Here is a 57,671-nt window from a genome sequence, read left to right on the forward strand (position 1 = left end):
CCCAGCACACCCACACCCAGGCTTGCGGAGTTGTTGACCTTCTTCAGCGCATAGCGATCCTGCAGGGCGTTGGCAAATATCGTCGAATGATTTTTACCTTTGCCATCGTCCGCGCACACCACGTTGAAGCTGATCTGCATGTGAGTCTCGCCGGTCTGCTGGAAGCTCTTGTTGCCCACCACCAGCTTCGGATCGCTGCTGGTGATGATGTAACCCTGGCTCAGCAGCGCGCGGCGCGCGGCCTCGCACGCGGCGATGTCACTGACCGGGTAATCACGGGAGAACGTACCGGAGTCGTCGAAATTCTCGTGCTCGTAAATAGCGGTCTTGGGTGACGAGCAGCCCGTGGCGCCCGCCAACACCAGCGCCAAGCCGAGGCTACGCAAGTGAAATGATGTCGACATTGAAAATCCTGAGGAAAACGATCTGGGCGGTATTGTGCAACAGAACGAGGCCTTGGCGCGCGCATTCCTGTCGGTAAAACGTCACAAGCCTACACAGCGGTGCCTGCAGGAAAAAGCCCGGCGCACATATGGTCAATAAACACGCGTAACTTGGCTGATGCATGGCGACTTGATGGCCACAATATCCAGAAACTGCCACGGTGTTCGAGATGATCGTCCAGCACCCGTAGCAAACGCCCCTGCCCCACGGCCTCGTTGACCATGTAGTCCGGCAGACAGGCGATACCCAATCCCTCGTGTACCACATGGTTGAGGGACTCGATGGTGGTACTGACCAGCGGTGTACGCAAGGTCGGCTCGGCGGCGCCCGGCACCTGACGCAACGGCCAGTTTTCCAGCTTGCCGGTGGCGCAGAATTTGTGCCGCAGGCACGCGTGATCGTTGAGATCCTGCGGTTGCTGCGGGGTGCCGTATTGCGCGAAGTAGCCCGGCGTGCCGACAAGCACCAACTGGTAGTAGCCCAGATGACGCGCCATCAAGCGCGAATCTTCCGGCTTGCCCGTGCGAATCACCGCATCGAAACCTTCCTCGATCACGTCCACCATACGGTCGGAAAAATCCACATCCAACTCGATATCCGGGTAGGCGCGCATAAAGTCACTGAGTACCGGCATCAACAAACCGCGCACCTGCGGCAGACTGATGCGCAACTTGCCCCGGGGCGCGGCGCTGGCGTCCGTCAACTCCTGCTCGGCCGCTTCGACCTCGGCCAGAATGCGCCGCGAACGCTCAAGAAACAGCGAGCCTTCGCTGGTCAGGGTGATGCTGCGCGTGCTGCGGTGAAACAGCCTTACACCCAGGCGCTCTTCCATGCGCGCGATACTTTTGCCCACGGCCGAAGACGATACCCCCAGCACACGGCCAGCAGCGGTAAAGCTGCGCGTCTCCGCCACCTGCACAAAGACCGACAGGCTGCTCAAGCTGTCCATGATGACACCCCGACTGATTACGGACACCTACGTCCGATAAGTTCGGAACCTTAGCCTGTTTTTCCGCGCACCACAGCCCCTTACTCTGCCGCCTTGCCCCTTTCACATGGATAGAGCGTTATGAGCGACAACCCGTCACTGACCCATTGCCCGGCGAACGCCCAGCCTGACGCGCTGCCGCTCGGTGGCTTGCTGGCCCTGGCTTGCGCAGGGTTTATTACCATCCTCACCGAAGCCATGCCCGCAGGGCTCCTGCCGCAGATGGGCGCAGGCCTGGGCGTGTCACCCGCCCTGGTTGGCCAACTGGTCACCCTCTACGCGCTTGGATCGCTGCTTGCAGCCATCCCATTGACGCTACTGACGCGTGGTTGGCGCCGCCGACCGCTACTGCTGGTGGCCATTGGTGGCTTTGCCCTGGTCAACAGCGTGACTGCCGTATCCAGTCACTATGGGCTGACACTGGTAGCGCGCTTTTTCGCCGGGGTATTCGCCGGGTTGCTCTGGGCCCTGTTGGCGGGTTATGCCAGTCGCATGGTCGCCCCTCACCTGCAAGGCAGGGCGATTGCCATCGCAATGCTTGGCGCGCCGCTGGCCCTGTCCCTGGGCGTGCCGGCCGGCACACTGCTGGGCACTCTCGTTGGCTGGCGCTTGAGCTTTGCGATCATGACCGGACTGACGCTGGTGCTACTACTCTGGGCGCGCTGGCAACTGCCGGACTTTGCCGGCCAAGCGGCACAACAGCGCCTGGGCCTGCGCCAGGTGATGACGTTGCGTGGCATTCGCCCGGTGCTTTGGGTGACCTTTACCTACGTGCTGGCCCACAACATTCTCTACACCTACATCGCCCCACTGCTGGAGCCCGCCGGAATCGAGGCAGATATCGACCGGGTACTGCTGGTGTTTGGCCTCGCGGCGTTGTTGAGCATCTGGCTGGTGGGCCTGCTGATCGATCGATGGTTGCGCCCGCTGGTACTGCTCAGTTGCGTGCTGTTTGGCCTGTCGGCGCTGGCGCTGGCGTTCTGGATCGACTCGCCGGCGGTCATCTACACCGCCGTAGCGGTTTGGGGCCTGGCATTCGGTGGCCTGCCGGCCTTGCTACAAACCGCTCTGGCCAAGTCCGCTGGCGAGTCGGCGGACGCTGCGCAATCGATGCTGGTGACCGTGTGGAACCTGGGCATTGCCGGTGGCGGGTTAGCGGGGGGGTTGCTGCTGCAGAGTTGGGGCGTGTTCGCGTTTCCCTTGGCGGTAGTTGCTTTAATGCTGCTGGCCCTTAGCAAACGCCCATGAAAAAGCCCCCGGTCTTTTCAGGCCGGGGGCTTTTTATTCAAACCGAGATCAGTACTTCTTGATCTCAGCCTTGGTTTCCAACTGCTTGCGGTACGCCGCGAAGTCCTGCTGACCTACACGGGAAGCGAGGAAACGGCGGTATTGCGCCTTCTCGTCGTCCGATGGCGCCGCCGCTTCGTTGACGTTGTTCAAGCGCACGATCACCAGGCTGCCATCCGTGAGAGTCACGGTGGTGAAGGTCGGTTTGTCCTTGGCCGCAGGCTTGGGCATGCGGAACAGGGCTTGCAGTACGACCGGGTCGATCGCTTCCTGGCTACGGGTAGCCGCTGCGGTGACTTTCCAGGCCTGACCATCAATGGGCTGGTTCAGCGGGGTTTTGCCATCACGCAGGCTGGCGATCAACTCATCAGCGTGAGTCTTGGCAGCCGCGCTGGCGCGTTCCTTGGTCATCTGTGTGCGGATCGCCGCTGCCACGCTTTCCAGCGGCAGTTGCGCAGGCTTCAGGTGTTCTTTGGCCCGCAGCACGATGATGGTTTCCGGGTCGAGCTCGATGGCGGTGCTGTTGGCACCCTCATCCAACACTTCCGGACTGAACGCGGCAGTGACCACGGCACGGTTGGCTGTAACACCCTCCCCGCCTTCGCGACCAAACGGCGCAGAGGTGTGAACGGTCAGCTTGAGGTCGGACGCTGGCTGAGCCAGGTCGGAGGCTTCAAATGCCGCATCTTCCAATTGCTTGGTCGCTTCGACAAAACGCTGTTCAACCTGTTGATTCTTGAGCTCGTGAGTCAGCTTGCCTTTCAGGCTGGCGAACGATGGCACTTCTGGCGCTTCAACGCCCAAGAGCTTGATCAGGTGCCAACCGAAGGTGCTGCGCACGGGTGCCGAGACCTGATCCTTATTCAAGGCGTACAGGGCTGCTTCGAAGTCCGGATCGTAAACGCCAGGACCGGCAAAGCCGAGGTCACCGCCATTGCTGGCCGAACCCGGATCCTGGGAGAACTCCTTGGCCAGGGCTTCAAACTGCTCACCCTTGGCCAGGCGCGCCTGGATTTCTTCGATCTTGGCCTTGGCTTGCGCCTCGGTGACCTTGTCGTTGACTTCGATCAGGATGTGCGCGGCACGACGCTGCTCAGCGAGGTTGGCGGTTTCTTTCTCATACGCCGCCTGCAGTTCATCGTCCTTGACGGTGACCTGGTCGAAGAAAGACGACTTCTTCAACTCCAGATAGTCGATGACCACCTGGTCCGGGGTCATGAACTCTTTGGCGTGCTGGTCGTAGTAAGCCTTGACCTCGTCGTCGGTGAGTTTCACCGCCGCAGGGTTGGCCTTGATATTGACGGTGGCGAAATCGCGGGTCTGTTTTTCCAGACGAGCGAATGCCAGCACCTGTGCGTCAGTCACGAATGCGCTGGCGCCGATGCCGTTACGAATCTGCTGGATCAGCATTTCCTGGGTCATCATCTGACGGAACTGCAGACGGCTGTAGCCCAGTTGACGGATCACCTGATCAAAACGCTCGGCGTTGAACTTACCGTCCACCTGGAATTGCGGCGTCTGCAGGATCACCTGATCCAGCGCAGCTTCAGAGAAGCTAAACTTGGAATCGGCGGCGCCCTGCAGCTCCAGCTTGCGATCAACCAGCCCCTTGAGGGCGGCGTCGCGCAGCAGCTTTTCGTCGAGCAAGGAAGCATCGAAATCCTTGCCGAACCGTTGCATCAACTCGCGACGTTGCATGTCGACGGCCTGGCTCAGTTCGGTCTGGCTGATTGCTTCACCATTGACCTTGGCCACGTCCTGCTTGGTGTTGGTCGAAGCCTGAAAAATAGCCTCGATACCGGTGAACGCCATCAATGCGACGATGATCCCGATAATGGTCTTGGCAATCCAGCCTTGTGAATTGTCCCTGATATTTTGCAGCATGCGTCCCCCAGAAACGGTTGAACTTCAAAAATTGGCAACCGTGGAGCGTGGGTAGAGTCCGGATAGAAGAAAGGCGCATCCGAGGATGCGCCTTCTCTCGTAACTGGCGGAGCGGACGGGGGTTAGAACCCACACCCCCGGCGTGGTGACCCGATGGATACGTGGGTCAGCTGCCGCTCCGCTGCCAGGCCAGACCTGCGTCGGACCCGGGTAGGTAAAGGCTTGATCGAGGCTTAGTTAACGGCTTCTTTCAGGGCTTTACCGGCTTTGAAACCTGGTTTCTTGGCAGCAGCGATTTGCAGTGCTTTGCCAGTCTGTGGGTTACGGCCAGTGCGAGCTGGACGGTCAGTCACAGAGAAAGTACCGAAGCCTACCAGTACCACCGAGTCGCCGGCCTTAAGAGCGCCAGTGACGGATTCGATCACTGCGTCCAGCGCACGGCCAGCAGCAGCTTTCGGGATATCAGCGGATGCGGCGATAGCATCAATCAGTTCCGACTTGTTCACTCTAAGTCCCCTTATATATCTATTGAGTATGATTCTAAGTTTTTTGGTGAAAGCAAAAACCAGTGCTGAATGGACTACAGACACTTAAGAGCCGCTTTATAACAAGGGCTCTAAAAAGCTGTCAAGGAAGCCCCCAGGCTTTAACGCATTAATGCGTGCTAATTCTTTCCTTGGAATCAGACTCGCGCTTTTCGTCCTTAGCGACTATCTCCGGAGCCACATCCGGCAAGGGCTCCGGCGCGTATTGCAGCGCAATTTGCAGGACCTCGTCAATCCATTTAACTGGTTTAATCTGAAGATCTTGCTTGATATTGTCAGGAATTTCCTTCAAGTCGCGGACATTCTCTTCAGGAATGATCACGGTCTTGATTCCACCCCGGTGTGCGGCGAGCAATTTCTCTTTCAGACCACCGATGGCCAATACCTGCCCACGCAGGGTGATTTCCCCGGTCATGGCCACATCGGCGCGCACCGGAATGCCGGTCAGGGCCGAAACCAGGGCCGTACACATACCTACGCCAGCGCTAGGGCCGTCTTTCGGGGTCGCCCCTTCCGGCATGTGGATATGGGTGTCGTGCTTCTCGTGGAAGTCCAGGGGAATCCCCAGGCTCCGGGCGCGGCTGCGCACCACGGTCTGCGCGGCAGTGATGGATTCGACCATCACGTCACCCAGGGAACCGGTCTTGATCAATTGGCCTTTGCCTGGGATCACCGCAGCTTCGATGGTCAGCAATTCACCGCCCACCTGGGTCCACGCCAGGCCAGTCACCTGCCCTACCTGATCCTGCTGCTCAGCCAAGCCGTAACTGAATTTACGCACGCCGAGGTAGTGCTCCAGCACATCGGCCGTGACCTTCACCGAGAAGCGTTTTTCCAGTGCATGTTCCTTGACCGCCTTGCGGCAAATCTTCGCGATCTGGCGCTCAAGCCCCCGTACACCGGCCTCGCGGGTGTAGTAACGCACCATGTCGCGGATCGACTCGACCGCGAATTCAATCTCGCCTTTCTTCAGGCCATTGGCCGAAATCTGCTTGGGCGCGAGGTATTTGACGGCGATGTTGATCTTCTCGTCTTCGGTGTAACCCGGCAGACGAATCACCTCCATCCGGTCCAGCAACGCTGGCGGAATGTTCATGGAGTTGGAGGTACACAGGAACATCACGTCGGACAGGTCGTAGTCGACTTCCAGGTAATGGTCGTTGAAATTGTGGTTCTGCTCGGGATCAAGCACTTCGAGCAAGGCCGATGCCGGATCGCCACGCATGTCACTGCCCATTTTGTCGATTTCATCGAGCAGGAACAGCGGGTTGCGCACACCCACCTTTGTCATCTTTTGAATCAATCTTCCTGGCATCGAACCGATGTATGTCCGGCGATGACCCCGAATTTCCGCTTCATCACGCACGCCGCCGAGAGCCATGCGCACGAATTTACGGTTGGTGGCATTGGCAATCGACTCGGCCAGGGAGGTTTTACCCACACCAGGCGGACCGACCAGGCATAACACCGGGCCACGAATTTTCTTCACGCGCTTTTGCACCGCGAGGTATTCGAGAATGCGTTCTTTGACTTCTTCGAGGCCATAGTGGTCGGCGTCGAGGATATCTTCGGCGCGAGCCAGGTCCAGGCGGACCTTGGTCTGAGCCTTCCACGGCACCTGCACCAGCCAATCGATGTAGGAACGAACCACAGTGGCTTCGGCCGACATCGGCGACATTTGCTTGAGCTTGTTCAGCTCTGCATTGGCTTTGGTCAGGGCGTCTTTCGGCAGGCCGGCGGCATCGATGCGCTTTTTCAGCTCTTCGATTTCGTTGTGGCCTTCCTCGCTGTCGCCGAGTTCTTTCTGAATGGCCTTCATCTGCTCATTCAGGTAGTACTCGCGCTGGCTGCGCTCCATTTGTTTCTTCACGCGACCACGGATGCGTTTTTCAACCTGCAGCAGGTCGATTTCGGCATCGAGCAGCGCCAGGACGTGTTCGACACGGGCCGGCAGGTCGATGATTTCGAGGATGTCTTGCTTCTGCTCGATTTTCAGCGCCATGTGCGCGGCCATGGTGTCGACCAGGCGACTAGGCTCATCAATGCTGTTGAGGGAAGACAGGACTTCAGCCGGGACTTTCTTGCCCAACTGCACATACTGCTCGAACTGCGAGAGCAGGCTGCGTACAAATACTTCGGACTCGCGCTCCGGGGCCTCGACTTCGTCGATCAGCACCACTTCGGCCCGCAGGTGGCCGTCCACCTCCATGAAACGCTCGACCGCACCACGCTGCTCACCTTCCACCAGCACCTTGACGGTGCCATCGGGCAGCTTGAGCAGTTGCAGGACAGTCGCAACGGTACCGACGCGATACAGGGCATCTTCGCCTGGATCATCATCAGCAGGGTTTCTCTGGGCCAACAGCAGGATCTGCTTGTCGCCCGTCATCGCAGCCTCGAGGGCTTCGATAGACTTCTCGCGCCCCACGAACAGCGGGATAACCATGTGCGGATAGACGACGACATCACGCAACGGCAGGAGAGGCAATTCGATGGTTGTCTTCATGATTTCGCCTCTATGACAGTTGAAAAGTAAGCATGAAACCAAGATGGGGGCTGCTAGCAAAAAAAACAAGCTCAATGCCAGCAGTTAAACGCAGGAAAAACACACCCTTAAAACAAAAGGGGCCCCTAAAGGCCCCTTGTTGTTATGCAGCTGCAGGACGCTTACGCGTCTGGCGCAGCCTTGGCAGCCGGCTCACTGTTTTCGTAGATATACAGTGGCTTGGACTTACCTTCGATAACGCTTTCGTCGATCACCACTTTACTCACCTCGGACTGCGAGGGAATTTCGTACATGGTGTCGAGCAATACGCCTTCGAGAATCGAACGCAGGCCACGCGCACCGGTCTTGCGCTCCAGTGCCCGCTTGGCCACTGATTTGAGTGCATCGGTACGGAACTCGAGGTCTACGCCTTCCATTTCGAACAGCTTGGCATATTGCTTGGTCAGGGCGTTTTTCGGCTCGGTGAGGATCTGAATCAGAGCAGCCTCATCCAACTCGTCCAATGTCGCCAGGACCGGCAGACGACCAACGAATTCAGGGATCAGACCAAACTTGACCAAATCGTCAGGTTCAACTTCACGCAGGGACTCGCCCACCTTCTTGCCTTCTTCCTTGCTGCGCACTTCTGCACTGAAACCGATGCCGCCGCGGGTGGAGCGGTTTTGAATAACCTTTTCCAGACCGGAGAATGCACCGCCGCAGATGAACAGGATATTGCGCGTATCAACCTGAAGGAATTCCTGCTGCGGGTGCTTGCGGCCACCTTGTGGCGGTACGGAAGCAACCGTGCCTTCGATCAGTTTCAGCAAGGCTTGCTGCACGCCTTCACCGGAAACATCCCGAGTGATCGACGGGTTGTCGGACTTGCGCGAAATCTTGTCGATTTCGTCGATGTAGACAATACCCATCTGGGCTTTCTCTACGTCGTAGTCGCACTTCTGCAGCAACTTCTGAATGATGTTCTCGACGTCTTCACCCACGTAGCCAGCCTCGGTGAGGGTGGTAGCGTCGGCGATGGTGAACGGAACGTTCAGCAGGCGAGCAAGGGTTTCTGCAAGCAGGGTTTTACCCGAGCCTGTAGGACCGATCAGCAAGATGTTGCTCTTGCCGAGCTCGACTTCGTCGTTTTTCTTGTCACGCTGGTTCAAGCGCTTGTAGTGGTTGTACACCGCTACGGCCAGAACCTTTTTTGCACGCTCTTGACCAATCACGTACTGATCAAGGATGCCGCTGATTTCTTTAGGCGAAGGCAATTTATGCGCACTGCTCTCGGCCTGGGCTTCCTGCACCTCCTCACGGATGATGTCATTGCACAGGTCGACGCACTCGTCGCAGATAAAGACCGAGGGGCCGGCAATCAATTTGCGCACTTCATGCTGGCTTTTGCCACAGAAGGAGCAATAGAGCAGCTTGCCGTTGTCCTCGCCGTTGCGGGTGTCAGTCATTCGTTCGATCCAAATCCGATAGGCTTGCAACACAAGATGAAGGCTTATGCGGGCTTTTTCAAGCCCGCAGGTGATCGGACTTGCCGACCAGCCCTATTTTGAGCTGCTTATATTAAGCGGGGCGCTTTTCAATCACTGCGTCGATCAACCCGTAATCACGCGCGGCTTCAGCGCTCATGAAATTGTCACGGTTGGTATCACGCTCGATTTCTTCCAAGGTGTGCCCGCTGTGCTTGGCCATCAGCGTGTTAAGACGCTCACGAATAAAGAGGATTTCCTTGGCATGGATTTCGATGTCCGATGCCTGCCCCTGGAAACCGCCCAGTGGCTGGTGAATCATCACGCGCGAGTTCGGCAGGCAGTAACGCTTGCCTTCGGCACCCGCGGTCAGCAGGAAAGCGCCCATGCTGCAGGCTTGGCCGATGCAGGTGGTCGACACGTTTGGCTTGATGAACTGCATGGTGTCGTAAATCGACATACCTGCAGTCACCGAACCGCCTGGCGAGTTAATGTAAAGATGGATGTCCTTGTCCGGGTTTTCCGCTTCAAGGAACAGCAGTTGCGCACAAATCAGGTTGGCCATGTAGTCCTCTACCGGGCCCACCAGAAAGATCACTCGCTCCTTGAGCAGGCGCGAGTAGATGTCGTAGGCGCGTTCGCCACGAGCGGACTGCTCGACAACCATCGGGACCAGGCCGCCTGCGGCCTGGATATCAGAGTTCTGCTGAATATAGGAATTACGGAACATGCTCTGCAGTTACTCCCAAATAGTCATGTCTTGAAAACGCATAAGCCAGCGCGAGGCTGGCTTATGGTTGTATTTCGAACGAGTTGGACAATCAGTCGGCTTGTGCTGCTTCCGCCGGCTTGACTGCTTCTTCGTAAGAGACCGCTTTATCGGTCACCTTAGCCTTCTGCAGAACAGTATCCACAACTTGTTCTTCCAGCACAACCGAACGTACTTCGTTCAGCTGCTGGTCGTTCTTGTAGTACCAAGCCACAACCTGCTCAGGCTCCTGGTAGGCCGAAGCCATTTCCTGGATCATTTCACGAACGCGGTCTTCGTCAGGCTTGAGGTCGAACTGCTTGACCACTTCAGCCACGATCAGGCCCAGCACGACGCGGCGCTTGGCTTGCTCTTCGAACAGCTCGGCCGGCAGTTGGTCAGGCTTGATGTTGCCACCAAACTGCTGAACAGCTTGTACGCGCAGGCGATCCACTTCGTTGGACAGCAGAGCCTTAGGCACTTCGATCGGGTTGGCGATCAGCAGACCGTCCATGACCTGGTTCTTGACCTTGGACTTGACGGCCTGACGCAGCTCACGCTCCATGTTCTTGCGAACTTCGGTGCGGAAGCCGTCGATGCCGGTTTCCTTGATGCCAAATTGAGCGAAGAACTCTTCGTTCAGCTCTGGCAGCTTAGGCTCGGAAACGCTGTTGACCGTCACGGTGAACTCGGCGGCTTTGCCGGCCAGGTCCAGGTTCTGGTAGTCAGCCGGGAAAGTCAGGTTCAGAACGCGCTCTTCGCCAGCTTTTGCACCAACCAGGCCGTCTTCAAAACCCGGGATCATGCGGTTGGAGCCCAGCACCAACTGAGTGCCCTTGGCGGAGCCGCCAGCGAATGCTTCGCCGTCAACCTTGCCCACGAAATCGATGTTCAGTTGGTCTTCGTTCTGGGCAGCACGCTCGGCCACTTCGAAACGGGTGTTCTGCTTGCGCAGGACTTCCAGCATGTTGTCCAGGTCGGCATCAGCCACTTCAGCGCTCAGGCGCTCGATCGCAATACCTTCGAAACCGGCAACTTCGAACTCTGGGAACACTTCGAATACAGCAACGTACTCCAGGTCCTTGCCCGCTTCCAGGGACTTAGGCTCGATCGACGGCGAGCCGGCCGGGTTCAGCTTTTGCTCAACAACCGCTTCGTAGAAAGAAGCCTGGATCACATCGCCTACCGCTTCCTGACGCGCATCAGCACCAAAACGGCGCTTGATTTCGCTCATTGGCACTTTGCCTGGACGGAAGCCAGCGATCTTGGCCTTTTGGGCAGTCTGCTGCAGACGCTTGTTGACCGCAGTCTCGATGCGCTCTGCCGGCACGGTGATGCTCAGGCGGCGCTCGAGAGCAGTAGTATTTTCAACAGAAACTTGCATGGATATTCCTCGTTGCACAGACGTTAGCCGGCCGTTTCCGACCCCAGAATCAAGGGCATGCATTCTAGTGGGTCAAACTCAAGAAGTCACCCTACTGGAAACGGGTAAAAAAACAGCAGGCAATTTATCGGTACGAAGACACTGTTGCGCCTCGCCCCGGTGACAAATACAACCAATCACGCCAGGGCTCTGCGCCGACCCTTCTATATATAGAAGAAGTCGCCAATCATCTCCCTGACGGCCAGCCCCGCGAACAGAACCGGCGGGCAGCGCGGCATCATCGAGACACATAAATACGACGAAACGCCCTGCCTTGCGACCCAGAACCTGCGGCCGCGGAATACTCGAACCGCTAAAACAAAAAAGGCGCCAGACTGTTAGATCTGGCGCCTTTCGAATATGGGGTGGACGAAGGGGATCGAACCCTCGACAACGGGAGTCACAATCCCGTGCTCTACCAACTGAGCTACGCCCACCATATTGCGTTAACAAAGAAACCAAACCACTTCTTTGTCGAACCTCACCCCGCCTTTCGGCCGGGCAAAGTTTTAATTGGTGCGGATGAAGAGACTCGAACTCTTACGCCTTGCGGCGCTGGAACCTAAATCCAGTGTGTCTACCAATTCCACCACATCCGCGCTTGAAGCTCTTAAAGCAAAGGCGCCAGATGGTTAATCTGGCGCCTTTTCAAAATATGGGGTGGACGAAGGGGATCGAACCCTCGACAACGGGAGTCACAATCCCGTGCTCTACCAACTGAGCTACGCCCACCATCTAACGCTACTTGTGCCAAAGCTGCCTAATGGCGCACCCGGCAGGACTCGAACCTGCGACCATCCGCTTAGAAGGCGGATGCTCTATCCAGCTGAGCTACGGGCGCCTGATTAATCTGTACTCTTTGAGGATTACAAACTAAGTGCTTCCAGCCTTGCAGAGCAACAATCCTGCTTGACCTTCTTAACCAGTGCTAGGCTGTGCCCGACAAGTGCGACGAATAGTATAGACGCACCGGAAAGCCGTCAAATCTTTTTTGAAAAAAATTCATTTTATTTAAGGGGTTAGGCCAATTTGCAGACCAAGCGCCTTTGCCCTCGCGCGCTGGCATGCGAGAATGCGCGCACTTTTCTTCCCCCTCTCGATGGTTAATCACGCGTAATGACTGCACAACTTATCGACGGCAAATCAATCGCCGCCAGCCTGCGCCAGCAGATCGCCAAACGCGTCACCGAGCGTAGCCAGCAAGGCCTGCGCACGCCTGGCCTCGCGGTGATCCTGGTCGGCAGCGATCCTGCGTCTCAGGTTTATGTCTCGCACAAGCGTAAGGACTGTGAAGAGGTCGGCTTTATTTCCAAGGCCTACGACTTACCTTCCGAGACCACCCAGCAGGCCCTTACCGACCTGATCGACGGCCTCAACGATGACCCGAACATCGACGGCATCCTGGTGCAACTGCCATTGCCCGCGCATCTGGACGCCTCCCAGTTGCTCGAACGCATCCGCCCGGACAAAGACGTCGACGGCTTCCACCCGTATAACGTCGGCCGCCTGGCGCAGCGCATCCCGCTGCTGCGCCCATGCACGCCGAAAGGCATCATGACCCTGCTGGAAAGCACCGGCGTCAATCTTTACGGCCTCGACGCCGTGATCGTCGGCGCCTCCAACATCGTTGGGCGCCCGATGGCCATGGAACTGCTGCTCGCCGGCTGCACCGTGACCGTGACCCACCGCTTCACCAAAGACCTCGCCGGTCACGTCGGCCGTGCCGACCTGGTGGTAGTGGCCGCCGGCAAGCCGGGCCTGGTCAAGGGTGAGTGGATCAAGGAAGGCGCGATCGTCATCGACGTCGGCATCAACCGTCAGGCAGACGGCAAGCTGGTCGGCGACGTGGTGTACGAAACCGCCCTGCCCCGCGCCGGATGGATCACCCCGGTACCGGGTGGCGTTGGCCCGATGACCCGTGCCTGCCTGCTAGAAAATACACTGTACGCGGCGGAAACCCTGCACGGCTGATCGATGGTTCTGGTCCTGAAATAGGTTTACACCTGTTTCAGTCTGAAAACGCCCGTCGCAGCACCAGATTTCTCGTTTCTTCGACATCCTTTTCACCGGCCATCGACGGGACAGGGCGCAACTTACCGCCACTCCTTTGAAAAATCCCATTAGGCCCGCCCACAAGCGGGCCTTTTTTTTCCCTTAGGGTGAGTACAAGGCCCACCAATCATCGCCTTACAGCCTTTATTTAAAGGCTCTCTATCGTTTTCTGATCCATACTCCTAAAATGTAACGTCATTTTTCATAACGCCCGTTGCAGAACGGTATTTCCTTACTTTTTTAGCGAGTTCATCCGCGTGAAAATTCGTCTCTCTCTCGTCAGCCTTTTATTTGCTTTCACCGGCACCTTTGCGCACGCCGCCGAAACCACCCTGGCCCCGCGTGACACCTCAAAACTGCAAATCGCTTCCGGCAGCGCCATGCTGGTCGATCTGCAAACCAACAAAGTCATCTATTCCAGCAACCCGGACGTGGTGGTGCCCATTGCGTCCGTGAGCAAGCTCATGACCGGCCTGATCGTGCTGGAAGCCAAGCAAAACATGGACGAGTACATCGACATCAACATCACCGACACGCCAGAAATGAAAGGCGTGTTCTCCCGAGTGAAGATCGGCAGCCAAATGCCGCGCAAAGAGATGTTGCTGATCGCCCTGATGTCCTCGGAAAACCGCGCCGCCGCCAGCCTGGCCCACCACTACCCGGGCGGCTACCCAGCCTTCATTGCGGCGATGAACGCCAAGGCCAAGGCGCTGGGCATGACCAGCACCCATTACGTCGAGCCTACCGGCCTGTCCATCCATAACGTGTCGACCGCCAGGGACCTGAGCAAGCTGCTGGCCTACGCGCGTAAATTCCCGATGCTGAGCCAATTGAGCACCACCAAGGAAAAGACCGTCGCGTTCCGCAAGCCCAACTACACCTTGGGTTTCTCCAACACCGACCACCTGATCAATCGCGCCAACTGGGATATCAAGCTGACCAAGACCGGCTTTACCAACCAGGCCGGCCACTGCCTGGTGCTGGTGACCAGCATGGGTAACCGCCCGGTGTCGCTGGTGATCCTCGATGCCTTCGGCAAGTTCACCCACTTCGCCGACGCCAGCCGTATTCGCAACTGGGTCGAGACCGGCAAGGGCGGTTCGGTGCCGGACGTTGCGTTGCGCTACAAGGCCGACAAGAACCTGAAGAACCGCCCGAACACCGCAGAAGTTCGTCGCTGAACCCAAACGCCCCCATCTGACCAATGCCCCGACCTGTTCGGGGCATTGTTTTTTCTGCATGCGCCACACAAAAACAGACGGTTGGTCTGCGGCAAAATAGCGCACGAACGGGCTTTTACTTTGTGCCTGAACTGCCGCTAAATGTTCACCCCTTTTAATCGACTTCGTTCATGGCTCGTCTCAAACGCATCAGTCCCTGGATTGCCTGCCTGGCCGTCGTGCTGAACATGCTGGCCATGCCGCTCAGCCGCGCCATGCAGACGCCGGATATGGGACTGTTGCTGTGGGGCGGATTCTGCTCGGGCGGCGCCTCGCAAGCGCTGCCGTCCAACTTGAGCAAGCTGATCGACCCGCTCCAGACGGCGCCGTCAAACACCGCCATGAAACACAGCGATTGCTGCTGCGGTCATGCAGGGCTGGCGGCGCTGCCATCCAACTACTACCGACATTTCCTACCGCGCTATGCGCCGGACACCACCCTCGACAACCCCGAGTTGCCGACGCTGCACCCCAGAATCCGCTGGCCGAGCCTGAGCCCGCGCGCCTCCCCTACCGCTTGATCGACACCGGCGCCGCCCCATAGGCGGCGCGATCTGCTTGTCAGCCGCCCGCCTGGGCGTCCTCGAAGTGTCTTGATCATCAGGAATGGTGCGTTATGCCTGCTCGAATGACTTTGCCTCGCGCAAAGCGTGTCTCTGTGTCCCGCCCGCTATGGCCCTTGCTCTCCATCGGCCTGTTCGCCCTCAACCCGCTGTCCTCGGCCCTGGCCGAAACCGGCAAGACCGAAGACTCAACCCTCACCCTAGGCACCGTCACGGTCCAGGGCGCCAGCGCCAGCAGCGGCCCGCTGAGCACCAGCAGCGTGCTCAGTTCGGTGGATGTGCTCGGCGCCGACATCCTCGAAAAAATGCCGGTCAACTACAGCTGGGAGCTGTTCAGCCGTGCGCCGGGGGTGATCCTCACCGAGTTCAACCAAGGTACCACCTCCGGCAAGATTTCCTTTCGCGGCTTTAACGGCGAAGGCGAAGTCAACGCAGTGAAGCTGTTGATCGACGGCATTCCAAGCAATAGCAACGACGGCAACATGCCGTTCATGGACATGATTTTCCCGATGGAACTGGACAGCATCGAAGTGGTGCGCGGCACCAGCGATGCGCGTTACGGCCTGAACAACATCGCCGGCAACGTCAATATGCTGACCCGCACCGGCGGCGACTACACCAAGGCGCGAGTGCGCTACGGCAGTTACAACACCCAGGAAACGCAACTGGCCAAGGGCATCGAAGGCAGCAACTGGACGCAGAACTACTTCTTCGCCTATCAGAAGTCCGACGGTTACCGCGATCACGCCGAGGCGGACAAATTTTCCATGTCCGGCAAATGGTTCTACACCCCGGACGACAACAGCTACCGCATCGGCCTGATCGCCCGTCACTACGAAACCGAGGCGCAGGAGCCCGGCTACTTGAGTGAAGAGGATGCCCACCAGCACCCGACCATGACCAACAGCTACAACGCCTCCGACAAAGGCACGCGGCGGATGAACCAGGTCAGCGTGCACTTCGACACCGACCTGGCCGAGACGCTGGCCTGGTCGGCAAAAACCTACGTCAATACCTTCGACGACCGGCGCTGGACGCAGTACTGGCGCACCAGCGCCCAGCAGGAGCGCGATGCCTACGAAACCCAGTACGGCGCCCTCACCTCCCTGACCTGGCGCCCGGAAGTCAGTTGGCTGTACGACTTCGCCCTGGAAGGCGGCGCGGACATGCAGCAGCAACAGAACAAGAGCGAGCGCTACCGCACCAAGGACCGCCTGCGCCTGGCGCAAACCCGCGACCAGCGATTCGACTTCGACACCTACGGCGCCTACGTCCAGGCCGAGATCAAGCCGTTCGAGTCGCTGAAAATCGTCCCGGCGTATCGCGTCGATAAGATCCAGGGCAACTTCACCAACGAAATGACCGGCATGGACTACGACATCAACGACTATGGGCTGATCAAACAACCCAAGCTCAGCGTGGTGTATTCACCGTGGGACGTGGCCAGCGTCTACGCCAACTGGGGGCGTACCTTCCAGGTCGGCACCGGCGCGGCGGCCTATAAGATTCCACCGCGGGATACCAACCTGGCGCCGTCGATCAACGAAGGCTGGGAAACCGGGATCAAGTTCACCCCGGCCGATTGGATCGATGGCCGCGTCGCCTATTGGCAGCAAGAGGCCAGCGGTGAAGTCAGTCGCCGGCTCAACGACCCGAGCGGCGAGTCGGATAACGTCGGCGAAACCCGGCGCTGGGGATATGACGCGCAGTTGAACCTGCACCCGAACGAGCGCACCGACATCTGGATGGCCTACTCCTGGCAGTATTCGAAAATCCTCCAGCCGAGCTCGAGCTTGCCCAACAGCAAAGGCCAGGAAATCGACCACATCCCGCATCACCTGTACAACGCCGGCGTCAGCTACAAGGCCACGCCCGCGCTGCAGTTGACGGCGTGGATGAACGGCCAGACCAACTACTACCTGGAACGCGAGAACACCAAGGGCACTTACGGCGGCTACGTCTTGATGAACCTCGGCGCCACGTACCAGGTGACTGAATCGGTCAGTGTCGACCTGCAGTTGAAAAACCTCACCAACCGCTACTACGAATACGTCTGGTATGACCCGGACGGCGCCCAGGCCTCGCTGCACTCACCCGGCGACGGGCGCGCGCTGTATACCGGCGTCACCGTGGATTTCTGATTGGCACAGTCGCCGGGGCTCGATGAACGTTCATGTCGGCAAGCGTAAAAACTGAACGTTCACTTCAAACCCGTCTTCCCTGCCTGTCGCCGGCGACGCCAGGGTCATACGCGCCTTGACCCCGTGGACGATGGTCTTGGCAATCGCCAGCCCCAGCCCTGTACCGCTGGCTTCGCTGCTGCCGCGCACGAAACGCTCGGTCAGGCGCTGCAACACCGACGCCGGCACAGCCGGTCCGCCGTTGACCACCCGCAGCAGTGCCTGGTCCGTGAGGCTGACGTCGACCGGTTGATCCGCCGCGCCGTACTTCAACGCATTCTCGATCAAGTTACGCAGCAGGATGCCGAACGCGTCCGGGTCAATCGCGCAATACACGCTGCCCTCGGTTGGCAACTGCAACCGGATGCGCTGCCCGCTGCTGCGATTCCACTCATCGACCCCGTGGGCCAGTAAGGGAATCAGGTCCTGGGGCGCCTCGGACAACAGCCCGCCGCCCTCGGCCTTGGCCAACTGCATGAGTTTTTCCGAGAGCCGCGCCAGTTCGCGCAGGGAGTCTTCGATCTTCGCCGCACGCACGCGCAACGGGCCTTCCGGTGCTTCCTGGCGCAAGCGCTGGATCTGCGCCAACGTCGCCGCCAACGGCGTGCGCAACTCGTGGGCACTGTTGGCAGTGAAGCTGCGCTCAGCCTCCAAGGCCTTGCGCAAGCGCTCCAGCAGGTGGTTGACCGCATCGGCCAACGGCTCGATTTCAGCCGGCAGCCGCGCCACGCCGATCGGCGACAAATCCCCCACGCCACGGGCTTCCACGGCCCGGCGATACGCCAACACGCTACGCAGGCTGAGGCGCACAAACAGCCAAGTGCCCAACAGGCTGATGGGGATCAGTGCCAATAACGGCACCAACAAGGCCAGCAAGGCTTCCCGCGCCGCTTCACGGCGATGCCCCAGCGGCTCGGCGATCTCAATGAACACGGTGTCGCGCAGCGCACTCGCGCCATACAGCCGGTACTTTTGCGTGGTGGAAAACCCTTCACTCGGCCGTTCGTTGAAGATCTTCGGATCGGCGTCATGGGACTGCATCAGAATCTGGCCCTGGGCGTCGCGTACCAGGTACGTCAGGTGTTCCTTGTGCATCTTCAGGGTGGCGACGTGCTGGGCCGCGCGCGGCTCCTCGCGGTTGCTGATTTCCAACACGGCCAAGGGCAGGATGCGTTGGGCCGTCTCTTCCAGGGCGCTGTCGAACGCCTCGTTCAATTCATGTTGCACCACCAGCCAGGCCCCGACAGTCGCCCCCAGCCAGAGCAAGGTCATGCCCAGGGTCAACCCCAGGCCAAGGCGTTTTTGCAGGCTGATCGACGACTTCATACGGCCATCAACCGATAACCCATGCCACGCACGGTTTCCACCAGGTCGCGGCCGAGTTTTTTGCGCAGGCGGCTGATGTAGACCTCGATGGTGTTACTCTCGATTTCCGCGCCAAAAGCGTACAAGCGCTCTTCGAGCTGCGACTTCGACAGCAATGCCGTAGGGCGCTGCACAAACGCCTCGAACAACGCCCATTCACGCGCCGTGAGGTCGACGGTGATGCCGGCGCGTTGCACGGTGCGCGCGTTCATATCGATCTGTAAGTCGCCGAGTTTGATCAGCGGGTTGGGGTTGCCGCTGTAACGCCGGGCCACGGCGGCCACCCGGGCCGAGAGTTCGAACAGGTCGAAAGGTTTGACCAGGTAGTCGTCGGCCCCGGCGTTGAGGCCGGCGATGCGATCGGATATCTGGTCCTGGGCGGTGAGGATAATCACCGGGGTCACGTTGCCGGCCGAGCGCTGCTGGCGCAAAAAGTCCAGCCCGCGCCCGTCGGGCAGCATCAGGTCGAGCAGGATCAGGTCATACGGCGTAGTGCGCACGCTGTTGTTCGCATGGTCCAGTCGCTGCACCCAATCGACCGCGTGGCCGTCATCGGCAATCTGTTCGCGCACCGCCTCGCCCAGCCCGGGTGCATCCTCGACCAATAAAACCCGCATCTGGCACCTCCTGTGATGGTTGTCGTGCAGCACCTTACCCACCTTTCCTGACGCGAATCTGAAGATTCAGCTAGTTGTCAGGAATGACCTTTAGGGTAAGCCGCAAATGCCAATCCGGCCGGAGACAGATCATGAAATCAGCTTTTATTGTCAGCACCACATTGCTCAGCGTCCTGCTCAGCGGGTACGCCTTGGCCGATGAAGACTGCAGCGAGCCGGTCAGCGACTGGCAACCACGCGAAACCCTGCGCCAGCAAGTGGAGCAGCAATACGGCTGGAGCGTGCAGCGCATCAAGGTCGACGACGGCTGCTACGAGCTCAAGGGCACCGACCGCAAAGGTAATGCGATCGAAGCCAGCTACGCACCGGCCTCGCTTCGTCTGCGCAAACTGGAAATCCATTTCGGCGCCAACGGCGACGCCCGGGATTACCTCAACCGCCCGGGATCTGAATGATCATCGCGTCTTTCCACGGCTTTCAGGTTGCTGTCAGCCAGCAGGTCCAGGCTCTCGCCACAACGTTCAACCAGGACATCCTCATGAAAAAAATCATTGCTGCAACTTGCCTCGCCGGCGCCATCGCCTTGCCTGGGCTGGCCCAGGCCCGCGAAGTGACCCTGACCACCCAACTCAAGGACTACAGCGGCAACGGCGCTTACCTGGCGATTTATGTCACCGACGCCAACGGCCAGTACCAGAAAACCCTTTGGGTCGCCGGCAAGAAGGCCAAGTACTACCGGCACCTGAGCGACTGGGCGCGTGGCAGCGGCATGAAGCCGAGCGAGTTTGACGGCCTCAGCGGTGCCAGTGTCGGCAGCGGCCGCAGCCTCACCGTCAACGTAGAACTGGCCGACACCTTGATCGACGCTGGGTATCAGATCCGCATCGACAGCGCCGTGGAAGACAAGCGCGACAACCGTGCCGACATCAGTGTCCCGCTGACATCGGGCGGGTCGGGCAAGCCGGTCAGCGGCAACGGCTATGTCGAGTCCTTTACCTACGACCTGTAACACCTGCAACTTCTGGAGGCTGAACATGCTTCGCCAGTTCCATTCACTGCCCGGTCTGATCGCCGCCCTGCTGGTCATGATATTGGCCATCAGCGGCGCAGTACTGTCCGTCAATCCGGCATTGGAACGCCTGCACAACACGTCAACCGCGGCCGGGCAGCTCACTGTCGGCCAGTTGGCGGGGAACATCGCCAACCACTTTCCGGGGGTGGAGCAGATCCAGCGCAGCGCCTCCGGAACCGTGATCATCTACTACAACCAGGACGGCCAGGCCGGTGCGCAAACCATCGACCCACTCACCGGCCAGGGCCTCGGACCCTATGAGCCGTCTGCCGTTTCGCGCTGGGTAAAAGACCTGCACCGCTCGCTGTTCATGGGCACAGCGGGGCATGGGATCGCGGGCGTCGGCGCATTCGTCATGTTGCTGCTTTGCGTGTCCGGCGCGCTATTGCTGGCGCGCCGCCTGGGTGGCCTGCGCAACCTGTTGCGGCCGCTGCGCGGCTCGTTCAGCCAGCGCTGGCACGCCGAAGTCGGGCGCCTGGCCGTGCTCGGGCTGCTGCTGTCGGCCTTGACTGGGCTGTACATGTGCGCCACGACCTTCGGTTTGATCGCCGACGGCAGTCAGGCTGAGCCGGCCTTCCCCGCGCATATCAGCGTCGGCGCGGCGCAGCCGGTGGCCAACCTGCAAGCCTTGCAGGCCACCGATTTGAATGACCTGCGCGAATTGGTTTACCCAAGCCCCGGCAACCCCGAGGACGTATTTTCCCTGCGCACCGCCCAGGGTGACGGTTACGTGGACCCGGTCAGCGGCACGCTGTTGTCGTATCAGGCCCACGACTCAATGCACAACCTTTATCAATTGATCTATCAGTTGCACACCGGTGAGGGCCTCTGGTGGCTGGGCTTGATCCTCGGGGTTTGCGCCCTCAGCGTGCCGTTGATGAGCGTGACCGGCATCCTGCTGTGGTGGCGCCGCCGCAAAGCCGCGCCGAAGATTCGCCATAACAGCCCCGCCCACTCAGCCGACAGCGTGATTCTGGTGGGCAGTGAAAACAACAGCACCTGGGGCTTTGCCAATACCTTGCACGCGGCGCTGCACCAGGCCGGGCACCGGGTTCACAGCGCCGCGATGAATGAATGGAAAGGCACGTACCGCGATGCTCAGCGCCTGTTCATCCTCACCGCCACCCACGGCGACGGCGATGCACCCGCGTCGGCCACACAGTTCCTGGAACGCCTCAAGCAAGTGGGCCTCAAACCCGGCCTGCCCTTTGCGGTACTCGGGTTTGGCGACCGGCAGTTTCCCCGGTTCTGTCAGTACGCCCATCAGGTGCAGGACGCGATGGTGCAGGCCGGCGGCACGCCATTGCTGGGGCTGGAGACCGTGAACCGGCAGTCCTCGCAGGAATTTGCGCGCTGGGGCAACGCGTTGGCGGCGCCCCTGGGCCACGCCCTGCCGCTGAACCATACGGCCCAGCGCCCGCCCACCCGTCAACTGGCGTTGACCGAGCGCATCGCCTATGGCGAAGCGGTGAACGCGCCGACCCACGTCCTGCGCTTCAAGGCTGCGGGCAAGCTGCCGAGTTTCCAGGCCGGTGACCTGGTCGGCATCTTCGCGCCGGACAATCCGGTGCCGCGCTTTTACTCGCTGGCCAGTTCCTCTGAAGATGGCACGCTGGAAATCTGCGTGCGCAAACACGAAGGTGGCCTATGCTCGGGGTTCCTGCATGACCTGAAGATCGGCGCGTCGGTCGAAGCGTTCATCCAGCCCAATCCACAATTTCGTCCGGCGTCGGGCGCGCACCCGGTGATTCTGATCGGTGCCGGCACCGGTATCGGGCCGTTGGCCGGTTTTATTCGCCACAACACCGCCAAACACCCGATGCACCTGTATTGGGGCGGACGTAACCCGGCCTCGGACTTTCTCTATGAACCAGAGCTCAACCGCTACCTCGCCGACCACCGCCTGACCGCATTACGCCCGGCGTTTTCCCAGGTTCAGGACCGCAGCTACGTGCAAGACCGGCTGACCAGCGACGCCCTGACGTTGCGCGCCCTGATCGAAAACGGCGCCCAAGTATTGGTGTGCGGCAGCCGCGAGATGGCCAAAGGCGTGATGCAAGCGCTGGATAACGTGTTAGCCCCGCTCCACCTGAGTGTGCTGACCCTTAAAGCACAAGGACGCTACCGTGAAGACGTCTACTGAGACACGACGCTACAGCCTGAACGGCGAGACCATGGGCACGCGCTACACCGCCGTGTTCTATGCCGAAACCGGCATCGACACCGCCGCGATCAACCGCAGCCTGGCCCAGGCCGTGGGCCGGGTGGACCAACAGATGTCCACCTGGAAAGCCGATTCCGACCTTAATCGCCTCAACGCAGGCCCCGAGCAGACATGGCTGGCGGTGCCCAAAGAGCTGGCCACCGTGTTGGCCGCCGCGCTGCGCGTCAGCCAGCAATCCGGCGGGGCTTTTGACATCGGCGTGGGTGATCTGGTGGACGCCTGGGGCTTCGGTCCGGGCGCACAGTCAGTCACCGAACAGACCATCGACACCCTGCCGCCGCGCGGCGGTCTCTCGGCCAATGCGGCGTTGACGGTGGACGCCCAGCGCCACCAAGTGCGCAAACGCGCGCCGCTGCACCTCAACCTCAATGGTATCGCCAAAGGCTTTGGCGTCGACGAACTGGCGCGCTGCCTGGACAGCTTTGGGCTCACGCGCTATCTGGTCGGCATCGATGGCGAGATGCGTGCCCGCGGCGTCAAGCCGGATGCTCAACCGTGGGTCGTGGCCATTGAAAAACCGAGCCGTGGCCAGCGTGAAGTGCTGGGGGTCATGGAGCTCAGCGACGCGGCCATCGCCACCTCCGGCGACTATCGACACTGGATTGACGTGAAGGGCCGCCACTATGCCCACACCATGAACCCGGCCACCGGCGCTCCGCTGTGCAATACGATCGCGTCCGTCACCGTGGTGGCGGCCTCATGCATGCTCGCCGACGCCTGGGCCACGGCGTTGATGGTGCTGGGCGAAATCGAAGGCCCACGCCTGGCGCAGGCACGCGGGATGGACGCGTTGTTCGTGCTGCGCCAGGGTGAACAACTCAAAGAAATATCGATTGTCGGCGGCATTCTGCAAGCGCAGATTGAAAGCCGTCCGCCCCTAACCCGCCCACAGACGTGAGTCCCGCACACCCATGAAATTCATGCACCGGCACACCGAATCCCACCGCAGTGACCGTATCGGCTGGCTGCGCGCCGCGGTCCTGGGGGCCAATGACGGCATCGTCTCCACCGCCAGCCTGTTGATCGGCGTAGCCGCCGCCAACGCCAGCCACGCCTCACTGATCGTCACCGGCATGGCCGGCCTGGTGGCGGGTGCGATGTCCATGGCGGCCGGTGAATACGTTTCCGTGCATTCCCAGGCCGATACCGAACAGGCCGACCTGGCACGGGAACGGGCCGAACTGGCCAGCAACCCCAAAGCCGAACACAGCGAACTTGCGCACATCTACATGCACCGTGGCGTATCACCCGAATTGGCCCATCAGGTCGCCGACCAATTGATGGCACACGACGCCTTGGGCGCACACGCGCGGGACGAGCTGGGCATCAGCGCAGCCCTCACCGCCAAACCGCTGCAAGCGGCGCTGGCCTCGGCGGCGAGTTTCGTGGTCGGTGCCGCGCTGCCGCTGGCGGTGACGGTCATCGCGCCGGCGCACAGCGTTGTGCCGTGGATATCCGGCATGTCCCTGCTGTTTCTTGCCAGTCTTGGCGCCGTGGCGGCCAGGGCCGGCGGGGCGAAAGTCATCGTCGGCGCTTGGCGCGTGACCCTGTGGGGCGTGCTGGCCATGGGCATTACAGCCGCCGTGGGGGCATTGTTCGGCGCCGTGGTGTAGTGCAAAAACACACCGCCCCCCAGCGTGGCGGGCGCGGTGTGTTTTACTTTCTTTCGGCCAACACCTTGAGCGCCTGCGCCGCGGCCTGCTCTTGCCCGGCCTGCGCGGTAGCATTGGCCGCGTCGCGCCAGCGCTGTGCATCCACATTGGCCGGCAACTGGCTCGGGCGCTGGGTGACGATTGCCCAGTGCCCGGCGCCTTTCCAGGCGGACTCGAAATCACTGAAGTCCATCAACAATCGCCGGTCCATGCCCGAACTCAACAGCACCGTGCTTTTGCGCTGGTTAAACCCTACGACCACCACGTAGCGCGGCTCAGACCAAAACCGCCCGCTGATCCGCGCCATCACCGGGTACCCCGCGGACACCTGCGCCAACACCGACGTGAGCTTGGCGTCGAGCGGATACACCATCAGCCCGTATTCACGGACCAGCACCTGCATGTTGCGCTCAAGGTTCGCCTCGCCGCCCGGCAAGTGCAGCGGCTTTTCCAGTAAACCCGGTGTCATGACAATGCCTTGTTGCGACAGCATGCTGGCTAACGCCGTAGGGCCGCTTTGATAGGCGTCGCTGCGAAACGTCGGCACACCGTTGAGTTCGACGCGCTCCGGCAAGCCCGGCAGCTTCGACGGGTGCCCGGAACAGGCCGCGAGCCCAAGGGCGCAGGCCAGCAGCAAGGAGGTTGTAACGTTCGACCGTAACCGCAATTTTTTACTCTCTTGATCAACTGCCGGTAAAGGCCCTGATCATAGGACGCTCTTCAGCCCGGGTATAGCCTTGAACCGCAGTAAAACGCCCGGGATAGAGCAAAGAAGTTGGATCGACACGACCATTGGTCAATAGCAGGTAACCGTCGGTTGGCTAGACTGTCCATTGAGAAGACTGTGTGTGCCCCCTACGGGGCGAAAGGAGGCCCGAATGAGCCTTGCAACGACGATTTTTCTGTTGTTCTGCGGTTGGCTGGCGGTCGCCGGCGCCATGTTGTGGGGGGTGTTGCGCATTACCCGCCGGCACCATCACCCCCACGTCAAACCGGCTGCATCCGCCAAGCCGCACCCGGCGGCAGTGCATCACGCCTAGCCGGGCATGCAATTGAAGTCCTGCGTTGCCGCGACTTCCTTGCCGTGATCATCCAAGAGCGATGCGCGCACGGTGGTGCCCAGGCTGGATTCGATCAAGGTGTAGTGCTCGCCCGCCTTGAAGTCCTTGTACTCCACGCGGCCCTGGCAGTCCCGCTGGTTGTCGTCGCCTGGCTCCTCCTCGAACAACGTCACATCCAAACGATGGTCCCCCGGCGACACTTCAAAAAAGCGCCCGTCATCCACACGCTTGCCATCGACACGCTCGGCCAGCAGGTCATTCGGCGCTTCTTCTTTCAATCCGATCCAGGCTTCGCTGGGGTCGGCTTTGGGCATCGGGCCGGCGCAGGCCGACAGTAACAACACAGCGCTCAAGGCGGGAATCAGCAATAAAGGCTTCAGTGACATGGCAGAACTCCAAAGGACATCAGTCAAAAGACGCATCGCGTCCGATCGGTCACCAGCTTGGAGAGCCACCCCTTGTAGAACAAATGAATACACATGAAACGATCTTCAGCCCATACCTAAATCTTCCTTCACCTGGCTGAAAGGTGCGTGTTAGGTGGGTCGGGCAAGACTGCCGGGGTTTGCAATCCTGCTCCCTCGGAGGTTCACGCATGCTCGGGCTGGTAAAGACCGCACTGCACAAGCCGTACACGTTTATCGTGTTGGCCATATTCATCTGCATCATCGGGCCGATGGCGGCCCTGCGAACCCCCACCGATGTGTTCCCCGATATCGGCATCCCTGTCGTCGCCGTGGTCTGGCAGTACAACGGCCTGTCGCCGGACGCCATGGCCGGGCGGGTGATCTACACCTATGAACGCTCCCTGAGCACCACCGTCAACGACATCGAACACATCGAATCGCAATCCCTGCCGGGCATGGGCATCGTCAAGATTTTCTTCCAGCCCGGCGTCGACATCCGCACGGCCAACGCGCAAGTGACGGCGGTGTCACAAACCGTGCTCAAGCAAATGCCCCCCGGCATCACCCCGCCGCTGATCCTCAACTACAGCGCGTCGACCGTGCCGATCCTGCAAATGGCGTTCTCCAGCCCGACCCTGTCCGAAGCCAAGATCCGCGACCTGGTGCAGAACAATATCCGCCTGCCCCTCAGCGCCCTGCCCGGCCTGGCCATGCCCACGCCGATGGGCGGCAAGCAGCGCCAGATCACCCTCGACCTCGACCCGCAGGCGCTGGCCGCCAAAGGCTTGTCGGCCCAGGACGTGGGCAATGCGCTGGCGTTGCAGAACCAGATCATCCCGGTCGGCACCGCCAAGCTCGGCCCCAACGAATACACGATCCTGCTCAACAACAGCCCCAAGGCCATCGATGAACTCAACGACCTGCCGATCAAGACCGTCGACGGCGCCTTGATCACCATCGGCCAGGTGGCCCACGTGCGTGACGGTTCGCCGCCGCAGACCAACATCGTGCGCGTCGACGGGCACCGCGCAGTGCTGATGCCGGCGCTGAAAAACGGCAGCATCTCCACCCTGTCGATCATCGACGGCATCCGCCAGATGCTGCCGCGCATCAACGAAACCCTGCCGCCGTCGCTGAAGACCTCGTTGCTGGGCGATGCGTCGGTGTTCGTCAAACAATCGGTGGGCAGCGTGGCCCAGGAAGGCATCATCGCCGCGCTGCTGACCAGCGCGATGATCCTGCTGTTCCTCGGCAGTTGGCGCTCGACGCTGATCATCGCCGTCTCGATTCCGCTGGCGGTGCTGGCGGCTATCGCGCTGCTGGCGGTCAGCGGGCAGACACTCAACGTGATGACCCTCGGCGGGCTGGCGTTGGCGGTGGGGATTCTGGTGGACGACGCCACGGTGACCATCGAAAACATCAACTGGCACCTGGAACAGGGCAAGGCGGTGAAGACCGCGATCCTCGACGGCGCCGCGCAGATCGTCGGCCCGGCGTTCGTCTCGCTGCTGTGCATCTGCATCGTGTTCGTGCCGATGTTCTTGCTGCAAGGCATCGCTGGGTACCTGTTCCGGCCGATGGCCCTGGCGGTGATCTTTGCCATGGCCAGCTCGTTCATCCTCTCGCGCACCCTGGTGCCGACATTGGCGATGTACCTGCTCAAGCCGCACACGCCGGAACCGGGCACCGGCCACCACCCGGAAGATGCATTCATCAACCATCACGAAGGCGAGCAGCACACCAAGCCACGCAACGCCGTGCTGCAGTCGGTGCTGAATTTCCAGCAGGGTTTCGAGCGGCACTTCTCGAATATCCGCGACACCTACCATGGCCTGCTGACGTTGGCCCTGGGCAATCGCAAGCGCTTCATCGTCGGCTTTTTGGCCTGCGTGCTCGCCTCGTTCCTGCTGCTGCCCAGCCTGGGCCAGGACTTCTTCCCGGCCACCGACGCCGGCGCGCTGGCGCTGCATGTGCGGTTGCCGCTGGGTACGCGGATCGAGGAAAGCGCTGCGGCGTTCGACCGGATCGAGGCGCGGATACGCGAAGTGATCCCGGCCGACGAACTCGACACCATCGTCGACAACATCGGCATTCCGCTGAGCGGCATCGACATGGCCTACAGCAGCAGCGGCACCATCGGCCCGCAGGACGGCGATATCCAGGTCAGCCTGAAACAGCACCACGCGCCCACCGCCGACTACGTGAAAAAACTGCGTGAGGCGCTGCCGCAAAGTTTCCCTGGCAGCCACTTTGCGTTCCTGCCGGCGGACATCAGCAGCCAGATCCTCAACTTCGGCGCGCCGGCGCCACTGGACGTGAAAATCTCCGGGCGCAGCGATGCAGAAAACCGTGCTTACGCCGTGGAACTCGAACGCCGCCTGCAACACGTACCGGGCATTGCCGACCTGCGCATCCAGCAGTCCACCGGCTACCCGTCGCTGCAAGTGAATGTCGACCGCCTGCGCGCCAACGGCCTGGGCATCACCGAGCGCGATGTGACCAACAGCATGGTCGCGTCCCTCGCGGGCAGCTCGCAAACGGCGCCGACCTTCTGGCTCAACCCGGCCAACGGCGTGTCCTATTCCATCGTCGCCGCCACCCCGCAATACCGCCTCGACAGCTTGCCGGCGCTGGAAGCGCTGCCCGTGACCGGTGCCGATGGCCAGTCGCAAATCCTCGGCGGCGTGGCCAGCATCTCCCGCGTGCAAAGCCCGGCGGTGGTGACCCACTACAACATCGAACCGACCCTGGACCTGTATGCCAACGTGCAAGGCCGCGACCTCGGCGGCGTCGCGCGTGACGTGCAAAAGGTGCTGGACGATACCGCGTCCATGCGCCCCAAAGGCGCGACGATCAGCCTGCACGGGCAGATCGATGCACTGCATGAAGCCTTCAGCGGTTTGAGCGTCGGCCTGCTCGGTGCGGTGGTGCTGATCTACCTGCTGATCGTGGTCAACTTCCAGTCGTGGGTCGACCCGTTCGTGATCATCACCGCGTTGCCGGCGGCGCTGGCGGGGATCGTGTGGATGCTGTTCCTCAGCGGCACGTCGTTGTCGGTGCCCGCGTTGACCGGCGCCATCCTGTGCATGGGCGTGGCCACGGCCAACTCGATCCTGGTGGTGAGCTTCTGCCGCGAACGCCTGGCCGAACATGGCGATGCGCTCAAGGCCGCGCTGGAAGCCGGTTACACACGCTTCCGTCCGGTGTGCATGACCGCCCTGGCGATGATCATCGGCATGCTGCCGCTGGCCTTGTCCGAGGAGCAGAACGCGCCGCTGGGCCGCGCCGTAATCGGTGGTTTGATCCTCGCCACCGTCGCCACCCTGTTATTTGTTCCCGTGGTCTTCAGCCTGGTCCACGGTCGTCAGCCTACTCGCGCAACTGTTGGAGAAACGCCCCATGTCGTCTGATCACAAACCCTCGCGCAAGCGTCTGATGCTCATGGGTGTCGGCGGCCTGACCCTGGCCGCCCTGCTGGTCGCCAACGGCCTGTACGCCCGCACAATGCACGAACGATCCGTCACGGCCTGGACCGAAACCGCCGCCGTGCCGCAGGTGATGGTGTTTGAGCCGCAACAGAATGTGGCCGGCGACACCCTGCGCCTGCCCGCCCACCTTGAAGCCTGGAGCAAAGCGCCGATCCATGCGCGGGTCAGCGGCTACTTGAAGGACTGGAAAGTCGACATCGGCAGCCAGGTCAAAGCCGGGCAAATCCTCGCCGAAATCGACAGCCCCGATCTCGATCAACAACTGGCGCAAACCCATGCGCGCCTGGTGCAGCAACAGGCCAATGCGCGACTGGCCGCCACCACCGCGACGCGTTGGCAAAACCTGCTGGCCAGCCATTCAGTGTCGCGCCAGGAGGCCGATGAAAAAACCTCCAACGCCGCAGCGGCCAAAGCCAACGCCGAAGCGGCCGCCGCTGACTACGCACGGTTATCCGCGTTGGAAAGCTACAAGACCCTGCGCGCACCGTTCGCCGGCACCATCACCGCGCGCAACACCGACATCGGCCAGTTGATCAAGGCCGACACCGACAGCGACCCGGAGCTGTTCAGCATCGCCGACACCCACCAATTGCGCCTCTACGTACCGGTGCCGCAGAACTATGCGGCCGTCATCCACCCCGGGCTTGAAGCCGAGCTGACCGTTCCCGAGCACCCCGGCGAGCACTTCAAGGCGCACCTGATCGGCGACTCCACCGCCATCGACCGCCGCTCCGGCACCCTGCTCGCGCAGTTTGTCGCCGACAACCCCAACGGCGAGTTGCTGCCCGGCGATTACGCCGAAGCCACCCTGCCGATCCCGGCGGACACCCATGGCGTGAGCATCCCGGCCAGCGCGCTGATCTTCCGCGCCCAAGGCACCCAGGTCGCGGTGCTGGATGCGCAAAACCACGTGCACCTGCAGGCCATCCATATCGGCCTGGATCTGGGCGAACGCCTGGTGATCGACCAGGGCCTGAAACCCGCCGACCGCGTGGTCGACAACCCGCCCGACGCCCTGCGCGAAGGCGACCCCGTGCAACTGGCCGACGCCTCCGGAGGTGCCCATGCGCCCAAGGCTTAAACCGCTCGTTGCCGTGATGCTGCTGGCTTTACAAGGTTGCTCGCTGACGCCGACCTACAACGTGCCGGCGATCAAACTGCCGGCCAACTACCGCGAACAGACCAGCGACGGCCCCTGGCACAGTGCGCAGCCGTCCGACCAACTGGCGCCGCAGTGGTGGGCGCTCTACCACGAGCCGCGCCTGGATCAGTTGCAACAGCAACTGCTCAAGGCCAACCCGGACCTGGCGGCAGCGCTGGCGCACTTCGATGCGTCCCAGGCATATGCCAGCCAATTGCATGCCGGGCTGTTCCCGCAAATCACAGCCAGCGCACAGCCGTTGCGTCAGCGCCAATCGGACTCGCGACCGCTGCGCGGCACCACGCAGCCGTCGGTGTACAACAGCAACACTGCGGGGTTTTCGTTGAGCTACGATTTGGACCTGTGGGGCAAAATCCGCAACCAGGTGGCGGCGGGTGATGCGCAGGCGCAAGCGTCGGGCGACGATTTGGCGGTAGCGCGTTTGAGCTTGCAGCATCAGTTGGCGACCTTGTATGTGCAGCTCAATGGGCTGGATGCGCAAAGTCGGATTCTCAACAACTCGCTGGAGGATTTCAGCCAGGCCCTGCAACTGACCCGCAGCCGCTACGAGGGCCAGATAGCGTCGGAACTGGACCTGACCCGCGCGCAAAACCAGCTCGCCCAAGCCAAGGCGCAACTGGATGAAGTGCGTGGGCAACGCAACCTCACCGAACATGCCATCGGTGAACTGGTCGGCGTGGCGGCCAGCGACTTCACACTGCCGGCAAGCCAACAACTGATCGCCCTGCCGGGGATTCCGTCGCAACTGCCAAGCCACCTGCTGCAACGTCGCCCGGATATTGCGGCAGCGGAGCGCCGGGTGTTTGCGGCCAACGCGAATATCGGCGTGGCCAAGGCCGCGTGGTACCCGGATTTCAGTCTGACCGGGCTGATTGGCGGGCAGACCCAAGGCGTAGGGAATTTACTGTCGGCGGGCAATCGGTATTGGGCGCTGGGGCCGCTGATGAACTTGCCGATCTTCGATGGCGGTCGCTTGAGCGCCAACGAACGCCAGGCCAAAGCCGAGTTCGAACAAGCCTCGGCACAGTACCGCAGCCAGGTATTGAAGGCCGTGCGCGAGGTGGAAGACAACCTGGCGCAGCTAAGGGATTTGCAGCAGGAGGCGCAGGATGAACAAGCGGCGGCGGATGCGGCGCAGCACACGCAAGCGTTGGCGATGAACAGCTACCAGGCCGGCGCGGTGAGTTATCTGGATGTGGTGACCGCGCAGACAGCGGCGTTGCAGGCGCAAATGACCTTGCAGACGGTGCAGACACGGCAGTTGCAGGCGAGTGTGGGGCTGGTCACCGCGCTGGGCGGCGGCTGGCAACCTGGCGCCTGACGCTTTTTTTGTGCAAACCAGCTCAAAGGTGGGAGCTGGTTTGCCTTTGATGAGGCTGGATCAGCCAAACATCACCGACTGATCCAGCACACATTCAGTCTTCTGGCCGACTGTTGAGAAACACGGTCACTGCCGTGTAATCACTGTCATTGGCGTGTCGGTACGCGGTATTGCTGTGATAGTCAGAGACAGCCCCCGATACTGAAACAGTAATGCTACGACCTTGAACATTTACTTTCGCCGATGCGTCTCGCGTAACAAGAAACGGGCCGGCACTTTCCAACGCAGACAAAATTTCACTGTCTGCTGCCAGGTTTCGATAAACGTAGTAACGGTAACTGAATGGAACCGTTGCTCCACCACGATCATCCTTGACACCGTAGATGGAAGCGTCATTGCTGATCGGTACTCGGAGTACAACCTCTGTCAACTGCGGACGGCCCGGCGCAAGAAGCCAATTACCACAGATATACACCAAGCAAACCGCCAGCAAGATCGTAGTAACCGTCGAATAAAGCGACTTTCTAGTAGTTCCTGAACCTGGCATATCTGATTCCTTCCTTGATCCAATATTGGTCGACTGGATCATCACCAAACGGCGCATTCCCCCACCAATGTCCAAACTCGGGCTTGTCAGAACCGGCACTATTCTGAGCAAAACCCGCAGCGCGTAACAACACCTCTTCGCTGAAGCCCGCAGCAATCCCTACAGCGCCATAGTGGAAGTTTCCAAAGGCTTCATATTCTTTTGATAACTGCTTGTAGTCCCAAGGACCACGATTGCGGACCTGAGTATAAAACCAAGAGTACATAAACGCTGAACCGGCTTTCAGTGCATTCTTTTTGTGAACAGCTGTGGCCATATTCATGTCAAGCGAGACACCGGGTGGCGGTATTGGGTTTGCCATTGAATGCTTCCTCTGCATCAGATTTTTACCCGACGAAACCTAACACTGGAGGTGCTGACTATTGTGCATTGCACGAAGTAAAAGAAACTTCGTACATCGGAGCAGGACATGCCTTGCATGCCACTACCAGAGCAAGTTTTTTCCTACAACCCTTTAGTGAGGTTCGGCCGCAATAGCGCCGGCGTCAGTTCCGGCCTCATCGGGGCAAGCCCCCTCCCACACTGATCCGGTGCCAGACACACAATGTATGAACACCGCAGAGCCCATGTGGGAGGGGGCTTGCCCCCGATAGCGTGCGTACAGACACATCCTGCCAAAAGCCTGCCCTTCAACCCGCTGCTCCCCCATCTAGCCTCTCAAAACACACCCAGAAAGAGGCCAAGGAATGCCTGACCTACCCGCTTCACACCGCCTGCATATCGGCCGATTCAGCGAACCCAACCGTATCTACCTCATCACCACCAACACCGACGAACGCGTCCCGATATTCAAGAATTTCCATCTCGGTCGCTTGGTGGTCTGGCAGTTTCGGTTAGCTCAGTACCAAGGGCTGGCGCACTCCCTGGCATGGGTGATCATGCCGGACCATTTCCATTGGCTGCTCGAACTGAAAAAAGGCTCGCTGGCTGACCTGATGCGCCAGGTGAAGTCCAAAAGCACGCGGAGCGTCAACGGTGCGAGTGGACGCAAGGGGCGGCTTTGGCAGGAAAGCTTCCATGACCGCGCACTGCGCAAGGAAGACGACCTGGTGAAAATGGCCCGGTATGTGGTGGCCAATCCATTGCGAGCGGGATTGGTTAGCCGGATTGGCGACTACCCGTTGTGGGATGCCATTTGGGTATAGACGCAGTTCAACTGTGGGAGGGGGCTTGCTCCCGATGGCGGTGGGTCAGTTACAGATGAGCTGGCTGACCCACTGCTATCGGGGGCAAGCCCCCTCCCACAGTTTTTAGCGCATTTCAGGCAGCCAACTTACCGCTGGCGATGGCGGCCGAGGCTGCCACCATTGCCCGCAACAACACCGCACACCCCGCCGCCAGGTCATCCGGTGCGGCGTTTTCGATTTCGTTGTGGCTGATGCCACCTTCGCACGGCACGAAGATCATCCCCGCCGGGCCGAGTTCGGCGACGAAGATCGCGTCGTGCCCTGCCCCGCTGACGATGTCCATGTTCGACAACCCCAACCCATTCGCGGCATCGCGCACAGCGTCCACACAGCCTTTGTCGAAATACAGCGGCGGGAAGTCGGCGGTGGGTTCCATTTCAAAACTCAATCCATGCTTGGCGCAGGTCTCGTCGATCACCTGGCGCACCTGGGCAATCATCGAATCCAATCGCGCCGGTTCCAGGTGACGGAAGTCCAGGGTCATGCGCACTTCACCCGGGATGACATTGCGTGAGCCCGGATAAGCCTGCAAGCAACCGACAGTGCCACACGCATGCGGCTGATGCCCCAACGCCGCCGCATTCACCGCCGCGACCACTGCGGCCGCGCCGACCAGGGCGTCCTTGCGCAGGTGCATCGGCGTCGGCCCCGCGTGGGCTTCAACGCCGCGCAGTGTCAAGTCGAACCACTTTTGCCCGAGGGCACCGAGCACCACGCCGATGGTTTTTTTCTCGTCCTCCAGAATCGGCCCCTGCTCGATATGCGCTTCGAAGTAAGCGCCGACTTTATGCCCACTCTCCGCCCGCGTCCCCGCGTAGCCAATCGCATTCAGCGCGTCGCCTACGCTGACGCCCTCCGCATCGACCTTGGCGAGGGTATCGGCGAGGCTGAATTTCTCGGCAAACACCCCCGAGCCCATCATGCACGGCGGGAAGCGCGAACCCTCTTCGTTGGTCCACACCACCACTTCCAGCGGCGCCTCGGTTTGCACCTTGAGGTCGTTGAGGGTGCGCAGCACTTCCACACCGGCCAACACGCCGAAGCAGCCATCGAACTTGCCGCCGGTGGGCTGGGTGTCGATATGGCTGCCGGTCATCACCGGCGGCAGGTCGGGATTGCGCCCCGGCCGGCGGGCGAAAATGTTGCCGATACCGTCGACGGTCACGCTGCACCCGGCCTCTTCGCACCATTGCACGAAGAGGTCGCGGGCCTGGCGGTCGAGGTCGGTGAGAGCCAGGCGGCAGACGCCGCCCTTGGCGGTGGCGCCGAGTTTGGCCAGGTCCATCAGCGACTGCCACAAACGGTCGCGGTTGATGTGCTGATGGGTCGATTGCAGAACGTCCAGAGCAGCGTTCATGGGGATCTCCTCAGGCTACATTTTTATGAATGGAATGCATTCCACTTCCGTTACAGCGGGGATTTGACCGGCACCGGACTCAGACCACGCTTGGCATTCAGGCCGTAATACAACACGCCGCCCAACGCCGAACCGGTAAACCAGCCATAGCTGTAGAACCAGCTGAACGCATCGCTGCCCAACGACAACAACGTCAGCACCACCGGCACGCCAAGCGCAAGAAAGCCTTTCCAGTTCCACGCCGGATACACGTCGTCACGGTACAAACCGGCCAGGTCCAATTGCTGTTTGCGCGTGATGAAATAGTCCACCACCATGATCCCGGCGATCGGTCCCAGCAGGCTTGAATAGCCGAGCAACCAGTTGGAATACACAGTCTCCAGGCTCACGTCGGAAACGATCAGCCCGAGCTTTTTCAGCAGCTCGTGCCCCATCAACACCAACCCCACCAACCCGGTCAGAATCACCGCCGTGGTGCGGTTGATCAGCTTGGGCGCGATGTTCTGGAAGTCGTTGGTGGGCGACACGATGTTCGCCGCAGTATTGGTGGACAAGGTGGCGACGATAATCAACGCCATGGCCACGGCGACCCACACCGGGCTTTGGATATGCCCGATCAGCGTCACCGGGTCGGACACGCTGACGCCCACCAGTTTCACCGACGCCGCAGTCATGATCACGCCGAGGGCGGCGAACAGGAACATGGTCAACGGCAGGCCGAAAATCTGCCCGAGGATCTGGTCCTTCTGGCTCTTGGCGTAGCGGCTGAAGTCGGGAATATTCAGCGACAAGGTGGCCCAGAAGCCCACCATCGCGGTCAGGCCAGCCATGAAGTAACCGGTCAGGCTCGCCCCTTCGGGGCGTTTGGGCGGGATCGCCATCAGTTCGCTGAGGGACACGTTCGGCATCGCCCACACCAGCAGGCCAATGCCCACCGCCACCAGCAGCGGTGCCGACAGGGTTTCCAGGCGCTTGATCGACTCGGCGCCACGCAGCACCACCCACAGGTTCAGGGTCCAGAAGATCATGAAGCCGATCACTTCACCGGTGCCGCCCAAGGCCTTCCAGCCCTCGAAAATCGAGCCCAGGAACAGGTGAATCGCCAACCCGCCGAACATCGTCTGGATACCGAACCAGCCGCACGCCACCAGCGCCCGGATCAGACACGGCACGTTGGAGCCAAGAATGCCGAACGAAGAACGCAGCAACACCGGGAACGGGATGCCGTATTTGGTGCCGGGGAAGGCGTTGAGGGTCAGCGGGATCAACACCACGATATTGGCCAGGAGGATCGCCATCAGCGCCTCGCCCACCGACAAACCGAAGTACGCGGTGAGCACCCCGCCCAACGTGTAGGTGGGCACGCAGATCGACATACCGACCCACAGCGCGGTGATGTGCCACTTGTTCCAGGTACGTTCATGCACCTTGGTCGGTGCCATGTCGTGGTTGTAGCGAGGGCTGTCGAGGACGTCGGGGCCGGCGTCGAGTTCGTACAGGCCGTTGCGTTCAATAACTTGCGATCTGTTCTGTTGCATGGCCGCTCCACGGTTTTTTTCGAATTATTGTTGCTCACCTGCAAGGTCGGTGCAGGTGGCCGGAGTACCTCGTAAACAACATGACATCACGGGTCCGGCCAGCCGCCACTGCACTCAATAACCGTGCCGACAACCCAACCCGACCCCGCACCGCGTATATAACTCGCTGATGTTTATCAGCTTTATTTCAAACGCCGATTAATCCTGCGGTACTTGCCGCGTGACGCAGGCTGGATAACGCGAAAGTTGGCCGAACATTCAGGACTCAATCTGGTGCAACACAATTATTTTTATTTGCCGCCGCCGTCAAGTGGCAAGTCTCAAGCGCCTGATTTGCAATAAGAAATGTTGCTCACATTGAAAACCTGTCAAGTGCGTCAAAATGGTGAGCGCTCGCTACATTTTGGTGATTATTAATTTTTATCGTTTAAATTCAACTAGTTAAAACACAAATAGACGTAGGAAAAATCTTCTTGCTCATTCTAAAAACACCGGCTAGTTTCTATTCCTGTCACCCATGACAGGTTTTACAAAACCTGCACTGGAAAGAACTACAACACTTAGAACTGGCACAAGCCGGTCAAGCCTTGTGAGGAACTCGACATGTCGCTGTTGATCCGTGGCGCCACCATCATTACCCACGATGAAAGTTACCGCGCCGATGTTTTATGCGCAGACGGTCTGATTCGCGCGATTGGCACGGACCTGGACATTCCCGCTGGCACCGAAGTACTCGATGGCAGCCGCCAATATTTGATGCCCGGCGGCATCGACCCGCACACCCATATGCAACTGCCCTTCATGGGCACCGTGGCCAGTGAGGATTTTTTCAGCGGCACGGCAGCGGGTCTGGCGGGGGGCACCACCTCGATCATCGACTTTGTGATTCCCAACCCGCAGCAATCCTTGCTCGAAGCCTTTCACCAATGGCGCGGCTGGGCGCAAAAGTCGGCAGCCGACTATGGCTTTCACGTGGCGATCACCTGGTGGAGCGAGCAGGTGCGCGAGGAAATGGCCGAGCTGGTCAGCCACCACGGCATCAACAGCTTCAAGCATTTCATGGCCTACAAGAACGCGATCATGGCGGCCGACGATACCTTGGTGGCCAGCTTCGAGCGCTGCCTGGAGCTGGGCGCGGTGCCCACCGTGCACGCAGAAAACGGCGAGCTGGTGTATCACCTGCAACGCAAGCTGATGGCCCAGGGCATCACCGGGCCGGAAGCGCACCCGCTGTCGCGTCCGTCCCAGGTCGAAGGTGAAGCGGCGAGCCGTGCGATCCGTATCGCCGAGACCATCGGCACGCCGCTGTACCTGGTACACGTCTCGACCAAAGAGGCGCTGGATGAAATCACCTACGCTCGCGGCAAGGGCCAGGCGGTGTACGGCGAAGTGCTCGCCGGGCACCTGCTGCTGGACGACAGCGTCTACCGTCACCCCGACTGGCAGACCGCCGCCGGCTACGTGATGAGCCCACCGTTCCGCCCGCGCGGGCATCAAGAGGCGCTGTGGCATGGCCTGCAATCCGGCAACCTGCACACCACCGCAACCGACCACTGTTGCTTCTGCGCCGAGCAGAAAGCCGCCGGGCGTGACGATTTCAGCAAGATCCCCAACGGCACCGCCGGTATCGAAGACCGCATGGCATTGTTGTGGGACGAAGGGGTCAACACCGGGCGCCTGTCGATGCAGGCGTTCGTCGCGCTGACCTCCACCAACACCGCGAAGATCTTCAACCTCTACCCGCGCAAAGGCGCAATCCGCGTCGGTGCCGATGCCGACCTGGTGCTGTGGGACCCCGAGGGTACGCGCACGATTTCCGCCAAGACCCACCACCAGAACGTCGACTTCAACATCTTCGAAGGCAAGACCGTGCGCGGCGTGCCGAGCCACACCATCAGCCAGGGCAAGCTGGTCTGGGCCGATGGCGACCTGCGCGCCGAGCGGGGTGCCGGGCGCTATGTGGAACGGCCGGCGTATCCGTCGGTGTTCGAGCAGTTGAGCAAGCGGGCTGAGCGTTCCAGGCCGGTGGCTGTGAAGCGCTGAGAGCGCTATCGGGGGCAAGCCCCCTCCCACAGTGATCGCATTGTGTCTGAAAGCATGCGGTCAATTGTGGGAGGGGGCTTGCCCCCGATAAAGCCAGTCCAGACAACAAAAATGCCCGCCAGAGGCAATCCGAAAAAACACCGTGAGGCCCACACCGTGATCCAGACCCTGACCCACCTCCCCCATCCCCATGAAGACGGCGCCACCCTCGCCAGCCATTTCACCGACCTGGCGCCGCCCCTCAACGCCCGCCAGGCGCAATTGGAAGCCTCGCGCTGCCTGTATTGCTACGACGCGCCGTGCGTGAACGCGTGCCCCAGCGAAATCGACATCCCGTCGTTCATCCGCAACCTCCACACCGACAACGTGCAAGGCGCCGCGCAGAAGATTCTCTCGGCCAACATCCTCGGCGGCAGCTGCGCCCGGGTCTGCCCCACCGAGATCCTGTGCCAGCAAGCCTGCGTGCGTAACCACGGCGAAGAATGCGCCCCGGTGCTGATCGGCCTGTTGCAACGCTACGCCATCGACAACGCGCACTTCAGCGAACACCCGTTCCAGCGCGCCGCCGCCACCGGCAAGCGCATCGCGGTGGTCGGCGCCGGGCCGGCCGGCCTGGCCTGTGCCCATCGCGCCGCCTTGCACGGCCACGATGTGGTGATCTTCGAAGCCCGGGAAAAAGCCGGTGGCCTGAATGAATACGGGATCGCCAAGTACAAGCTGGTGGATGATTTCGCGCAGCAGGAGCTGGATTTCCTCCTGCAGATCGGCGGTATCGAAATCCGCCACGGCCAGCGCCTGGGCGACAACCTGACCTTGAGCGAACTGCACCAGCACTTCGATGCGGTATTCCTCGGCCTCGGCCTGGCCGCCAGCAAGCAACTCGGCCTGCCCCACGAGGACGCCCCCGGCCTGCTCGCCGCCACCGATTACATCCGCGAACTGCGCCAGGCCGACGACCTGAGCCAACTGCCGCTGGCCGACCGCTGCATCGTGCTCGGTGCCGGCAACACCGCCATCGACATGGCCGTGCAAATGGCCCGCCTCGGCGCCCGCGACGTCAACCTGGTGTACCGCCGGGGCCTGGCGGACATGGGCGCCACCGGCCATGAGCAGGACATCGCCAAGGCCAATCAGGTACGCCTGCTGACCTGGGCCCAGCCCGAAGAAGTGCTGCTGGACGAGCAAGGCCACGTGCGCGGCATGCGTTTCGCCCGCACGCACCTGGACAACGGGCGCCTGCAACCCACCGGCGAAACCTTCGAACTGGCCGCCGATGCGATCTTCAAAGCCATCGGCCAAAGTTTCGACAACGCCGCACTGCACGACCCGCTGGCCCAGCAACTGCAGCGAGTCGGCGAACGCATCTTCGTCGACGAACAACTGCGCACCAGCATCCCCGGCGTGTATGCAGGCGGCGACTGCGTCAGCCTCGGCCAGGACCTCACCGTGCAGGCGGTGCAACACGGCAAGCTGGCGGCAGAAGCCATGCACGCCCAACTCATGCTCAACGTGGAGGCTGCGTAATGGCCGATCTCTCGATTGTCTTCGCCGGTATCAAAGCCCCCAACCCGTTCTGGCTGGCCTCCGCGCCGCCCACCGACAAGGCCTACAACGTGGTCCGCGCGTTTGAAGCGGGCTGGGGCGGCGTGGTCTGGAAAACCCTCGGCGAAGACCCGGCGGCGGTCAACGTGTCGTCGCGTTACTCGGCGCACTATGGCGCTAACCGCGAAGTGCTGGGCATCAACAATATCGAGCTGATCACCGACCGCTCCCTGGAGATCAACCTGCGCGAAATCACCCAGGTCAAAAAGGACTGGCCGGACCGCGCGCTGATCGTGTCGCTGATGGTGCCGTGCGTCGAAGCCTCCTGGAAAAACATCCTGCCCCTGGTGGAAGCCACTGGGTGCGACGGCATCGAGCTGAACTTCGGCTGCCCCCATGGCATGCCGGAACGCGGCATGGGCGCGGCGGTGGGCCAGGTGCCGGAGTATGTGGAACAGGTGACGCGCTGGTGCAAGACGTACTGCTCGCTACCGGTGATCGTCAAGCTCACGCCGAACATCACCGACATTCGAGTGGCGGCGCGTGCGGCGTATCGCGGCGGTGCGGATGCGGTGTCGCTGATCAACACCATCAACTCCATCACCAGCGTGGATCTGGAGCGCATGGTCGCCCTGCCGACGGTCGGCACCCAGAGCACCCACGGCGGTTACTGCGGTTCAGCGGTCAAGCCGATCGCGCTGAACATGGTCGCTGAAATCGCCCGCGACCCGCAGACCCACGGCCTGCCGATCTGCGGCATTGGCGGCATCGGCAACTGGCGCGATGCGGCGGAATTCGTCGCCCTCGGCTGCGGCGCCGTGCAGGTGTGTACGGCGGCGATGCTGCATGGCTTTCGCATCGTCGAAGAAATGAAGGACGGCCTGTCGCGCTGGATGGACAGTCAGGGCTACACCAGCCTGCAGGATTTTTCCGGGCGCGCAGTGGGCAATACTACGGACTGGAAGTACCTGGATATCAACTACCAGGTGATCGCCAAGATCGATCAGGCCGCCTGCATCGGCTGCGGGCGTTGCCATATTGCCTGTGAGGATACGTCGCACCAGGCCATCGCCAGTTTGAAACAGGCGGACGGCACGCATAAGTACGAGGTGATCGATGATGAGTGCGTGGGCTGCAACCTGTGCCAAATCACCTGCCCGGTGGCCGATTGCATCGAGATGGTACCGGTGGACACCGGCAAGCCGTTCTTGAACTGGACCCAGGATCCGCGTAATCCGTACCGGGAAGCGGTGTAGTCCTGTAGAGCGCTATCGGGGGCAAGCCCCCTCCCACAGTTGACCGCATTCTTTCAGACAAAATGCAGTTCATTGTGGGAGGGGGCTTGCCCCCGATGAGGCCCTCAGCCTCACCACAAAACTCAAGACTCAAACAGTTGACCGCATTCTTTCAGACAAAACGCAGTCAATGTGGGAAGGGGCTTGCCCCCGATGAGGCCCTCAGCCTCACCACAAAACTCAAGGCTCCAACAGTTGACCGCATTCCTTCAGACAAAATGCAGTCAATGTGGGAGGGGGCTTGCCCCCGATGAGGCCCTCAGCCTCACCACAAAACTCAAGACTCAAACAGTTGACCGCATTCTTTCAGACAAAATGCAGTCAATTGGGAGGGGGCTTGCCCCCGATGAGGCCCTCAGTCTCACCACAAGGCTCAAGACTCAAGGCTCCAACCCAATCCCCCGCAAAATCACACTGGTCACCGTCTGAATCGCCCTCTCGAACTGCATATCCGACAACGGCTGGTGATCGTTCAGAATCTTCACCTGATGATCAAAGTCGGCGTAGTGCTGGGTCGAGGCCCAGATCATATACAACAGGCTCGCCGGCTCGACCGGCAGGATGCGTTTGTCTTCCACCCATTGGCGAATCTTCGCTTCCTTCATCTTGGCCCAGTCGTACAGGCTTTCATCCAGCGCCTCACCGAGCGTCGGCGCGCCGTGCATGATTTCGTTGGCCCAGACCTTCGACCCATACGGCCGCGTGCGCGAGCGTTGCATCTTGGCGCGGATGTAGCTGCTGAGCACCACCCGTGGGTCATCGAAGGTTTCGAAGCTCAGGGCGTCCTGCTTCCACACTTCCAGCAGGTCGAACAGCACCGCGCTGTACAGCTCGCTCTTGGTGGTGAAGTAGTAATGCAGGTTGGAACGCGGCAATTGCACTTCTTCGGCAATATCGGCCATGGCGGTGCTGCCATAACCCTTCTCGGCGAAGATCTTCTCCGCGGCCAGCAGGATTTTTTCGACGTTGACTCGACGGATTCCGATCTTGTGATTGCCCATAAGGGCTCCCTGACAAAGACATAACGGAAAGACTACCACCCGCTCTAGATCGGGGCGACAGGAGGAGCCGAAACTTCGTACACTGCCCGTCCTATCCTTTGATTGGTATTGCTCAATGTTGATCAAGAAAACCCTGACCACCGTCGCCCTGCTGGCCTCGCTGCTGGGCGCCTCGGCGGCGTTTGCCCATGCTCACCTCAAGAGCGCGACGCCTGCGGCAGACAGCAGCGTCGCCGCACCGAACGATGTGCGCCTGACCTTCAGCGAAGGCGTGGAGGCGACCTTTTCCAAGGTTTCCCTGAGCAAGGACGGCACCGAAATCGCAATCAAGGGTCTGGCAACGCCGGATGCCGACAAGAAAACCCTGGTGGTGACGCCCGCCGCGCCCCTCGCAGCCGGCACCTACAAAGTGGTGTGGAACGCGGTCTCGGTCGACACCCACAAGAGCAATGGCGAATACAGCTTCAAGGTCGGCCAATAACCTATGGCGACGCTGCTGGTGCTGTGCCGTTTCCTGCATTTCATCGTCGTCTTGTTGATGTTCGGGGCCTGTGTATTCAGGCCCTGGCTGATGGGCCATTCACCGCAGCCGGCGCTGGACCGGCAATTGCTGCGTATCAGCCGAGTACTGGCCTGGCTCGGGCTCGGCTCCGGCGTGGCCTGGTTGCTGCTGATCACGGTCAGCATGGCTGGCAGTTGGGACGCCGCATTGCAACCGGCCACGGTGCAGTTGGTACTGGGCAAGACCTTTTTTGGCCAAGTGTGGCTCTGGCATCTGCTGCTCAACCTGTTGCTGCTGATCGCCTTGGTCAAACCCTGGCCAGCGTTGCGCCTGCCCTTGCTCAGCCTGCTGCTGGCAACCCTCGCACCGGTCGGTCACGGCGCCATGCTCAACGGGCTCAGCGGGCAGTTGCTGATCCTCAATCAGGTCGTACACCTGGCGTGCGTGGGCGCCTGGCTTGGCGGTTTGCTGTTGCTGGTGTTGATCCTGCGCCAACCGCAACGTCAGGGGCTGGAGCCGATTTTGCGGCGTTTCAGCGGCGTGGGTTATGGCCTGGTCGCCGGCTTGCTGGTCACCGGCTTGATCAACGTGCGTGTATTGACCGGGCAACTGTGGCCCACCCCGCTGTTCAACGGTTTCGCCCTGATTCTGCTGATCAAGGCGATGCTGGTGCTGGGCATGCTGGCCCTGGCGCTGCTGAACCGCTTGCGTATCGAGCGCTGCGAACAGCGAGTGGAGACCTTGAAGGCCAGCGTGATGGCTGAATGGTTACTAGGTATTTCAGCGGTAGCCGCCGTCTCTCTCCTCGGCACCCTGCCCCCAATGGCCATGGCCGGTTGAATCCATAGTCAGCTTCCCCACTGGACCACAACCACTTCTGCTCAGTGAAGCCTAGTCATCGTATAACTTCTGATTGACAAGCCACAAAAACCCCGCAAATATCGCCCCAATGTTGTACGACGACGTATGACAAATAATAAAAACAACAAACCCAAGGGAGCGTCACTGTGCGTCCATCCGCCCGCAATTCCTCCTCGCGTCTCGGCCTTATCGGCCTCGGCAGCCTGGCTTTCACCCTGCCCCTCACCGCCCAGGCCGAAGGGTTTGTCGACGACGCCAAGGCCACGCTCAACTTACGCAACGCCTACTTCAACCGCAATTTCACCAACCCGTCCAACCCCCAGGCCAAGGCCCAAGAGTGGACGCAGAACTTCATCCTCGACGCCAAATCCGGCTACACCCGCGGCACCGTGGGCTTCGGGATTGATGTGCTGGGCCTGTACTCGCAAAAGCTCGACGGCGGCAAAGGTACCGCCGGCACCCAGTTGCTGCCGGTTCACAACGACGGTCGCCCCGCCGACAACTTCGGGCGTCTGGGCGTGGCGCTGAAAACCAAGCTGTCGAACACCGAATTGAAAGTCGGCGAATGGATGCCCGTGCTGCCGATCCTGCGCTCCGACGATGGCCGTTCCCTGCCGCAAACCTTCCAGGGCGGCCAGGTCACCTCCAATGAAATCGCCGGCCTGACCCTCTACGGCGGGCAGTTTCGCGGTAACAGCCCGCGCAACGACGCGAGCATGGAAGACATGTTCATGAACGGCAAAGCCGCCTTCACCTCAGACCGCTTCAACTTCGGCGGCGGCGAATACACCTTCAACGACAAGCGCACCCAGGTCGGGCTGTGGTACGCCGAACTGACCGACATCTACCAACAGCAGTACCTCAACCTGACCCACAGCCAGCCGCTGGGCGACTGGACCCTGGGCGCCAACCTCGGTTTCTTCAACGGCAAGGAAGACGGCAGCGCCCTGGCCGGCGACCTCGACAACAAAACCGCGTTCGCCCTGCTCTCGGCTAAATACGGCGCTAACACCTTCTACGTCGGCCTGCAGAAACTCAGCGGCGACAGCGCATGGATGCGGGTCAACGGCACCAGTGGCGGCACCCTGGCCAACGACAGCTACAACGCCAGCTACGACAACGCCAAGGAAAAATCCTGGCAACTGCGCCATGACTTCAACTTCGTGGTGCTCGGCGTTCCGGGGCTGACCCTGATGAACCGCTACATCAGCGGCAGTAACGTCCACACCGGCACGATCACCGATGGCAAGGAATGGGGCCGCGAATCGGAACTGGCCTACACGGTGCAGAGCGGTGTCTTGAAGAACCTCAACGTGCGCTGGCGCAATTCGACCATGCGCCGGGACTTCAGCAATAACGAATTCGATGAGAACCGGGTCTTCGTCAGCTACCCGATTTCACTGCTTTAAAGAGCTAAAACCCGGGCACATCCATTGTGGGACGGGGCTTGCTCCCGATGACGGTGTATCAGGCAATGTCTCTGTGACTGACCCACAGCCATCGGGGGCAAGCCCCCTCCCACATTGACAAGCGGGGACTCTCTAACAATACTTCGGCATAGTCATACGACAACCTACAACAAAAACTGGAATCCAGATGACCACCACTACCCCAGCGCCCTTCAACCGCCTCCTCCTCACCGGTGCCGCCGGCGGCCTCGGCAAAGTCCTGCGCGAACGCCTGCGCCCGTATGCCCAGGTGCTGCGCCTGTCGGATATCGCCGACATGGCCGCCGCCGGAGCCGATGAAGAAGTGCAACCCTGCGACCTGTCCGACAAACAAGCGGTCCACCACCTGGTCGAAGGCGTCGACGCCATCCTGCATTTCGGCGGCGTTTCGGTAGAGCGCTCGTTCGAAGAAGTCCTCGGCGCCAATATCTGCGGGGTATTCCATATTTACGAAGCCGCACGCCGTCATGGCGTCAAACGCGTGATCTTCGCCAGCTCCAACCATGTGATCGGCTTCTACCCACAGGGCGAGCAACTCGATGCCCACTCGCCGCGTCGCCCGGACAGCTATTACGGGCTGTCCAAGTCCTACGGCGAAGACATGGCCAGTTTCTACTTCGACCGCTACGGCATCGAGACCGTGAGCATCCGCATCGGCTCGTCGTTCGCCGAACCGCAGAACCGTCGGATGATGCACACCTGGCTGAGCTTCGACGACCTGACCCAACTGCTCGAACGCGCGCTGTACACGCCGAACGTCGGCCACACCGTGGTCTACGGCATGTCGGCCAACCTCGATACCTGGTGGGACAACCGCTACGCCGCGCACCTGGGCTTTACCCCAAAAGACAGCTCCGAAGGGTTCCGCGCCCAGGTCGAGGCCCAGCCGCCGCTCGCCGCCGATGACCCGGCCAAGGTCTACCAGGGCGGCGCCTTTTGCGCAGCGGGACCATTCGGTGACTGACGCCACACTCACCCAAGGGAATGAGTTGCCATGACTGCTGAGTTGATTGTCGACGCCCGCAATGCCGTGGGCGAATGCCCGGTGTGGGTGCCCGAAGAAAACGCCCTGTACTGGGTGGACATCCCCAACGGCGGGTTGCAACGCTGGAGCGCCGCCACCGGTCATAGCGACGCGTGGAAAGCCCCGCAGATGCTCGCCTGCATTGCCCGCACCGGTGCAGGCAACTGGGTCGCAGGAATGCAAAGCGGCTTTTTCCAACTCACCGCACACAACGACGGCAGCCTCGACACCACACCCCTGGCCGAGGTCGCGCACCCGCGCGCGGGCATGCGCCTGAACGATGGGCGCTGTGATCGCCAGGGCCGTTTCTGGGCCGGCAGCATGGTCATGGATATGGGCGCGAATGCCGCCGCAGGCATCCTCTACCGTTACGCTTCGGGCGCCGCGCCCCATGCGCAGTTAGAGGGTTTTATCACCCTCAACGGCCTGGCCTTCAGCCCTGATGGCCGCACGCTGTATGTCTCGGACTCGCACCCATTGGTGCAACAGATCTGGGCCTTCGATTACGACACCGAAACCGGTACGCCGAGCAACCGCCGCGTGTTTGTCGACATGCAGCAACACCCAGGCCGCCCTGACGGCGCCGCCGTGGATGTCGACGGTTGCTACTGGATCTGCGCCAACGACGCCGGCCTGATCCACCGTTTCACCCCCGACGGGCGCCTGGACCGCTCCCTGAGCGTGCCGGTGAAAAAGCCCAGCATGTGCGCCTTCGGCGGCAGTCGCCTGGACACTTTATTCGTCACCTCGATCCGTGATGACCCGAGTGAGCAGTCGCTGTCCGGCGGCGTGTTCGCCCTCAACCCTGGCGTCCAAGGACTGCCCGAACCGCACTTCACCCTCTAGCTGCATCGCTGTGCCTTGAATACAACAATAACAAGACAGGAGTGACCGCCCATGGACTTCAAACGCACCTTGCTCGCCGCCGCAGTCTTCACCCTCAGCAGCGCCGCCCACGCGCTGGAAATCAAATTCGCCGACGTCCACCCCGCCGGCTACCCCACCGTCGTGGCCGAAGAGAACATGGGCAAGGCCCTCACTAAAGCAAGCAACGGCGAACTGACCTTCAAGTACTTCCCCGGCGGAGTCCTGGGTTCGGAAAAAGAAGTCGTCGAACAGGCCCAGGTCGGCGCGGTCCAGATGACCCGGGTCAGCCTCGGCATCGTCGGCCCGGTGGTACCGGACGTGAACGTGTTCAACCTGCCGTTCGTATTCCGCGACCAGGCGCATATGCGCAAAGTCATCGACGGCGAGATAGGCGATGAAATCCTCGCCAAGATCACCGACTCCGAATTCGGCCTGGTCGCCCTGGCCTGGATGGACGGCGGCACGCGCAACCTCTACAGCAAAAAGCCGGTACGCAAAATCGAAGACCTCAAGGGTATGAAAATTCGCGTGCAAGGTAATCCCCTGTTCATCGACGCATTTAATGCGATGGGCGCCAACGGTATCGCCATGGATACCGGCGAAATTTTCAGTGCCTTGCAGACAGGCGTGATCGATGGCGCCGAAAACAACCCACCGACCCTGCTGGAACACAACCACTTCCAAAACGCCAAGTACTACACCCTCACCGAGCACCTGATCCTGCCCGAACCGATCGTGATGTCGAAAATCACTTGGAACAAACTCACCCCTGCGCAACAGGTCATGGTGAAGAACGCCGCCAAGGCCGCCCAGGCCGATGAGCGCGTGCTGTGGGATAAAAAAACCGCCAGCAGCGAGGAAAAACTCAAAGCCGCCGGCGTGGAGTTCATCAGCGTCGACAAAAAGCCCTTCTACGACGCCACCGCAGCGGTTCGCGCCAAGTACGGCGCGCCTTTCGCCGACATCATCGCGCGCATCGACGCCGTTCAATAACCTGCCCTGCCTCTCGCATAAGGCCCGGCGCGGTCGGCATTGCCGCGCCCAGTCACGGTGAACGCCATGAAGAATCGACTGCTGCGCATCAACGACCGTATCTACATGACCTGCATCTGGGTCGCCGGCCTCTCGGTCCTAGGGGTCGCGCTGATCATCCCCTGGGGCATCTTCGCCCGCTACATCCTCGGCACCGGCTCCAGTTGGCCGGAGCCCACCGCCATCCTGCTGATGCTGGTCTTCACCTTTATCGGCGCCGCCGCCAGCTACCGCGCCGGGGCGCATATGTCGGTGGCGATGGTCACCGACCGCCTGCCTGCGCGCCAACGCCAGATCGTCGGCATCCTCTCGCAATTGCTCATGGGCACCATCTGCCTGTTCATGACCATTTGGGGCAGCAAGCTGTGCCTGTCCACCTGGAACCAGTTCATGAGCGCCATTCCCACCCTGCGCGTGGGCATCACCTACATGCCGATCCCGATTGGCGGGTTGCTGACCCTGATCTTCGTGGTGGAAAAACTCCTGCTCGGTGACCAGAGCAACCGACGGGTCGTGCGCTTCGACCTGGTTGAAGAAAGCGAAGGGGCTGCCTGATATGGACGCATTGATTCTGTTGGGCAGCTTTATCGGCTTGATCCTGATCGGCATGCCGGTGGCTTATGCCCTGGGCCTGTCGGCGTTGATCGGCGCGTGGTGGATCGACATTCCGTACCAGGCCCTGATGATTCAAATCGCCGGCGGGGTGAACAAGTTTTCGCTGATGGCGATTCCGTTCTTCGTGCTGGCCGGCGCGATCATGGCGGAGGGCGGCATGTCGCGGCGGCTGGTGGCGTTTGCCGGGGTGTTGGTGGGTTTTGTGCGCGGCGGCTTGTCGCTGGTGAACATCATGGCCTCGACGTTTTTCGGCGCGATCTCCGGCTCGTCGGTGGCCGACACCGCCTCGGTCGGTTCGGTGCTGATCCCGGAAATGGAACGCCGTGGCTACCCCCGCGAGTTCGCCACGGCGGTGACCATCAGCGGTTCGGTGCAAGCACTGTTGACCCCGCCCAGCCACAACTCGGTGCTCTACTCCCTGGCGGCGGGCGGCACGGTGTCGATCGCCTCGCTGTTCATGGCCGGCGTGGTCCCGGGCCTGCTGATGAGCGCGTGCCTGATGGTGCTGTGCCTGATCTTCGCGAAGAAGCGCGACTACCCCAAAGGGGAAGTCATCCCGCTCAAGCAAGCGCTGAAAATCTGCGCCGACGCGCTGTGGGGCCTGATGGCCATGGTGATCATCCTCGGCGGCATTCTCTCCGGCATCTTCACCGCCACCGAGTCCGCCGCGATCGCCGTGCTGTGGGCGTTCTTCGTGACCATGTTCATCTACCGCGACTACCAATGGAACGAGCTGCCCAAGCTGATGCACCGCACGGTGCGCACCATTTCCATCGTGATGATCCTGATCGCCTTCGCGGCCAGCTTCGGCTACATCATGACCCTGATGCAGATCCCGGCGAAGATCACCACGCTGTTCCTGACCCTGTCGGACAACCGCTACGTGATCCTGATGTGCATCAACGCCATGCTGCTGTTGCTCGGCACGGTGATGGACATGGCGCCGCTGATTCTGATCCTCACGCCGATCCTGCTGCCGGTGGTCCTCGGCATCGGCGTCGACCCGGTACACTTCGGCATGATCATGCTGGTCAACCTTGGCATCGGCCTGATCACCCCGCCGGTCGGCGCGGTGCTGTTCGTGGGGGCGGCGGTGGGCAAGGTGAGTATCGAGAACACCGTGAAGGCGCTGCTGCCGTTTTATGGCGTGCTGTTTTTGGTGCTGATCGCGGTGACTTACATTCCGGCCTTGTCGCTGTGGTTGCCAGGGCTGGTGCTGTGATGCTGATTGAACTGCAAGACCACCTGACCCACCTCACCCTCGCCCCGGCCGTGGGCGGCAGCATCGTCAACTGGCGCGTGCGCGCCAGCGGCCAGCCCCTGCTGCGGGCTAGCGATCAAGCGGCGCTGGACGCCGGCCTGCCCGGCAAACTGGCCTGCTATCCCCTCGCGCCGTGGTCCAATCGCATCGCCAACGGCGGTTTCGACACGCCCGCCGGCTGGCTGGCACTCACGCCCAACAGCCTCACCGATCCGCTGCCGATTCACGGGTCGGCCTGGCAACAGGCGTGGCGCGTGGTCAGCCGGTCGGCGGATGAAGTGCTGCTTGCGTTGGAATGCGCGACGCCGTTCGCCTATCGCGCCGAGCAGCGGTTTCGGTTGAGCAACGGCGTATTGAGTATCGAGCTGAGCGTGACGCATCTGGCCGCAACAGCGGCGTGGCACGGTTTGGGCTTGCATCCTTACTTCCCGCGCCGGGCGGGCACGCGGTTGCAGGCCAAGGCTGGGCAGGTGTGGATGAGTGATGCGTCCAAGCTGCCGACGGCGCTGACCCCCGTACACGCCGATTGGGATTTCCAACAGCTCAAGGGGTTGCCCCAAGCGTTGGTCGACAACGGTTTTTGCCAATGGGACGGGCATTGCCGGATCGAACAGCCGGAGCTGGGTTATGCCCTGGAATGCCAGGCCACCGGCGCCGATTACTTCTTGCTGTACTGCCCGCCGGGGCTGGGGTTCTTCTGCATCGAGCCGGTGAGCCATCCGGTGAATGCCCATCACTTGCCGGGCAGGCCGGGCCTGAAACTGCTGGAACACAACCAGTCAACCCAACTCAATTTCACCCTGAAATACATTCCAACTGTGGGAGGGGGCTTGCCCCCGATGGCAGTGTGTCAGCCACTACATGCATGACTGACCCACCGCTATCGGGGGCAAGCCCCCTCCCACATTTTTAACCCGGTTCGGCTTCCAGGATCAGGTCGGCTATAAGGCAGCCTCGCTTTGGCTTTGGCTTTTGCTTTGGCTTTGGCTTTGGCTTTGGCTTTTGATCTTAGGCGCCCCGTAAAACCACGCTGGCCGAACGCAGGCTTGAATCCGTGGGCAACCCGGCAGGACGCCGGGTTAGCCGTCCTGGGCCATGGATGGCCCATGACGGCGGCCCACGGATTCAAGCCGGAGTGAGGGCATGCCGAGCCTAGGCGAGGCACCGAGTGGTGGGGCAAGAGCCCTTTGGTTACTTTGGGGCTTTTCCAAAGTGACCCGCCGTAAGGGCGGAACCCATAGCAGCCGTGACCGCAACAATGGATATGTACTCAACCCAACCCAAAAAGCTGGTCAGCCCAGAGACCGCCATCGGGGGCAAGCCCCCTCCCACATTTTGATCGGCATGGTGTCAGGGTGGGGAGTTTTTCAGGCGGCCGGCGGTGTCGATACTCACCACCACCGACAACCCCGGCCGCAAGTGCTCGCTCTGCTCCTGGTCGGGATCAACGGTGATCCGCACCGGCAAACGCTGGGCGATCTTGACGAAGTTACCGGTGGCGTTATCCGCCTGCAACAGGCTGAACTCCGAGCCGGTCGCCGGGGAAATATACTGCACCGTGCCGCGAAACTTGCGGTGGTCGAGCGCATCGACGGTGAACGTTACCGGCTGGCCAACCTGCACATGGGCCATCTGGGTTTCTTTCATGTTGGCAATCACCCACAGCTGCTTGGGCACCAGCGCCATCAACTGCGCGCCGGAGTTGACGTAAGCGCCAAGGCGCACGCCAATCTGCCCCAACTGGCCGTCACGCGGCGCAGTGATGCGGGTGTTGGACACGTCGATCCGCGCCAGCTCCACCGCTGCTTCGGCACTCGCCACGGCGGCTTCCAGTGAACCGCGATTGACGATCACCGTCTGCAGGTCCTGACGCGCGATTTCCAGGCTGGCCTGGGCCTGCGCCACGGCGGCGAGAGTCTGGGCATTGGCGGCGCGGGTCACGTCCAGTTCGCGCCTGGACACTGAACCGTCGCTGATCAGTTCTTCGTTGCGGCGCAGGTCGGCAGTGCTTTTGCGCGCCTGGGCCTGGCTGTCCACCAGCGCGGCCTGGCGCAGTTTGATAGTGGCTTCGGCGCTGTTGCGTTGCTGCACCACATTCGCCAGCGCGGCCTTTTGCACCGCCAGTTGCGCCAGGGCCTGATCCAGGCGCTGCTTGTAGATGCGGTCATCCAGGCGCACCAGCAGGTCGCCGGCCTTGACGTACTGGAAGTCCTGCACCGGCACTTCGAACACATAGCCGCTGAGCTGCGGGCCAATGATCGTGACCTGGCCGCGCACCAGGGCGTTCTCGGTGGTTTCCACCGCGCTGCTGAACGGCGGCAATTGCCAGGCATACAGCACGATCAACACGCCGACGAGGGCAATCGCGGCAAAGCCCAGGGACGAGAGAATGCGCACCCCCAGGGAGCGCGGTTCGGTGACCGTGGCACCCGGTGGCGTGGCGCCTTCAGGGGTGGCGGCGATGGCGTTGGTAGTGGTCGTGGTGGTGGTCGGTTCGGTCATGAAGAAGCGCCGCTGGGTTGAACGGGAGTGGCCGCTTTGGTGGTGCTTAACAGCCACAGACTGCGGGTAAAGATCCAGAGCATGGTCAGGATCGCGACGATCGCGATCAGCATGAACACATCGTTGTAGGCCATCACATTTGCCTCACGGGTCGCCGCCGTGGCAAGGCTGCGAATGCCCATGAGGTTACGCAAGTCCGGGTCGGCGACGATACCGCCATAGGCCGAACCGCCGCTCTGCACCCGCGCGGCGACACGCGGGTCGAGCAGGGTCAGGTGCTCGACGATCATGCTCGAATGAAACTTCTCGCGCACAACCTGGAACGTCCCGAGCAACGCCGCGCCAATCAGGCCGCCGAGGTTCTGGCAAATGCCGAACATCACCGAAAAACTCACCAGGTTGCGCGGGTTGGTCAACACGTTCTTGGTGCCCAGCACCATGGTCGGCCCGAGAAAAAACGTGCCGCCAAAGCCTAGCAGGAACTGGCTGATGTACAGATTCTGCGGGCGGGTCAGGTTGCTGGAGAAACTGTCCATCACCGACCCGGTGGCCATCAGTGCCAGGGAAATGACCAGCGGCATCAGCAAGTGCGCCGGGTTGATCGTCAACGCACTGACCACCAGCCCGGCCACCGCGCCCGCCAACATCACCACGTACAGCGTGTGCATTTGCTGGTAGCTCATGTTCAACATCTGCATGAAGCCCACCGCGCCGGTGGACTGCTCCGACAGCACCATGCGAATCAGGATCACCGCCAGCGCCAGGCGAATCATGGTGCCGCTGCCCAGCCAACGGGTCATCAGCAACGGGTTGGCGCGATTATGCTCAATCGCCAGGCCGGTCATGATCAGCACCAGCGAACAGGCCGACGCCACACCGATCCACGGCGCTTCGAGCCACCAGTCGATCCGCCCGAGGGAAAGCACTGCGCAGAGCAGCGCCACCCCGCTGGCGAGGATGGCGAAGGTGAGAAAGTCGAGTTTTTCAAAGGTCTTGAAGCGGTCGCCAGGTGGCAACTTGAGCAGGAACACGCAGCCCAGGCAGATCAGCGCCATGCCCAGCTCAAACAGGTACAGGCCACGCCATTCGGCGATTTGCAGCAAATCTTCGGAAAACAGCCGCGCCAGCGGCAACGCCAACTGCGCGGTGCCCAGGCCCAGCACCAAGGCTTTCAAGCGCCACTTGGCCGGGAACGCCTGGATCATGTAATACAACCCCAGGGAACTGAGCGCCGCGCCGACCATCCCGTGAGCGGCGCGCACGGCGATGGCGGAGTTGAGGTCGTTGACGAACAAGTGGCCGAAGGTCACCAGCGCATACAGCACCAGGAACACCTCGGTAAACGCACGCAGGCCGAATTGCTGGCGGAACTTCACCAGGAGCAGGTTCATGCAGACGTTGGTCATGACATAAGCGGCGGGCAGCCAGGCCATTTCCGCCGTGGTCGCGCCGAGGACGCCTTGCAGGTATTGCAGGTTGGCGATCACCAACGAGTTGCCGAGGCCGCCGGTGATTGCGACCAGGACGCCGACCAATGCATACAGCCAGCGTTTGTGGGTGGGGTGTAGCGGCGTCGACGGCGAACCCGGCAGGGCCGGACGCTCGTGGGGCTGCCAGGTGCGGGGGGTGTAGTTGTCCATTCAGTGACCTTGATGAGCCGACACGCAAGGTCGGTGACTCCATTACTCAGGGAGTAGTAAACCTGAGAGGAGTTCATCTTGCCATGTTGAGGGTGCAATTGATTTCTGGAGCGGGCGTGGTCAAGTGTGGGGGTTGGCGGTGATGGCGGGCTCTGGGCCGGTTGGGTTGGGTTGGGTTGAGTACATATCCGTTGCTGCGGTCACGGCCGCTTATGGTTCCGCTCTTACAGCGGGTCACTTTGGAAAAGCCCCAAAGTAACCAAAGGGCTCTTGCCCCACCACTCGGCACCTCGCCTAGGCTCGGTGTGCCCGAACGCAGGCATTACTCCGCGGGCCGCCGTCACGGGCCATCCATGGCCCGGGACGGCTAAACCGGCATCCCTGCCGGTTTACCCGCTGCGTAATACCTGCGTTCGGCCAGCGTGGTTTTACGGGGCGCCTAAGATCAAGATCAAGATCAAAAGCAAGAGCAAGAGCAAGAGCAAGAGCAAGAGCAAGAGCAAGAGCAAGAGCAAGAGCAAGAGCAACGGCGTTTTCAAGGGGGCAAGGGGGTCTATCTGATCTATGGATATCCAAATGTGGGAGGGGGCTTGCCCCCGATAGTGGTGGATCAGTCATGCATGTAGTGACTGACACACTGCCATCGGGGGCAAGCCCCCTCCCACATTTGGATCTCCTTTGTACATTGGATCTCCTTTGTATTGGCGACCCCATGTGTATTGGAGACCCCATGTATGTTGAAAACCACGCGCCATATCAGATCCAGCCAAGCCAACTCCAGTACGTCGCCGCAAACACCAACATCAACCCATAACCAATCAACGTCACCAAAACCCCCACCTTGGCAAACTGCCGCGCCGTAAACGTCCCGGTCCCCAGGCACACCATGTTCTGCGGCGCATTGATCGGCAGAATAAACCCGTAGCTCACCACAAACCCCAGCAGCATGGTCATCCCCAACCGGTTGAATTCCCCCGGCAAGGTCTGCAACACCGCAATCAGGATCGGCAACAACGCCGAGGTCAACGCCGTCGCACTGGCAAACCCCAAGTGGATCAAGATCAAAAACGCCCCGAGGATCGCAAACACGCCCAGCGGCCCGACCTGGTCCAGCCCGGTGTGTGCCACCACCTGCGAGCCCAGCCATTGCCCGGCCTGGGTAGTCAGTAACGCCGTACCGAGGCTGATACCGACACCGAACACAATCACCGTGCCCCACGGAATCCGCGACTGCACATCCTTCCAGGTCATCACGCCAATCCCCGGCAACAGCAGGAACACCAGCCCGGCGTAGGTGGTCGAGGTGGTGTCGAAATTGTGCAGGCGCCCTTCGGTAGCCCATGCCAACAGCAACAGCAGCGATACGGTGAGCAAGCGTTTTTGCGGGCCGGTCATTGGGCCGATGTCCACCAGCGACTGGGCCACGGCTTCTTTGCCGCCGGGGATGCTGTCGCTTTCCGGCGGCAGCAGTTTGATCACCAGAAACAGCAACACCGCCGACATGATCAGCGCCCACGGCGCGCCGGCGATCAGCCAGTCGATCCACGACACGCGCTGGCCGAGCATCTTGTCCATAAACCCGACGGTCAGCAGGTTCTGCGCAGCGGCGGTCTGGATGCCGACGTTCCAGATGCTGGTGCCCTGGGCCACCACGATCATCAGGCCGGCGGCGATGTTCGAGCGCTTGTCGACGCCAAACGCCGCCACCACGCCCATCATGATCGGCACCACACAGGCACTGCGCGCGGTGGCGCTGGGCACCACGAGGCTCAGGAGGATGGTCACCGCGATTGCCCCCAGCAGAATGCCACGGGTGCTGGTGCCGACCCGGGTCAGGGTGACCAGGGCGATGCGCCGGTCCAGGCCGGTATGGGTCATCGCGGCGGCGATGAACAACGCGCCCGCCACCAGGGCCAGCGCCGGGTTGGAGAAGCCGGTCAGGGCCATGCTGATGGCCGGGCTGGAGCCGATCAGGTGCGTCGGGTCTTGCAGCGACGGCGCGGTGCCGAGCAAGAACGCCATGAGCGAGGTGATCATGATCGCGCTGGCTTCATAAGACACCGCCTCGGTAATCCACACCACCACGGCAAACGCGAGGATCGCCAGCATGCGATGCCCAGCGACCGGCAAGTCAGCGGGCAGCGGTAACAGCAGCACCCCGACCATCACCAGCACAGCGGCGACCAGGCCCAAGGGCAACTTGAAGGATGCAGCGGTTGTTGCGGGGGCGCTCATGGGGGGGGCTCCGTCGGCCATCAAGTCAGGCTGGGAGCATGGCGCAAAATGTCGCAGGCGGTGTTGACAGGTATCAAACTTCTAGGCCAACAACTGACTCAACACGGCCCGTAACTTCCCGGGCTTGACCGGTTTGTTCAACAGCGGTGCGTCCAGCCGCCGCAGGATGCGCCGGCACTGGTCGGTGCGGTCGGCGCTGATGATCACGGCGGGAATCGACTGGGCGAAATGCTCGCGCAGGTACTTGACCACCTCACAGCCCACCACGCCGTGGTCCAGGTGGTAGTCCGCCAGGATCAACTCCGGCGCCCTGCCCTGCAACGCGAGCAACGCACCGGCCTGGTCGGTGGCTGTGACCACCTCGCAGCCCCACTGCCCGAGCAGCGCGCTCATGCTTTCGAGGATGCTGACCTCGTTATCCAGCACCAGCAAACGCCGCCCCGGCAGCGGGTTGCCGGTGGTCGGTTGCGCGGGCAGTTGGCTGATGGCTAACGGCATTTCTTCGCTGATGGGCACTTCGATGCTGAACATCGACCCGCGTCCCGGCCACGAGCGCACCGCCACCGGGTAACCGAGGATCTCAGCGATACGTTCGACAATCGCCAGCCCCAGGCCCACGCCCTTGCGGTCCGAGGCGCGGCCGACATCCAGTTGGTTGAATTCGAGGAAGATCGCATCGAGCCGGTCGGCCGGGATGCCGCGCCCGGTGTCCCACACTTCCAGACGCAGGCGATCGCCTCGGCGGCGGGCGCCGAGCAGGATGCAACCGTCGTCGGTGTAGCGGCAGGCGTTGCTGAGGAAGTTGCGCAGAATCCGCGTCACCAGCCGCAGGTCGGTCCGGATCGCGTAATGGCCGGTGTGTGAGCGCAAATTCAGTCCGGCGGCCAGGGCGACGGACTGGAATTCGGAGACCAGCGGCGCAAACAGCTCGTCCAGGCGATACAGCGCCACGTCCGGCTTGACCGCCGCCTGGTCCAGCCGCGAGATATCGAGCAAGTCGGTGAGCAAATCCTCGGCCCCTTCCAGGGCCTGGTGCGTGCGCTCCACCAGCACCTGTTCGACGCTGGGCAATGGCCGTTCGCGCAGGGTGGCGATCAGCAGCCGTGCCGCGTTGAGCGGCTGCAACAAGTCATGGCTGGCGGCGGCGAGGTACTTGTCCTTGCTGCGGTTGGCGGCCTCGGCGGCGTCGCGGGCGTCGCGCAGTTCCTGTTCGACCTGTTCGCGCTGGGCGATCTGCTGTTGCAGGTTGCGGTTGGCTTCGAGCAGTTCATCGGTGCGCGCCGCCACCCGCAACTCCAGCTCGTCGTTAAGGCGAATGTAGCGGTTGCGCTCGGCCTCCAGCTCATGGAGGCGGGCCGTGAGTTCCGGGTAGTGGCTTTTTCGCGCCGACTGGTCGCCCAACCCCAGCAGCCCAGCGAGGGCGCGCTGCTGGTCGTCAGAGA

49 protein-coding genes and 4 tRNA genes (3 of these 53 cut by a window edge) are annotated in these 57,671 nt (G+C 61.2%); 27 read left to right on the forward strand and 26 right to left on the reverse strand.

Annotated features, from left to right (window positions below; translation table 11 throughout):
• Together J2Y83_RS16995 and J2Y83_RS17000 are read right to left on the reverse strand one after the other, a co-directional pair.
• Positions 1-404, reverse strand: partial view of a DUF2242 domain-containing protein gene (locus tag J2Y83_RS16995; RefSeq protein WP_253396903.1) — the 5' portion only. Its footprint begins 367 nt before the window's first position; 404 of the gene's 771 nt are visible here — the first part of the coding sequence; its start codon is at positions 402-404; the stop codon falls past the left edge of the window.
• Between the two features lie 89 nt (positions 405-493).
• Positions 494-1,393, reverse strand: a complete 900-nt coding sequence (locus J2Y83_RS17000) for a LysR family transcriptional regulator (RefSeq protein ID WP_253396906.1) — start codon at positions 1,391-1,393, stop codon at positions 494-496.
• Between the two features lie 120 nt (positions 1,394-1,513).
• On the opposite strand from J2Y83_RS17000, the gene J2Y83_RS17005 reads away from it, so the two are divergent.
• Positions 1,514-2,680, forward strand: coding sequence for an MFS transporter (locus tag J2Y83_RS17005; protein ID WP_253396908.1), 1,167 nt, complete (start codon positions 1,514-1,516; stop codon positions 2,678-2,680).
• A gap of 48 nt (positions 2,681-2,728) precedes the next feature.
• Here the strand turns inward: J2Y83_RS17005 and J2Y83_RS17010 are convergent, their stop codons facing one another.
• The 10 genes from J2Y83_RS17010 to J2Y83_RS17055 form a co-directional block, all read right to left on the reverse strand.
• Entirely contained in the window at positions 2,729-4,603 is a 1,875-nt protein-coding gene (locus tag J2Y83_RS17010; RefSeq protein ID WP_253396910.1) for a SurA N-terminal domain-containing protein, read from the reverse strand.
• A 233-nt stretch (positions 4,604-4,836) separates the two neighbouring features.
• On the reverse strand, positions 4,837-5,109 hold the full coding sequence (locus J2Y83_RS17015) for an HU family DNA-binding protein (RefSeq protein ID WP_003174819.1): 273 nt from the start codon (positions 5,107-5,109) through the stop codon (positions 4,837-4,839).
• Positions 5,110-5,257: 148 nt separating this feature from the next.
• A complete protein-coding gene (gene lon, locus J2Y83_RS17020; protein WP_253396912.1) occupies positions 5,258-7,654 on the reverse strand; it encodes an endopeptidase La in 2,397 nt (798 codons plus the stop codon).
• Between the two features lie 161 nt (positions 7,655-7,815).
• The gene (gene clpX, locus J2Y83_RS17025; RefSeq protein ID WP_017848146.1) at positions 7,816-9,099 is read right to left on the reverse strand and encodes an ATP-dependent Clp protease ATP-binding subunit ClpX; all 1,284 of its coding nucleotides are present in this window, start codon (positions 9,097-9,099) and stop codon (positions 7,816-7,818) included.
• A 112-nt stretch (positions 9,100-9,211) separates the two neighbouring features.
• Positions 9,212-9,847, reverse strand: a complete 636-nt coding sequence (gene clpP / locus J2Y83_RS17030; protein WP_048725112.1) for an ATP-dependent Clp endopeptidase proteolytic subunit ClpP — start codon at positions 9,845-9,847, stop codon at positions 9,212-9,214.
• A gap of 91 nt (positions 9,848-9,938) precedes the next feature.
• The gene (gene tig / locus J2Y83_RS17035) at positions 9,939-11,249 is read right to left on the reverse strand and encodes a trigger factor (RefSeq protein ID WP_253396914.1); all 1,311 of its coding nucleotides are present in this window, start codon (positions 11,247-11,249) and stop codon (positions 9,939-9,941) included.
• Positions 11,250-11,649: 400 nt separating this feature from the next.
• Positions 11,650-11,725 (reverse strand) — tRNA-His (locus J2Y83_RS17040).
• Positions 11,726-11,802: 77 nt separating this feature from the next.
• Positions 11,803-11,887: transfer RNA gene (locus J2Y83_RS17045), tRNA-Leu, on the reverse strand.
• Between the two features lie 57 nt (positions 11,888-11,944).
• A tRNA-His gene (locus tag J2Y83_RS17050) sits at positions 11,945-12,020 on the reverse strand.
• Between the two features lie 32 nt (positions 12,021-12,052).
• Positions 12,053-12,129, reverse strand: a tRNA-Arg gene (locus J2Y83_RS17055).
• Positions 12,130-12,404: 275 nt separating this feature from the next.
• On the opposite strand from J2Y83_RS17055, the gene folD reads away from it, so the two are divergent.
• The 4 genes from folD (at position 12,405) to J2Y83_RS17075 (ending at position 17,264) form a co-directional block, all read left to right on the forward strand.
• Positions 12,405-13,259 carry a bifunctional methylenetetrahydrofolate dehydrogenase/methenyltetrahydrofolate cyclohydrolase FolD gene (gene folD / locus J2Y83_RS17060; RefSeq protein ID WP_017848149.1) on the forward strand — a complete coding sequence of 285 codons (855 nt, stop codon included), beginning with the start codon at positions 12,405-12,407 and terminating at the stop codon, positions 13,257-13,259.
• A gap of 338 nt (positions 13,260-13,597) precedes the next feature.
• The gene (gene pbpG, locus J2Y83_RS17065) at positions 13,598-14,521 is read left to right on the forward strand and encodes a D-alanyl-D-alanine endopeptidase (protein ID WP_253396915.1); all 924 of its coding nucleotides are present in this window, start codon (positions 13,598-13,600) and stop codon (positions 14,519-14,521) included.
• A gap of 170 nt (positions 14,522-14,691) precedes the next feature.
• Positions 14,692-15,081 (forward strand): DUF2946 domain-containing protein, encoded by a 390-nt coding sequence (locus J2Y83_RS17070; protein ID WP_253396916.1) that lies wholly within the window; start codon positions 14,692-14,694, stop codon positions 15,079-15,081.
• A gap of 95 nt (positions 15,082-15,176) precedes the next feature.
• On the forward strand, positions 15,177-17,264 hold the full coding sequence (locus tag J2Y83_RS17075) for a TonB-dependent receptor (RefSeq protein WP_253396917.1): 2,088 nt from the start codon (positions 15,177-15,179) through the stop codon (positions 17,262-17,264).
• A 30-nt stretch (positions 17,265-17,294) separates the two neighbouring features.
• Here the strand turns inward: J2Y83_RS17075 and J2Y83_RS17080 are convergent, their stop codons facing one another.
• Both J2Y83_RS17080 and J2Y83_RS17085 read right to left on the reverse strand, forming a co-directional pair.
• Entirely contained in the window at positions 17,295-18,629 is a 1,335-nt protein-coding gene (locus tag J2Y83_RS17080) for a sensor histidine kinase (RefSeq protein ID WP_253396918.1), read from the reverse strand.
• A complete protein-coding gene (locus J2Y83_RS17085) occupies positions 18,626-19,285 on the reverse strand; it encodes a response regulator transcription factor (RefSeq protein WP_247398675.1) in 660 nt (219 codons plus the stop codon). Before J2Y83_RS17085 ends, J2Y83_RS17080 begins: the two co-directional genes overlap by 4 nt.
• A gap of 131 nt (positions 19,286-19,416) precedes the next feature.
• Between J2Y83_RS17085 and J2Y83_RS17090 the strand changes: the two genes are divergently transcribed.
• The 5 genes from J2Y83_RS17090 to J2Y83_RS17110 all read left to right on the forward strand — a co-directional run bounded on the left by J2Y83_RS17090 (position 19,417) and on the right by J2Y83_RS17110 (position 24,194).
• Positions 19,417-19,740, forward strand: a complete 324-nt coding sequence (locus tag J2Y83_RS17090; protein ID WP_253396919.1) for a PepSY domain-containing protein — start codon at positions 19,417-19,419, stop codon at positions 19,738-19,740.
• 83 nt (positions 19,741-19,823) lie between these two features.
• Entirely contained in the window at positions 19,824-20,294 is a 471-nt protein-coding gene (locus J2Y83_RS17095; protein WP_253400407.1) for a DUF2271 domain-containing protein, read from the forward strand.
• Between the two features lie 25 nt (positions 20,295-20,319).
• Positions 20,320-22,500, forward strand: coding sequence for a PepSY domain-containing protein (locus tag J2Y83_RS17100; protein ID WP_253396921.1), 2,181 nt, complete (start codon positions 20,320-20,322; stop codon positions 22,498-22,500).
• Positions 22,484-23,479 (forward strand): FAD:protein FMN transferase, encoded by a 996-nt coding sequence (locus J2Y83_RS17105; protein WP_253396923.1) that lies wholly within the window; start codon positions 22,484-22,486, stop codon positions 23,477-23,479. The genes J2Y83_RS17100 and J2Y83_RS17105 overlap by 17 nt, the downstream gene beginning before the upstream one ends.
• A 13-nt stretch (positions 23,480-23,492) precedes the next feature.
• Complete coding sequence (locus J2Y83_RS17110) at positions 23,493-24,194, forward strand: VIT1/CCC1 transporter family protein (protein ID WP_253396925.1); 702 nt, start codon at positions 23,493-23,495, stop codon at positions 24,192-24,194.
• Positions 24,195-24,237: 43 nt separating this feature from the next.
• Here the strand turns inward: J2Y83_RS17110 and J2Y83_RS17115 are convergent, their stop codons facing one another.
• Positions 24,238-24,900, reverse strand: a complete 663-nt coding sequence (locus J2Y83_RS17115) for a peptidase C39 family protein (protein WP_253396927.1) — start codon at positions 24,898-24,900, stop codon at positions 24,238-24,240.
• A gap of 211 nt (positions 24,901-25,111) precedes the next feature.
• On the opposite strand from J2Y83_RS17115, the gene J2Y83_RS17120 reads away from it, so the two are divergent.
• Entirely contained in the window at positions 25,112-25,273 is a 162-nt protein-coding gene (locus J2Y83_RS17120; RefSeq protein ID WP_247406322.1) for a hypothetical protein, read from the forward strand.
• On the opposite strand, the gene J2Y83_RS17125 is transcribed toward J2Y83_RS17120, so the two are convergent.
• Positions 25,270-25,680, reverse strand: a complete 411-nt coding sequence (locus J2Y83_RS17125; protein WP_247406325.1) for a hypothetical protein — start codon at positions 25,678-25,680, stop codon at positions 25,270-25,272. The genes J2Y83_RS17120 and J2Y83_RS17125 overlap by 4 nt on opposite strands.
• A gap of 209 nt (positions 25,681-25,889) precedes the next feature.
• On the opposite strand from J2Y83_RS17125, the gene J2Y83_RS17130 reads away from it, so the two are divergent.
• Genes J2Y83_RS17130 through J2Y83_RS17140 form a run of 3 tightly spaced genes read left to right on the forward strand, consistent with a single transcriptional unit; the run spans position 25,890 to position 31,672 of the window.
• Positions 25,890-29,111: an efflux RND transporter permease subunit gene (locus tag J2Y83_RS17130; RefSeq protein ID WP_253396929.1), complete on the forward strand. Its 3,222-nt coding sequence runs from the start codon at positions 25,890-25,892 to the stop codon at positions 29,109-29,111.
• Positions 29,101-30,270, forward strand: a complete 1,170-nt coding sequence (locus J2Y83_RS17135) for an efflux RND transporter periplasmic adaptor subunit (protein WP_253396931.1) — start codon at positions 29,101-29,103, stop codon at positions 30,268-30,270. Before J2Y83_RS17130 ends, J2Y83_RS17135 begins: the two co-directional genes overlap by 11 nt.
• Entirely contained in the window at positions 30,254-31,672 is a 1,419-nt protein-coding gene (locus J2Y83_RS17140) for an efflux transporter outer membrane subunit (protein ID WP_253396933.1), read from the forward strand. The genes J2Y83_RS17135 and J2Y83_RS17140 overlap by 17 nt, the downstream gene beginning before the upstream one ends.
• 94 nt (positions 31,673-31,766) lie before the next feature.
• On the opposite strand, the gene J2Y83_RS17145 is transcribed toward J2Y83_RS17140, so the two are convergent.
• Together J2Y83_RS17145 and J2Y83_RS17150 are read right to left on the reverse strand one after the other, a co-directional pair.
• Entirely contained in the window at positions 31,767-32,219 is a 453-nt protein-coding gene (locus J2Y83_RS17145) for a hypothetical protein (RefSeq protein ID WP_253396935.1), read from the reverse strand.
• Positions 32,197-32,580: a polymorphic toxin type 44 domain-containing protein gene (locus J2Y83_RS17150; RefSeq protein WP_373423767.1), complete on the reverse strand. Its 384-nt coding sequence runs from the start codon at positions 32,578-32,580 to the stop codon at positions 32,197-32,199. The genes J2Y83_RS17145 and J2Y83_RS17150 overlap by 23 nt, the downstream gene beginning before the upstream one ends.
• 385 nt (positions 32,581-32,965) lie before the next feature.
• Between J2Y83_RS17150 and J2Y83_RS17155 the strand changes: the two genes are divergently transcribed.
• On the forward strand, positions 32,966-33,424 hold the full coding sequence (locus tag J2Y83_RS17155; RefSeq protein WP_253396937.1) for an REP-associated tyrosine transposase: 459 nt from the start codon (positions 32,966-32,968) through the stop codon (positions 33,422-33,424).
• A gap of 115 nt (positions 33,425-33,539) precedes the next feature.
• On the opposite strand, the gene J2Y83_RS17160 is transcribed toward J2Y83_RS17155, so the two are convergent.
• Both J2Y83_RS17160 and J2Y83_RS17165 read right to left on the reverse strand, forming a co-directional pair.
• Positions 33,540-34,823 carry a Zn-dependent hydrolase gene (locus J2Y83_RS17160; RefSeq protein WP_253396940.1) on the reverse strand — a complete coding sequence of 428 codons (1,284 nt, stop codon included), beginning with the start codon at positions 34,821-34,823 and terminating at the stop codon, positions 33,540-33,542.
• Between the two features lie 50 nt (positions 34,824-34,873).
• Positions 34,874-36,361 carry an NCS1 family nucleobase:cation symporter-1 gene (locus J2Y83_RS17165; protein WP_253396941.1) on the reverse strand — a complete coding sequence of 496 codons (1,488 nt, stop codon included), beginning with the start codon at positions 36,359-36,361 and terminating at the stop codon, positions 34,874-34,876.
• A 603-nt stretch (positions 36,362-36,964) separates the two neighbouring features.
• Between J2Y83_RS17165 and hydA the strand changes: the two genes are divergently transcribed.
• From hydA to preA, 3 genes are all read left to right on the forward strand, one after another.
• Entirely contained in the window at positions 36,965-38,404 is a 1,440-nt protein-coding gene (hydA, locus tag J2Y83_RS17170) for a dihydropyrimidinase (RefSeq protein ID WP_253396944.1), read from the forward strand.
• 156 nt (positions 38,405-38,560) lie between these two features.
• Positions 38,561-39,928, forward strand: a complete 1,368-nt coding sequence (locus tag J2Y83_RS17175; RefSeq protein ID WP_253400409.1) for an NAD(P)-dependent oxidoreductase — start codon at positions 38,561-38,563, stop codon at positions 39,926-39,928.
• Positions 39,928-41,202, forward strand: coding sequence for an NAD-dependent dihydropyrimidine dehydrogenase subunit PreA (preA, locus tag J2Y83_RS17180; RefSeq protein WP_253396946.1), 1,275 nt, complete (start codon positions 39,928-39,930; stop codon positions 41,200-41,202). Before J2Y83_RS17175 ends, preA begins: the two co-directional genes overlap by 1 nt.
• Positions 41,203-41,621: 419 nt before the next feature.
• Here the strand turns inward: preA and J2Y83_RS17185 are convergent, their stop codons facing one another.
• Complete coding sequence (locus J2Y83_RS17185; protein WP_253396948.1) at positions 41,622-42,242, reverse strand: TetR/AcrR family transcriptional regulator; 621 nt, start codon at positions 42,240-42,242, stop codon at positions 41,622-41,624.
• Between the two features lie 115 nt (positions 42,243-42,357).
• Here J2Y83_RS17185 and copC point away from each other — a divergent pair, with 115 nt between their 5' ends.
• The 9 genes from copC to J2Y83_RS17230 all read left to right on the forward strand — a co-directional run bounded on the left by copC (position 42,358) and on the right by J2Y83_RS17230 (position 50,721).
• Positions 42,358-42,723: a copper homeostasis periplasmic binding protein CopC gene (gene copC, locus J2Y83_RS17190; RefSeq protein WP_017847464.1), complete on the forward strand. Its 366-nt coding sequence runs from the start codon at positions 42,358-42,360 to the stop codon at positions 42,721-42,723.
• 3 nt (positions 42,724-42,726) lie between these two features.
• Complete coding sequence (gene copD / locus J2Y83_RS17195) at positions 42,727-43,584, forward strand: copper homeostasis membrane protein CopD (RefSeq protein WP_253396950.1); 858 nt, start codon at positions 42,727-42,729, stop codon at positions 43,582-43,584.
• Between the two features lie 167 nt (positions 43,585-43,751).
• On the forward strand, positions 43,752-45,014 hold the full coding sequence (locus tag J2Y83_RS17200) for an OprD family porin (RefSeq protein ID WP_253396952.1): 1,263 nt from the start codon (positions 43,752-43,754) through the stop codon (positions 45,012-45,014).
• A gap of 187 nt (positions 45,015-45,201) precedes the next feature.
• Positions 45,202-46,017, forward strand: a complete 816-nt coding sequence (locus tag J2Y83_RS17205; RefSeq protein WP_253396954.1) for an NAD-dependent epimerase/dehydratase family protein — start codon at positions 45,202-45,204, stop codon at positions 46,015-46,017.
• Positions 46,018-46,047: 30 nt separating this feature from the next.
• On the forward strand, positions 46,048-46,923 hold the full coding sequence (locus J2Y83_RS17210) for an SMP-30/gluconolactonase/LRE family protein (RefSeq protein WP_253396956.1): 876 nt from the start codon (positions 46,048-46,050) through the stop codon (positions 46,921-46,923).
• A 51-nt stretch (positions 46,924-46,974) separates the two neighbouring features.
• Positions 46,975-47,937, forward strand: a complete 963-nt coding sequence (locus tag J2Y83_RS17215; RefSeq protein WP_253396958.1) for a TRAP transporter substrate-binding protein — start codon at positions 46,975-46,977, stop codon at positions 47,935-47,937.
• 66 nt (positions 47,938-48,003) lie between these two features.
• Positions 48,004-48,531 carry a TRAP transporter small permease gene (locus J2Y83_RS17220; protein WP_253396959.1) on the forward strand — a complete coding sequence of 176 codons (528 nt, stop codon included), beginning with the start codon at positions 48,004-48,006 and terminating at the stop codon, positions 48,529-48,531.
• Between the two features lies 1 nt (position 48,532).
• Positions 48,533-49,813 carry a TRAP transporter large permease gene (locus tag J2Y83_RS17225; protein WP_253396960.1) on the forward strand — a complete coding sequence of 427 codons (1,281 nt, stop codon included), beginning with the start codon at positions 48,533-48,535 and terminating at the stop codon, positions 49,811-49,813.
• Entirely contained in the window at positions 49,813-50,721 is a 909-nt protein-coding gene (locus J2Y83_RS17230; RefSeq protein ID WP_253396961.1) for an aldose 1-epimerase, read from the forward strand. The genes J2Y83_RS17225 and J2Y83_RS17230 overlap by 1 nt, the downstream gene beginning before the upstream one ends.
• Before the next feature lie 481 nt (positions 50,722-51,202).
• Here the strand turns inward: J2Y83_RS17230 and J2Y83_RS17235 are convergent, their stop codons facing one another.
• Positions 51,203-52,354: an HlyD family secretion protein gene (locus tag J2Y83_RS17235; RefSeq protein WP_253396962.1), complete on the reverse strand. Its 1,152-nt coding sequence runs from the start codon at positions 52,352-52,354 to the stop codon at positions 51,203-51,205.
• Positions 52,351-53,994 (reverse strand): MFS transporter, encoded by a 1,644-nt coding sequence (locus J2Y83_RS17240; protein WP_253396963.1) that lies wholly within the window; start codon positions 53,992-53,994, stop codon positions 52,351-52,353. The genes J2Y83_RS17235 and J2Y83_RS17240 overlap by 4 nt, the downstream gene beginning before the upstream one ends.
• A gap of 756 nt (positions 53,995-54,750) precedes the next feature.
• Positions 54,751-56,229, reverse strand: a complete 1,479-nt coding sequence (locus J2Y83_RS17245) for a DASS family sodium-coupled anion symporter (protein WP_253396964.1) — start codon at positions 56,227-56,229, stop codon at positions 54,751-54,753.
• A gap of 81 nt (positions 56,230-56,310) precedes the next feature.
• Positions 56,311-57,671, reverse strand: the 3' portion of a protein-coding gene (locus J2Y83_RS17250; protein WP_253396966.1) for an ATP-binding response regulator. It continues 10 nt past the right edge of the window; 1,361 of the gene's 1,371 nt are visible here — the last part of the coding sequence; the start codon falls outside the window, past its right edge; it ends in the stop codon at positions 56,311-56,313.
• On the reverse strand, positions 57,665-57,671 hold the 3' end of the coding sequence (ercA, locus tag J2Y83_RS17255) for an alcohol dehydrogenase-like regulatory protein ErcA (RefSeq protein ID WP_253396968.1). It continues 1,157 nt past the right edge of the window; only the last 7 of its 1,164 coding nucleotides appear in the window; its start codon lies beyond the right edge, outside the window; it ends in the stop codon at positions 57,665-57,667. The genes J2Y83_RS17250 and ercA overlap by 17 nt, the downstream gene beginning before the upstream one ends.

The sequence above is a fragment of the Pseudomonas marginalis genome (assembly GCF_024169655.1).
Lineage (GTDB): Bacteria > Pseudomonadota > Gammaproteobacteria > Pseudomonadales > Pseudomonadaceae > Aquipseudomonas > Aquipseudomonas paraveronii.

Excerpts from the sequence above, each read along its gene's own strand:
- J2Y83_RS17000 (WP_253396906.1), bottom strand. The coding sequence starts at position 1,393 with ATGGACAGCTTGAGCAGCCTGTCGGTCTTTGTGCAGGTGGCGGAGACG.
- J2Y83_RS17005 (WP_253396908.1), top strand. The coding sequence starts at position 1,514 with ATGAGCGACAACCCGTCACTGACCCATTGCCCGGCGAACGCCCAGCCT.
- J2Y83_RS17010 (WP_253396910.1), bottom strand. The coding sequence starts at position 4,603 with ATGCTGCAAAATATCAGGGACAATTCACAAGGCTGGATTGCCAAGACC.
- lon (WP_253396912.1), bottom strand. The coding sequence starts at position 7,654 with ATGAAGACAACCATCGAATTGCCTCTCCTGCCGTTGCGTGATGTCGTC.
- clpX (WP_017848146.1), bottom strand. The coding sequence starts at position 9,099 with ATGACTGACACCCGCAACGGCGAGGACAACGGCAAGCTGCTCTATTGC.
- clpP (WP_048725112.1), bottom strand. The coding sequence starts at position 9,847 with ATGTTCCGTAATTCCTATATTCAGCAGAACTCTGATATCCAGGCCGCA.
- tig (WP_253396914.1), bottom strand. The coding sequence starts at position 11,249 with ATGCAAGTTTCTGTTGAAAATACTACTGCTCTCGAGCGCCGCCTGAGC.
- folD (WP_017848149.1), top strand. The coding sequence starts at position 12,405 with ATGACTGCACAACTTATCGACGGCAAATCAATCGCCGCCAGCCTGCGC.
- J2Y83_RS17070 (WP_253396916.1), top strand. The coding sequence starts at position 14,692 with ATGGCTCGTCTCAAACGCATCAGTCCCTGGATTGCCTGCCTGGCCGTC.
- J2Y83_RS17075 (WP_253396917.1), top strand. The coding sequence starts at position 15,177 with ATGCCTGCTCGAATGACTTTGCCTCGCGCAAAGCGTGTCTCTGTGTCC.
- J2Y83_RS17080 (WP_253396918.1), bottom strand. The coding sequence starts at position 18,629 with ATGAAGTCGTCGATCAGCCTGCAAAAACGCCTTGGCCTGGGGTTGACC.
- J2Y83_RS17085 (WP_247398675.1), bottom strand. The coding sequence starts at position 19,285 with ATGCGGGTTTTATTGGTCGAGGATGCACCCGGGCTGGGCGAGGCGGTG.
- J2Y83_RS17090 (WP_253396919.1), top strand. The coding sequence starts at position 19,417 with ATGAAATCAGCTTTTATTGTCAGCACCACATTGCTCAGCGTCCTGCTC.
- J2Y83_RS17095 (WP_253400407.1), top strand. The coding sequence starts at position 19,824 with ATGAAAAAAATCATTGCTGCAACTTGCCTCGCCGGCGCCATCGCCTTG.
- J2Y83_RS17100 (WP_253396921.1), top strand. The coding sequence starts at position 20,320 with ATGCTTCGCCAGTTCCATTCACTGCCCGGTCTGATCGCCGCCCTGCTG.
- J2Y83_RS17110 (WP_253396925.1), top strand. The coding sequence starts at position 23,493 with ATGAAATTCATGCACCGGCACACCGAATCCCACCGCAGTGACCGTATC.
- J2Y83_RS17120 (WP_247406322.1), top strand. The coding sequence starts at position 25,112 with ATGAGCCTTGCAACGACGATTTTTCTGTTGTTCTGCGGTTGGCTGGCG.
- J2Y83_RS17125 (WP_247406325.1), bottom strand. The coding sequence starts at position 25,680 with ATGTCACTGAAGCCTTTATTGCTGATTCCCGCCTTGAGCGCTGTGTTG.
- J2Y83_RS17130 (WP_253396929.1), top strand. The coding sequence starts at position 25,890 with ATGCTCGGGCTGGTAAAGACCGCACTGCACAAGCCGTACACGTTTATC.
- J2Y83_RS17135 (WP_253396931.1), top strand. The coding sequence starts at position 29,101 with ATGTCGTCTGATCACAAACCCTCGCGCAAGCGTCTGATGCTCATGGGT.
- J2Y83_RS17140 (WP_253396933.1), top strand. The coding sequence starts at position 30,254 with ATGCGCCCAAGGCTTAAACCGCTCGTTGCCGTGATGCTGCTGGCTTTA.
- J2Y83_RS17145 (WP_253396935.1), bottom strand. The coding sequence starts at position 32,219 with ATGCCAGGTTCAGGAACTACTAGAAAGTCGCTTTATTCGACGGTTACT.
- J2Y83_RS17150 (WP_373423767.1), bottom strand. The coding sequence starts at position 32,580 with ATGGCAAACCCAATACCGCCACCCGGTGTCTCGCTTGACATGAATATG.
- J2Y83_RS17155 (WP_253396937.1), top strand. The coding sequence starts at position 32,966 with ATGCCTGACCTACCCGCTTCACACCGCCTGCATATCGGCCGATTCAGC.
- J2Y83_RS17160 (WP_253396940.1), bottom strand. The coding sequence starts at position 34,823 with ATGAACGCTGCTCTGGACGTTCTGCAATCGACCCATCAGCACATCAAC.
- J2Y83_RS17165 (WP_253396941.1), bottom strand. The coding sequence starts at position 36,361 with ATGCAACAGAACAGATCGCAAGTTATTGAACGCAACGGCCTGTACGAA.
- hydA (WP_253396944.1), top strand. The coding sequence starts at position 36,965 with ATGTCGCTGTTGATCCGTGGCGCCACCATCATTACCCACGATGAAAGT.
- preA (WP_253396946.1), top strand. The coding sequence starts at position 39,928 with ATGGCCGATCTCTCGATTGTCTTCGCCGGTATCAAAGCCCCCAACCCG.
- J2Y83_RS17185 (WP_253396948.1), bottom strand. The coding sequence starts at position 42,242 with ATGGGCAATCACAAGATCGGAATCCGTCGAGTCAACGTCGAAAAAATC.
- copC (WP_017847464.1), top strand. The coding sequence starts at position 42,358 with ATGTTGATCAAGAAAACCCTGACCACCGTCGCCCTGCTGGCCTCGCTG.
- copD (WP_253396950.1), top strand. The coding sequence starts at position 42,727 with ATGGCGACGCTGCTGGTGCTGTGCCGTTTCCTGCATTTCATCGTCGTC.
- J2Y83_RS17205 (WP_253396954.1), top strand. The coding sequence starts at position 45,202 with ATGACCACCACTACCCCAGCGCCCTTCAACCGCCTCCTCCTCACCGGT.
- J2Y83_RS17210 (WP_253396956.1), top strand. The coding sequence starts at position 46,048 with ATGACTGCTGAGTTGATTGTCGACGCCCGCAATGCCGTGGGCGAATGC.
- J2Y83_RS17215 (WP_253396958.1), top strand. The coding sequence starts at position 46,975 with ATGGACTTCAAACGCACCTTGCTCGCCGCCGCAGTCTTCACCCTCAGC.
- J2Y83_RS17220 (WP_253396959.1), top strand. The coding sequence starts at position 48,004 with ATGAAGAATCGACTGCTGCGCATCAACGACCGTATCTACATGACCTGC.
- J2Y83_RS17225 (WP_253396960.1), top strand. The coding sequence starts at position 48,533 with ATGGACGCATTGATTCTGTTGGGCAGCTTTATCGGCTTGATCCTGATC.
- J2Y83_RS17230 (WP_253396961.1), top strand. The coding sequence starts at position 49,813 with ATGCTGATTGAACTGCAAGACCACCTGACCCACCTCACCCTCGCCCCG.
- J2Y83_RS17235 (WP_253396962.1), bottom strand. The coding sequence starts at position 52,354 with ATGACCGAACCGACCACCACCACGACCACTACCAACGCCATCGCCGCC.
- J2Y83_RS17240 (WP_253396963.1), bottom strand. The coding sequence starts at position 53,994 with ATGGACAACTACACCCCCCGCACCTGGCAGCCCCACGAGCGTCCGGCC.
- J2Y83_RS17245 (WP_253396964.1), bottom strand. The coding sequence starts at position 56,229 with ATGAGCGCCCCCGCAACAACCGCTGCATCCTTCAAGTTGCCCTTGGGC.